The sequence below is a fragment of the Nitrosospira sp. CT genome (genome assembly GCF_059489795.1).
Genome location: NZ_JCAHZJ010000066.1, coordinates 1 through 56,501 on the forward strand (window position 1 = coordinate 1; position 56,501 = coordinate 56,501).

Below are 56,501 nucleotides of genomic sequence, written 5' to 3' on the forward strand. Positions count from 1 at the left end.
TCAAAATCACTTGGCATCATTGGTTTGGCGTATAGATAGCCTTGGCTTTCCGCGCAATTGATGTCTTGAAGAAAGCGAGCTTGCGCTTCTGTCTCTACACCTTCCGCCATTACACGTAAGCCAAGGCTGAGTCCCATCGCCACAATGGCGCAAATAATAGCTTTGGCGTCGGTGTTCTCGGGGAGATCACGAACGAAGCATTGATCTATTTTTAGCCGGTCAATGGCAAACTGCCGTAAATATGACAAACTGGAATAGCCGGTACCGAAATCGTCAATAGCCAGCTTTATACCGTGAGATTCCAGGATACGCATTTTCTGTGCGACCGATTTCACTCCATGCATCACGACGCTTTCGGTTACTTCTAGTTCCAGGCACTCTGGCGAAAGGCCGGTGTCTGCAAGTGCACGCAGTACAACATCTGTGAAATCATTCTGACGGAATTGCACCGCTGAAACGTTTACCGCGATTGTTCCCTCAAATTGCTGCTGCTCATGCCACTGGCGTGCCTGCAGGCAGGCTTCCCTCAGGATGTGCTCACCGAGAGACAGAATTAAACCGCTGTCCTCGGCTACAGGAATAAAGCTCGCAGGCGAAACTAATCCCTGTTCAAGGCGTTCCCAGCGCATGAGTGCCTCCGCACCTACGACGCGTCCGGTAGCAAGCTCTATCTGTGGCTGGTATACCGGAAAAATTTCATCACGCGCAAGAGCACCGCGTAGATCATGTTCAAGGCTGAGCCGCTCTACGGAGGTAGAAGTCAAGTCTTCAGAATAGAACTGATAACGGTTCCTGCCCTGCCCTTTGGCCGAGTACATCGAGGCGTCAGCATTGCGCATCAAGCTGCTGGCGTCCTTACCACTATCCGGATAAATGCTGATCCCGATGCTTGCGGTCAGCAAGAGTTTATGCTGTTCTATTTGATAGGGCTGAGACAAGACTGCAGCAAGCTTCTCAGCGACTTGCGCTGCGTCGGTAGCTGTATGAATCTGACCTAGCAGGACAATAAACTCGTCACCTCCTAGCCGGCTGACTGTATCGGTTTGGCGAACCGTAGACTGCATGCGCCCTGCAACCGCCTTAAGCAGCTTGTCGCCGATCTCATGACCGAGCGAATCGTTGATCAGCTTGAAGCGATCGAGGTCCACGAATAGTAACGCCAACCGGAAGGAATATCGGCTAGCGTTCTCGATCGCGATCCTCATGCGGTCAGCAAGCAGCGCGCGGTTGGGCAATCCGGTCAGCGAGTCGTAATGGGCCAGATACTCGATACGTTCTTGTGATTCCTTGCGCTGAGTGATATCCCGCGCAATCTTCGATGCACCGATGATGTTGCCTGCGCTATCCTTCACCGGCGATATCGTGACGGAGACATCAATCGGTTTCTTGCCCTTTCTCCATCGCACGGTTTCAAAATGGTTTGTGCGTTTCCCGCTCTTGATGAGGCTCATGATTCTGTCCTCTTCCTCGAGGCCGTCGGGCGGAATCAGTGTCAATACGGAAGAGCCTATTATTTCACTGGAACGATACCCAAAAAGCTCTTCTGCCGCCCCATTCCAACTGGTAATAATGCCGTTTAGATCCTTTACAACGATTGCATCGTTCGAGGACTCGACGATTGCCGCTAACTGCGCTTTGTAGCTCTCCCCCTGTCTCCGTTCAGTAATGTCCCTGAAACTCCAAACGAGCACGGCAGTAGATCCTTCCAGAGTTTTGACTTTTGCACATCGCTCAAATACCCGCCCATCGCGAAATTCAAAGACATCAAAGCTTTCTGGCGCCAGCATCGCATAAATTTCCTCGATTGAACGCAGGAATCGCTCGGGATCTCTTAATTGACCTGCACAATATCCGAGGATTGCGTGATGGCTCGCATGAGTCAGGAGCTCACTTGGAATGGGCCACATATCCACGTAAAGCTGGTTGTAGCAAAGCACCTTGCCCTGCTTATCTGTCACCAGAAGACCGTCGACGGTTGCCTCTATCGCTGCTTTCAGCACGGGGAGTGAGTTATTCAATTCAGACTCTTTTTTCATGCCTTTTCGTTTCTCTTATCTATGTCTATCTGTCCTTTCCTCTTTCTGATCGGAACGATTGACCCGAAATCTAGCCCACGTCCAATAATGGTGCGTGCTTTGAACGTCACTTGATACGGCTTCAGCCGATATGACGTTAGTACTGTATGTTCGCTGACTCAAATAGTCGGAGTTTTTGATTGGAAAAACCGGTTGCGAAACTAGCGAAGGAGTATCTACACCCGGCTGGGGTAAGCGTAGAAACAGGCAGTTTCGCTACCCTTGATAAACACGAAAACCTCCGTAAGGAATCTCAGCATTAAAGGGTAACGGAGGTTGATAACAAAGCAGAAATCTGCTCCTTGCATTCCTCTGCAGAAAAATTCCAAGCCTTGAATGTAGTGGTTTAACTCGCTGTAGGTGTTACAGGCAAGAGCTTGCAGCACTGGAACCTGCGCTGTTCCAGTCAAGCAAAAAATAATGGTTGCTTATTCTCCATGTGCCGTAGATGGAACCCCGTTTACAGAACTCAGAAGGAGCGAGACATTTTTTGCTTGGTAAACGCACAATAACCTTAAAGTGTTCAAAGTTCTGTTCGTAACCTCACTTTCTCCAGCTTCCGATGCTGATCGGCATCAAGATGACAACGTCGCTCAGGCGGTCACCAGTTCTCACATGTCAGCGACCGCTCGTCTTCCTTTCCTGATACGTATTGACTAACCTCGGCAGATCTACCAATAGACGATAGCAGGAAAATGACATATATATATTCCGGGCGATCCAGATGCAAGGCGAGATCCAGTTCCTGGATCAACTGGTCAAAAGGGGGATACAATGAAATGTCGTGGGCCTGCCTTTAGCAGGCGACCTGATCTTGCTTATTTGCCTGAGTGTGTGGTCCGTTGATCAATAGCTATTTGGTCTTCTGAGCAACAACTGGCGATGGCGGGTAGAACGCCTGTGATCTGCTCGTCACTCATCGAGCTACTACTGCACCTCTTGAAATAAACAACCTGCGAACCAAGCGGGTATAAGCTCCATCTCTTGCCATCAATTCCCGATGTGAGCCCCTTTCCACAATGCGCTCTTTGTCCACCATGACCACCTGGTCTGCTTTCTCCAGCGTGGATAAACGATCCGCAATAACGAACGTGGTACGGCCTTGCATCGCGGTATCCAACGCTGCCTGCACAAGAGGGGCTGACTCCGGCTCCATCATTCCAAGCTTCTCGTTCAGGATCAATAGAGGCGCATTTTTCAGAAGCGCCCGCGCAACGGCGATGCGCAGCCGCTGGCTGACGGGAAGTTCCACGCCATCCTGCCCGACCACGGTCTGCAACCCATCCGGCAGCCTCCGGATGAACTCGGATGCGTGAGCGGCGCGAGCTGCCCACGTAATTCGTCCTTCGGTGGCACGCCCCATTGCACCATATGCAATATTCGCCGCGACAGTGTCATTGAACAGCGCCGTGTGCGGAGATACCAATGCAATGTTGGCTCGCAGGCTCGCCAGCGTGATGTTCCTGAGATCATGCCCATCCAGCAGAATTCTCCCGGATGTGGGATTGAGGAAACGCGGCACCATACACGTAAGTACATCCATGGTTTCCACGCAACCGACCACCGCCACTGTCTCACCCGGCTGAATGATCAAGGTGACGTCGCGCAAGCCGGGATGAAGTGCGCTCCCCTGTGCTGCCGCCGGATCGGAATCCGCCAGGGAATGAACCTTTAACGAGGTGCCAGGATTCCGCTCCGCACGCTCGCCGTAACCGACCTCCTCGAATTGCAGCTCTCCGCGCGCCCGCTGAATAACGATGGTTCCTGTCTCCGGCTCCACCTCCCCGTCAAGTAATGAAAACAGGCTTCCAGCGGCGAGCAGTCCGCGTTGGAGTATTTCTCCCACTTCAGCCATTCGCTTCGCGGGAGCAATCAGCAGCAGAATGGCCGCGATAAGAGAAGTAAAGCTTCCTGGCGTGATTTCACCGGCAACTGCCTCACTTGCGGCGAAATAGAGGGTGAGCACTACGGCAGCAGCACCAATGGTTTGTATCAAAGGAACATAAAGAGAGGCAACAGCAACTTGTTTCATGAAAAATCGGCGTGTCTCCTCCGCCTGCTCTCTCATGCGCCGGTTCTCATACTGCTCGCCGCCATAGAGCTTGACCACCGTGAAATTCACTGCAGAGCCTTTCAGAATCCGGGTGAGGCCCTCCATCGCTCGCCCGCTTTTTCGTCCCATCTCCCGCAGCTGTTCTCCAAGCAGTTGCGTGACCAGCAGAATCACGGATGACATCAACAAAACCAGCAAGGCAAGCGTCCAGTTAAGATAAAACATCCATGCAAGCAAACCAATGGCAGTGAACGTGTCTTTGATCATTACCGTCACCACGTTGACAAAAGCGCGTGCCACCTCCGGGGCATCGGATGTTATCCTGGAGACATGATCGACCGAAATGTGATTGCTGCCGGAGCAGGATTCGTAATACGAATGCGGCAATACAAGCAGCTTGTCGAATATCTCGCAGAGCAGATCCGCCACCAGTTTGCTGCCTGCCCAATAGAGTACGTAAGCCGCGAGGTGCCCGGCTACCGCGCGCACCGCAAACAAGCTGATGATTCCCAAGAGCACGAGTTGCAGCAACTCGGGATTCCTGTTCGCGATAACCTCGTCCATGGTCGGCTGCATCAATGCCGCCAGCATGGGAACGGTCGCCGCTGTCGCAATCATGCAAGCTGCTGCAAGGATGAGCGCGTCCCAGTACGGCGCGACGTATCTCATCAGGCGCAGGCATAATTGGCGGGTGCCGCTATTTTGTGTGTCTTGCATGAGACGTACAGGCCGAATCACGGAAGCAGATCGGCAGGTTCGGCAAAAGCCGTATTATGGCACTCGCCTTGGCGGCGGATAAAGTATGGAAAGCGACGAGAGTTCAGGAAATCTTTGTAAAATCCTCGCCTGACCCATTGCTGGCGAAATCAGAATGATCATGAAGCACGCGACAAACGTATAGGCCGATAATTTACATGGAGAGTGGCGCCATGAGGCGCAGAAAAGGCAGCCAAGTGGCGGCCAGGGCGCTAGCCGCGGGACCTGACGCTGCCGGGTCGGAGCTACTCAGGAGACTCAAGGGAGCTCAGTCGAATTGATACTTTACCGTGAGCCAGACGTTGCGTTCCCGGGCAGGCAGTGCGCTGAAGCTCGTGCCCGCCGAATTGCGAATGGCATAGGAAAAATACTTTTCATCAAACAGGTTGTTCACGGCCATGCTCAACAGCAGTTTCCTCATCTGATGAGTCACCTTGAGATCTACAGTGACATAATCCGGCATACGACGCGTGGCGGTGTTGGCTTGATCGTTATCGAAAACCTGTTCACCTACATAATTCATGACCACTGCCGCGCGGGTATTGGAGCCCAACCGGTATGTACCTCCAGCCGAAACCTTATGACGCGGCACTAGCGGGACGAGGTTGCCGGATACATCCATACCGCCAAAATCTCCCTTCCGAAAGCGTGCATCGATAAACGTATAGTTGCCGAATATATCGATTGCGTTCGTCACTGTCCACGAGCCTTCCAGCTCAAAACCCTGCCGCCGCGTGGGCGGCAGATTGACGTTGGCAAAGAACAGGAATGGGTCTATGTTTATGAAGCTGATTTCATTGTTGAGGTTGGTTCGGTAGAGCGAAGCGCGCGCCCGTAGAGACTTCTGCTTGTAATCCAGTCCGAGCTCCCCAGTATGGGCAGTTTGCGGTTCGAGAATCTTCACTATGGAATCGAACATTGGACCGCCAAACTGGTTGTAGTTTTCATCCACTGTAGCTATCCGGAAACTGCGGCCAAATCTGCCATAGACCGAAAAAGCTTTCCCCAGGGGCTGGCGAAGACCTGCATCATAGGCATAAACCGTACGGCTCTGCCGGCCGCTGGCGTAAGCAGCGGGATTGAAATGGTCATTCGCCCGGTTGTCTACCCATTGCAGCCGCCCCCCAAGGCTGATAACGGTACCTTTAGGTAAAGTGGAGGCTTGTTGAAAATAAATCGCACGGTTTAGCTGGGTCGCCACTACATCCGTTCGCGGGATATCTGCGGATGCCGAACCTGGCACTGTTTCCGGTCCGGTAAACCGTCTCGATCGATAATCCCACCATTCGAAATTCGCACCCAGTACTAGTTCATGCTCCATGCCGAAAGCCGTAAAGGGCAGCTTCATCCTCGGGTTGAACAGCCACTGGTCTGAGCGGGAATTGACGAATGTCTTGGCGTTGAAGCCATCCAGATTGTAATCGTCGAATAATGCGGTACGGTGGTTGTCCCGAAATGAAAGGTCCGCGGCAAGGTCACCGAATCCCGTCTCTTTCTCTCCTCTCAGCGTGACGTATGCACCTTGGCGAGTGCTGAAATCGCGCGGAGTCGAGGTGCCTTTCCGGTCGGTTTGCAACTGTGCTTCAGTGCGATTGGCAGGCAGTTCCAGTTTCTGATCATCCAATCCGAACTTCAGCAACGCCCTGCCGCTGTTGAACCGGTAACGCAGATCGCCCTGCAAATTCGATTGACGCAGCGCGTTATTCACGCGGTAGTTGTCTGTTCGCAACGCATTGGCCGTGAGCGCCAGCCCGATGTTGCTCCCTGCCGCGTTGAGTGTTCCGTTGAATTCCGTGCCGCTGTAGCTGCCGAAGGAAACTCCTCCCGTACCCGATATGCGACCGGGCTTGGCAGCGCGTGTTACGATATTGATGACACCCCCGGTAGCGCCTGCTCCATAAACTACGCTGCCGCTGCCGCGCAATACTTCGATGCGCTCGATGGTATCGAGAGGAATCGTCGACCAGCGGATACCGGTCAGTTCATTTTCGTTCATGCGTTGACCATCCAGCAAAACCAGAGTGTTCTCGTTGCCGGTGATGCCGAATCCGCGCATATCGATCTGCGGATCGGGACTGCCATCGACATTTCTGGTGTGTATGCCTGACAATTGTTGCAGCAACTCCGGTAAAGTCGAGGCGGCGCTATTTCTGATCTGTTCCGCATTGACGATGGAAACCCCGGTGGGCAGCTTGGCGATGGGCTCGCTGAAGCGGGTTGCTGTCACGACCACGTCCGGGAGCAATCGCTCCGCCGGATCGCCGGACACGGCAAGCGCCCCTGAAGGAATGGAAATGAAGACCAATGGCACGACATGCCTGCGAAACAAACCCATGATAATTTGCCTGGGAGATATGTATCCCGCCGTGAGAACAAGGAAACAGGAAAATATCGCGGGAGCTTCGAACGAAAGAAATATCGATCAGGATACCGCCCCACGCGATATGTCCATACGCATTCGAGGCCGGTATCCGGGCTCGCAGGATTTGACGCATCGCCTTCCCATGAACTGGAGAATTCACAGTGGCATTAGGAAACCCTGGAGGATTTCCCTGATACGTCCACGCCTGCTTACCGTTGCGGGGGCAGCCCAGGCATCCGGGAATCTTCATCGATCCCTGACCTGGTTCCCGTTTAACCTGACCGCGGGAAGCGGTCAGGCACCTCAAACGAGGCGGCATTCTACCAGAATCGTGGAATAGATCATGCGAAATGATTTAAAACCCTTGCTGTAAGCTGAGCTGTCTCATATATCCCACACCTTTCCTGAAGCCACATTCGAAAGACCGTGCTAGCAGTTGACTGACTGAGGATTTCCAAACTATAGTGCTTTGATGGAACCGGAACTGGATACTCTAGAAGAAAAAATCACCCAATTCGTACGCTTGTGCCAGCAACTGCGCACCGAGAATATTCAGTTGCGCCAGCAACTGGCAGTGACCACAAGCCATAACCGGATATTGGTGGAAAAAATAGGTGCAGCTACCTCACGGCTCGAGGTTCTTTTGGCGCGCATTCCTGAGAGCAAAGAATGAATACAGGCACGGGCAAGACCCTGGATGTCACTATCATGGGGCGGGAGTTCAGAGTGAGCTGCTCAGATGAAGAGCGCGAGGGGTTGCTGCAAGCGGTAGCCTATCTCAACAAGAAGATGCGTGAAATCAGGGACAGCGGCAAAGTACTCGGCTCTGAGCGCATCACCGTCATGGCAGCCCTGAATATCACCCATGAGTTGCTCAATGCGAGAAACAAGGAAGGCTTTGACACGGAAGAATTTAGGCGTAGAATCGATCACATGCAGGCAATGCTCGATGCTGCCATGCCGGAGCAGGACAAACTGTTTTAAACCGGAAATCAGCCTCTGAAGCAGCCGAACAGAGGGTCACATCTGCGGGTTGCGCTGAATACCGAGAGTGGCAAGGGTCGTTCCCTGCGGTGTTTGTCAAGGTCTATATTCTTTGAACCAACTTTTTGAGAAACGGTTGCGAACCAGAGCGATGCTGTTGTGCGCATCCCATGCGGAAGCGCCTGATGCATCCGGCAAGTGACCACCTTGAACCCTAAGGTTCAAGATAAAAGACCTGACGGCATTTGCGGGGACTTTATTCAGGAAAAGCAAAAAAAGCGGCAATGCCGCTTTTTTTGTTGGCCTCTCAACAATAGGGACCAAGTCTCTGATCCATCGGATCGTGCACTAATCGGACTTATTTCTTCTACCTCTGGCTAATCTTTTCATTATCTCGATCAGTAATTGAGCCCCTTTGTTCCCGGCACTGGGCGATCTTTGCTGGTCACGCGCATATCCAGACGCTGTTTTATTTCTGCGGGTTCGTGACTGGGTTTCTCGCCCCCCGTCAGTTGTACCCACCTGGCAACCGAGGGCACGCCCTGTTTGTTAACCAGAAACAGCATGTACCACCCAGGAGGCGCGATGTTCTGCTCGTTAAGAACGTTGACATGCAGGTGACAAAAATCGTGCGTTTTGAATTCAAGGTCTACTACACGCTGGCCTGTCTCCAACGAATGGGTGGTCGCCATTGGCCAGATCAGTTCGACCCATTGAATCTCCTCAGCCTGCGGTGTATGAATTTCAAAATTTCCGCCATAAGTGATCTGCTGCGGTACCGTCTCGATGAAAGGCCGAGGCCCGCGGAACAGATACGGCGGGTGGTAGATTTCCAGACGCAACTCATCGTCTCGCCTGTTCGGATTGGAACCCGCTGCGAGCACGCGGCCGTCGGGCAATAGAAGGGCAATGGAATGATACATCCGTGCGGCTTGCGCTGTAGCAGCCGCAGTCCAGGTATTAGTAGCGGGATTGTAGATCTCCGCCTCCAGAACCGCGGTGGCGGCAGCCTCAGACTGGCCGTTTCCACCCGAAATAAATACAGTCCGGTCCGGCAGCAAGACCGCGTTTATGTGAAAGCGCGCGTGTATCATGGGCGCGACCTCCTCAAAGGCAGGCGCCGGCGCCTTCAGGTCGATGATATGCGCGCTGTTTATTGCCGGGTCTCCTCCACCGACGATCAAGAATCGCTGGTCTTGCGCAGGCGCGAGGAGCGCGCTGCCGCAGTGATCTCTATGCTGACTGAACCCTTCCGGCAACGTGACGTTGGTCATGGTACTGGTAGATATATCCAGCAATCCTGGCAGCGGGGCGGCCGGATTGGGAAACATATTCCCACCGTCGTAAAATAATCGTCCGTCTGCCGTGAGGAACAGGTGAGGAAAAAGAGGCCACTCCTCCTGAGGAGGCATCTGAATCCATCCCCCCGTGCCCGAATAGATTTCGGCGCGCTTCGGTCCGCCGGAAACGTTAAATATCCTCCCGTCTCCGAGTGTTACCAATGTGGGGTACCAGCGCCCTTCCGCCATTGATGCGAGTCGAATCCATGACTCGGAGAGAGGATCGAACAGATAGCTGGTATCCAGTCCGATGAAAGGCTGGTCTTCGGTATCATATTCCTTGGTGCCACCGGCCACGAGCAGGCGGCCGTCGGCCAGAAACGCCTGGCCCGCGCAGAAAAAGTCGACCGGCGTGAAGGGGCAAACAAACTCTCCTTTTTCATAATCCCATACGGCACTGCGCAGGCCGGTTGTAAAAAGCTCATCATTGCCCGATCCTGCGAACAACAAGATTTTGCCTGTATGCAAGACGGCACCATGAACAGCAAGGAGCGGCGCGGGGCATGGAAGCAGTTCCCATAATCCTTTCGTAGCTGCTTCAAGCATCTCCGGCGATAGCACAGTCTTCATACCAACTCCGCCAGCCATACCATGCATACCCCCCATTCCAGCCATGCCGGCCATTCCAGCGCCGCCCATGCCCCTAACGGCACTGCCGATAACAGGCACCTCCTCGGCCGCCTCCCTCTCCCCGGCAGCCCCCGGCTGATCGGTCGCAGGCTCGGCATGAACATGCTCCGATGACGACGGCTTATTGTGGTCGCGCAGGCAGCGCAGCATGTCGACGTACGAGCAGTCATTCATGCCATCGTCAAACGGTAATTCCACGTCGCATACTTTGCTCACTTCGTCGGATATCCAGATGTGTTGACGGGCACGAACCAGGCCTGCCAAACCAGCCATCATGTGCTCCTCAATGTGGCAATGAAAAAGAAAATCGCCACGAATTCGCACGCGACATGCGTTTTCCGGCGGATCCCACTGGAACTGCTCGAGCGCGTGCGGAAGCCGGATGGCGGGAGGAACCTCGGTATCCGTAACAAAGGTTTCGAGAGAACTTAATCCGTGCACGTCGGATGCCCCGCCCTGTCCACCCGGAGTCGTCGGAAGCGCCCAGCGAGCGGAGTGAGGATGAAAGTTGTGCCAGACCCCCGAGACATCCAGATTGAATATATACCAGCGCACCCGTTCACCTGTTTCCCCCACAATTGTCGGCGTATTTCCGACAAACGCGCGGCCGTTGAGGCAGAAACTGGGAGTGGCGCCACCGGCAGAAAATACGGTGTGCTCATGATTGCCTTCATTGCGCCAGTCGACGGTCCCGCCCGGCCGGACCAGAACCAGCGGTGGAACGAACTTGTTATCCTGAATGCTTACGCTCGCGCTGGCAGGCCCATCGGGCACCACTTGAACCGTCCCGTTCATCGTAGGTCCATGAATTTCACAGTAATAATTAACAACTGCTTCGTTTGTAAAATCGAAGCTGAACGTTTCGTTACGAGTGAGCCGTCTGCTCTGGAAAGCAAAGCCCGAGCTACCGGCAAATTGGTGAACAAAGATCGGAACTTCATGATCCGGGCAGGCAACGGTTGGATTTCTGACGATCAAACCGCCGAATAACCCCAGGTTGACATTTCGCGCAACGTCATGCGCGTGGTCGTGAAATCCCCATGCACCGACCATATCTGGGGTTATGTCATACACATACGTCCATTTTTGACCTGGAAAAATTTCGTCGCTGCGCCGTCCATCCCGCATGGTCACGCCAAGCGGCCATGCTCCGTCGGACTCGATCCCAAAGCGCAGTCCATGAATGTGAAGGCTGTGACACTCTTTCGCATCTCCGTTTAAAACGTGTATGTATAGCCGTTCACCCGGTTTCGCATAGAGCACGCAGCCTGGAATTCTGCGGTCCCACGGAGGCTCATTGACGTCCGCCTCGATCAGCTTCGCCTTGTTGGGAACTGTGTAATGCGAATCAAGGTACTCGCGATAAACCATGCCATCGGCCGTGGTCGCCAGAATTTCCCGTGCGGGTATGCGACCAGAGTCGTGGTCCGGATTGAACATGCAATCGCGCCCATAATGGCGGGCGCACGCCACCGGCGCGAGTGGACTATAGCTCGGCAAGGGCTCGATTTTGAGAAAGATATCGCGGCGGCGAAAGTTCATATTACCCTCCAGCAATGCAGAATTGTTTACTTGAATGGATAGGCAAGTCCTCGTTGAATAGTGTCCACCACCCGGAATTCACAGAAAGATAGATTGGCGGCTAACAGCTTGGGTAGACCCGATCAGATCCGGCTCTCAGGTAAATGGGAAATCACCTTGCAGAAGACGGGGGGCAACATCGCCCGATTAAGGCAAGTGTAGATCACAGTCTCCGAAAAGCAAGGTGAGATACTTTTGCCAAATCCGATCTGACGTACTACCCTGAAGTTGAATCAGGCTGAATCATCTTGCGAAATTCCGGGTACTCCTTGCGTACTTCCCTTTTGAAGGAATTGTCCATATGAACCTGCCTAAACCCGCCATCGATCCCGATGGCAATCGTCTGCCAATCAAGCTCGACACGACATCCAACGGGGAATTTATGCCGGTCCCGTTATCGCCTGCAAATCTTGCTGCGAATCGTCTTGCCCACGAAACGGCTGACACAAACGCGAAACGCCTGGGAGTTTCACGGCGGCATTTTCTCATTTCCGCTTGTGGCGCCGCTTCCACCCTTCTTGCATTCAATGCCGTGAATGCTGCCGCAGGCAGGACAGGCGGATTTTTCGATCTGGCAAAGGAAGCTGCGCTCGAACCTGCGCTCGCCCAGGCAGGGATCGGTGATAAAGGCGAATTCATTTTTGACGTGCAAGGCCACTTCGTGAACCCGAAAGGCGCGTGGCTGCAAAAGCTTGTCCCCGGTGCAAAACCTTTGAGCCAAATGCCCAAGACCGGGTGCGCACTTGGATTGGAGCCAGGTTCACATAGCTATTTACAGTGCCTCGGACCGGATGAATTCATCAAGGACGTGTTCCTTGATTCGGATACGGACATGATGGTGCTCTCTTTCGTCCCATCGCGGCCCGATGCGGAGCCGCTTACCATCCAGGAGGCGGACGCAGTGCGCAGGATCGTCGACAGGATGGAAGGAACACACCGCCTGCTGCTGCATGGACGCGTCAATCCCAATCAGCAAGGTGACCTGGAGCGGATGGATGAGTTGAAGGATCGCTGGGGCGTATCCGCCTGGAAGACTTACACGCAGTTCGGGCCCGAAGGAAAAGGCTACTTTCTGTCGGATGAAACCGGAACGCACTTTATCGAAAAGGCGCGCAATCTCGGCGTGAAAGTAATCTGCGTGCACAAGGGCCTGCCCTTCGGCAAGCAATCCTACGAGCACAGTAAATGTACCGACATCGGTGTGGCGGCCAAAAGATTCCCTGACGTTGCATTTCTGGTCTATCACTCGGGTTTTGTAACGAGCTTCCCCGAAGGTCCCTTCCAGGGCCGAGGCGCAGATGACGGCGTCGATACCTTGATCCGCTCACTCATCGACAATGAGGTTCCTCCCAACAGCAATGTTTACGCGGAACTTGGCAGTACCTGGCGATACCTGATGCGCGACCCTGAAGCCGCAGCGCATGTGCTGGGGAAGCTACTGAAGTACTGCGGAGAGGACAACGTCCTGTGGGGAACGGATTCTATCTGGTATGGCTCGCCGCAAGACCAGATCCAGGCGTTTCGCGCCTTTCAGATCGCCCCTGAATTACGCGCAAAATACGATTATCCAGAAATTACTCCCCAGCTGCGGGCGAAGATTTTTGGTCTCAATGCTGCCAGGGTTTATTCGATCAGCCCGGAGGAAGTAAAAAAATATACCAGGCGCGACCGCATTGCGCACGAACGGCTTGCTTACCTCGAACACCCCCAACCGCATTTCCTCACCTACGGACCAAAGACGCGGCGCGAGTTCCTCAATCTATCTGGAACCGGCCAGCCTTGATCGCCAGAGATCCTTTGAATAAATCCCACTGGATTATTCCTTAATGCATTAATCATGAAGAGGGCGGAGAGACTTACCCGGCAAACTCAAGTCGGTCACTTCATCGCAAATTCATAATCCATAGTAGAAATGCATCTGAATGAGAAGTGAATTAAATAAGGGAGCCGCCATGAACCATCTTTTTTCCTCTGGAAGTAAAAAGCTTCAAACAATTGTTTTTATCCACACCCTGCTTCTGGGCTCCATAAGTATGGCATATGCTCAGTCGCAAAATATTAACGGTGAAAATACGCGAAAACCGGTAGTAACCGAAGAAAAGCTTTCGAATAAGAGTGATGCAACCAACGAAACAAAAAAAAAGGAAAAGAAGAAATCAAAGCAAGAGCTGATGAAGACCGAGAATTATAAAGGTGGCCAGCCGCCTGAAGGCGGTCGGGTAGGTCAAGGCGGTTTTGTTGATCCCGATTGAATCTAGTCTGATATAGTGCAGGTCCCTCTTCTCTGGAAGCCTGCACTTCAGGGAGTTACTGTATTCCTGCTTAGCTGCTACTTGAAATTATCCAGGAACAGCGCAGCCTCGGTATCGTACCGAGCCTCCATGTAATCATGGCTTGACGGTCCCCGTCTGGGGAAATCAAAGGCCAAGACAGATTAGACTCTAACCCATCGATAAGGTGGGGGAATTGCTATCAACAGAGGGAGAAGAAGGATTAATGAGGGCTAGGCCTACGCTGGGCCCGGTACTGTTTTCCCAGTACACTACCGATTCAGGGAAACCTACGAGCTCTTCTTCGGACACATAGGGGGCTAAAGAACCATAAGTTTCTTTCGGATCGCAGGCTAGATTAGAAATAATGTTATTCATGCGCTCGATATAGCCCTCTTTGGTCCTTATATACACAGCGTATTTAAACACTATTCACTCCTGTGCGGATTTGGTTCGCACATCGTACTGCAGGTTTATTACGATATTTTTAAGGGCTTGGGAACTAGCTCATGGGAGATAGCCGCTGTCGCCGCGAATGACGGGTGAGAACATGCTGGGGGCTTCAACAGGCAGCAATAAAAGGCCTTGGTATCGTATCGCTTCCCGGCTATATCTGCCGTGATGCGGTGCAAGCCGTTTAACGACTCCCGGAAAACAGTTCAATTTATCAAAACTGTCTACCGAAGTCGTTAAATTCATACTTAATCTCTAATGTAATCAAATCAAGTATGACAATTGAGCCGGACATAACGGAACGGGTCACGGCTAATTTTATGCGGATTTACTTTTGCGGCGAAAAACAAGAAGATTGGCTGTCAAGGTTTGTACGACGTCACCATTCTGGTTTTTGGTTTCAGTGCGAACCGTGACAATACCGCGATCATCATGCGACCGTGAAGGTTTGACGGCGCTGACTTCACCTTCGATGTGAATGACATCATTGGCGCGCACCGGATTGGGCCATGCCGCTTCGCCGCCAAGTCCGATCGTGCCATCCCCTATAGGGAAGGCTTCAAGCAGCAACCGCATCGTCATGGCTGCCGTGTGCCAGCCGCTGGCGATCAGGCCGCCAAACAAAGTTTGACTTGCCAGGCCGGGGTCAATATGGAAGGGTTGGGGATCGAATTGCCTGGCAAAAGCAATAATTTCTTGTTCCTGCACGACCCGTGGATCTCCAGCGAAGCGCAGCCCTACTTTCATATCGTCCAGATAGCGGGCAGGTGGTGCATCCCGAGGAAGGGGCATTACTGTCACCTCATTTTCTAGCTTATTCAATACTATTCTCCACTTAGCAACAATTTAGGGACGACCTCGACGATGCTGGCAGCCGTGAATATTTCCTCGCGGCTCATGCTTGCCACAGTGTGACGCCAGCTTTCCATCCAACGGGATCGCGTAAAGTCGACGGACAAATGGCCGTTATCGATCAGCCAGACCAGTCTTCGGATGACATCCTGAACCCGGAGCGTCCCACCGGGAATATCAAAATAATACAGGACGAGCTTCCCGCGAATAGCGCAGAAGTCGATTTCCTTGAATGTGCGAAGCGCAAGGATCGTATAGTCGATTAGCGATTGCCAATAGATGTCGTCGTATTTTTTCCAGGATGGAATCCGAAAGCGGTTATAGGCTGAATTGCATTTTCCTCTCTGCGGCAGATCGCGCTCGAGCAAGACCTGGACGGGCAGGAGTTGATCTTCCGAGACTTGCGACAGAATGACATATAAGCGTTCCCGCTGCTGAATCCTCACAATTTTTTCGATTTGCTCAAGCAGGTGGCCTTGCCCCGGTTCATGACTCACCGTTTCCAGAATATCCTGGAAGGTCAAATAAGACCGGGAAGAGTCTGTCTGCGCCGTTGAATCAGAATGTGTGTTCATGTGCACCTCCACAATGGTTGGTGAGCGGCCAGATGGATTGATATCTCTTATTGGAAATTTTAGTATCGTGTATTGCATTAAGCAGGGAATTTTGCCACCCTGCTTGCTGCGATTACACCAAAATTGCACTTGAAGCCGCCTAATCCGCAGTGCTCTACGTCAGCCAATTTTGACCAGTTTCTTCTCCCTGCCTGCATGCGCGCTCAGCTTGAATACAGCGTTTCGATTCCCAGCCCAATACCTGCACCCCCTCTCCAAAGCTTCCCGCTCACTTTTTCCACTCAATAGACCGACACGCGCCAGCATCGCCAGTCATTGGGCGTCGCCGACGTCGGTCTTGCGCGTTTTTGACGTGCCGCGCATTACACTGGTGGATGCGGTTAAGCTTATAATTTCAGTGCATTCAATTAGACATTTTCTCAACATTTACTATGCTTTAGTTCTATAGTCACTCGAATATTTAGTGCTGGAGCCGCCTGAGGCGAGAAATGATCATCTCCAGAAGCGTTATTTCTCCCGTTCTTATCCTGGTGGGGATACTCATTACGCTATCAAGCGCCGAAGTCAAAGCGGTGCCCAGCTTTGCGCGCCAGACCGGCATGCCGTGCAGCACGTGCCATGTGCAGGCTTTTGGACCGCTCCTTACATCTATCGGACGCAATTTCAAGCTATCCGGTTACACGATGTGAACCCCGATAGAACCAAATTCGTCCCGATCGCGGGCATGATACGGGGCTCGTTTACACATACCAACAACGGCCAGCCTGGCGGCGCGGCTGATCGCTTCGGCCCCAACAATAACGCAACTATCGACGAAGCCTCGATTTTTTATGCTGGCCGTATTACGTCCAAGATCGGCGCTTTCGCGCAGGGGACCTATGATGGCGTAAGCAATACGGGAGCGCTCGATAACACCGATATCCGTTTTGCGAATTCCGCCGACCTGGCCGGTAATCGCCTCGTTTATGGCGTTTCTGTGAATAATAACCCTACTGTTCAGGATCTCTGGAACACCGTCCCTGCCTGGGGTTTCCCTTGGGCATCATCCCCACTTGCCCCCACGCCTGCTGCGGGACTATTCATTGAATCTCTTGGCAGCCAAGTCGTCGGTGCAACGGTCTATACGATGTGGAATGATATGTTATACGTTGAGGGAGGAGGCTACACCAGCCTTCCGCGGAACGTTCAGCAAGGGATTGGAACGTTTGACGCGGGACAAAACCGGATCGATGGCGGTGCGCCTTACTGGCGGGTGGCGCTACAAAACAACTGGCAAGGCCATTACGGTGCCATCGGCTCCTTCGGCATGAGAGCGAATGCTAATCCACAGCGGATTCAAGGTGCGGGTACCGATCAGTACACCGATTTCGGGTTTGACGCCACCTACCAATATCTCGCGAATCCCAGGCATATCCTTGAACTCAACGCCACTTACATCCGGGAGCACCGCGACCTGAATGCCAGCGTGGGATTGGGATTTGCAGAAAAAAGACATGGCAGCCTGGACGGGGTTCGCGTCAGAAGCGGATATACCTTCCTCCAGACTTATTCGCTCAATTTGGCTTATGCCCAGACCTCGGGGACACGGGATAATGTCATATACTCTCCCGATCCTGTTAACGGCAGTTTATCAGGCAAGCCAAATAGTCAGGCATTTACGGTTGAGGTGAGCTATATCCCATTCGGCAAGAGTACTTCCGTCCTGTCCACATTTGCGAACCTCAAACTTACGGCGCAGTGCATTCATTACTTCCAGTTCAATGGAGGTTTTCGCAATTATGATGGCTTCTCCCGCAATGCGCCCGGTAACGATACGGTATATCTGAACGGCTGGATGGCGTTCTAAGAGAATTCCTGGATAAATCCTCCCGTGAACGGCAAGGGCTCGCATTTAACATCATCCCTACCGCAATAGGATGACTGAACCGCCTGCCTGATGGGAGGATGGTGTCAATCTGATCAGATGGAAAATCAAACTGAGTGGCGTCACCGGTGAAAATTGCGCGACCTCTTCCCGCTGCCTTCCACCCCATAGTTTCTTTCATTATCAGGGGTGGCGCGAATCGCAATGACGGTTAATCCCACAGCAGCGAGCTGCTTTCATAGATCATCTTTGACTTGCACTATCCTTGGAGCGTCCATCGGAGCATCAAGGTATTATCCGCCGCTAGTTCCGCCGACGTCCCCAGCTTCTTCCCCTCCCTGTTCAGGACATTCTTCAGCCAGGAAGCATCGACATCAGATGTCCGGTTCAATCTGAAATGCTTGACCTGCATGGGCACCATGGACAGACTGACCAGCTTGCCGGTTTGCGGTTCCGCGCTCACGAAATACATCAATGTCAGCTCACCCCGATAAGCCTCGTGCCCCGAGATGCCCTCATAATCGTTCAGGAAGTCGCCGCATCCATAAAGAATGAGTTTTCCCTTGTAAACCTCGATTCCCTTCACATGATGCGATGAATGGCCGTGGATGACATCAACACCCGCTTCATCGATCAGGCCATGTGCAAAATCCTGTTGCTCGGCCGGAATTGCATAACCCCAGTTATTGCCCCAATGAATCGAAGCAACCACAATGTCGCCGGGCAGGGGGACCTGTTTTATTCTGTCGCGAATTTCCCGAACCGTTTTTGCTGAAAAATTAGGCAACAAATTCACACCTGGTCGATCTGCCCGAGCTGCCCAATCCCAGGGTATGCCGCTTGTTTCCGATCCAAATGAAAAAACCAGGACCCTCCCCTTTCCAGAAACGGCGAACTCGGCAGGTTTCTGTGCCTCTTGAACACTCAGGCCGGTCCCAGCTATTTTTATATCGGCTCGTTTGAGCGTTTTCAACGTCTCGGCAAGACCTTCATACCCCCAGTCCAGGACATGGTTATTCGCCAGAACACAGCAATCGATTTGCGCAGCAGTGATACAGGGAATATTGTCGGGGTTCATGCGGTAGTTGACTACCTTGTCCTGTACGTCGTCACTGCGGGTAACCGCAGTTTCGAGGTTAATGATGCGAACATCGGGTTTTCTGCGTGCCAGTTCGGCAAGCGCATCCCCCCAGATATAGGAAAAGGAGACGGGTTGCGGAATCGGCCCGTTTGCCTCTTCGGCAAGCTCAACATAGCCTGTTGCACTTTTCATGTACCCCTCAAAAAGGATGGGATTGCCCGGATGAGGCAAGACCTGATCTATACCTCTGCCCGTCATGACATCGCCACAGAGAAATAACCTGATTGGAGTATTGCCGCCCGGCGATCGAGGTCCAGGAGCGGTCTGATCAGCATTCTTTACAGAAATCTGGAGGCCATTCGTCACGGCTTGGGCGTAAAGCGGACCTACCGCCATGGCGAGCCCCGCCGAAAGTGTAGAGACGATGAATTCACGTCGTTCCAGTTGATGTCTGGCGTTTTCAGTAGGCTTCATGACAGCAATCCACTTGGACTGTAAGCTCTATCACGGGGTAGTCGGAATACGTTTGTTAATGCCATTTTCCGCTCTCATTGCCATTAGAAGTTCAACAAACTGCAATGTCATGAGCTTGATCACTTACTCCAGTTTACTCAGTGTCCCTGATGGGTGCTGAGAAGCGAGCTTGTTCACACGGACACCTGATCTGCAGGAACAAATCCGAAAATACACTTTGCCAAATCAACATAGACATATACTACTAACACTACTAACCTTCATTATGAATGCGCCTCCCGTCTTTACGGTGGAATATTGGGATTTCCACCCGATACGAAACGCGTTTCAGGAACATATGACCGTTCCCCTGATATAGTGTTGACCAGAACATCTCTTCGGAGTAATAAATACCATGAAATTCCACACCGTCGGATTGCATGTCACTGTTCTCATTCTCCTGATGGTACTTGGCGGGTGTGCGCCGTTTGTACAGTATCGGACGGAGTATGATTTATGCGTTAACCCGACCCCGGAATTGTCTCAGGACTGCGAAAATCACGCGATCCTGGAATTTCCCACAGCAGATGGAGCCCGATATCTCTTAAATTTTATTGAGTTCGATGACCAGGGCCAGCTTTGGGATCGAAAGCAAATGTGGTCCGTTATCGATAAGCTTTCGGCTGAAGCCGCCAGCAAGGATTTGTTGATAACAGTATTCGTTCATGGCTGGAAGCATAATGCGGAGCATGCCGACAAGAATATCCAGACTTTTCGTAACGTTCTTGCCGGGTTGAGTGAGAACGAACTTCTTATCAGCCAGAAAACGGGGCGACCCGCACGACAGGTAGCCGGTATTTATTTAGCCTGGCGCGGTGAGTCCATTACCACGCCCGTGGTTGAGGATCTGACCTTCTGGGATCGGAAAAATACTGCACAGAAAGTGAGCCGGGGGGGCGTTACCGAGGTATTGAGCCGCCTCGAACTACTCAAGCGCGTTAAGGAAAATATCTCGGAGGGTAACAGCAACACTCGCCTGGTGATTGTCGGGCACAGCTTCGGCGGCGCTATCGTACATGCCTCATTGGTTCAAATACTCGAAAACCGGTTCGTTCGCACAATGGGGCCGGTGGGCGTGCAGAGCGACGTGGAAGGGTTTGGGAATCTGGTTGTGCTCATAAACCCCGCCTTCGAAGCCTTACAATTTGCATCGCTCAGTGATATGTCCACAGAGCGTGGCACTTACTTCAAGTCCCAATTGCCTGTCATGGCAATACTGACATCCGAGGCCGATAAGGCCCTTGGTAATTCGTTTCCCATTGGCCGCCATCTGTCTACCTTTTTTGAGAAGGATCGCGATATCAGGCGAACGAATGCCGTAACCCGGCAGGAAGAAATCATCGACGAGGGCGAGGCAAATGTAACCGCGGTTGGCCTCTTCCAACCGTATGAGACTCACAGGCTCTATCCGTCCCACGATCTGCCAAAGGGGGCTGCGGGCCAATCGAGCAGTAGTGAGAGTGTCAGTTCCGGTCTGGCAGCAAAGTCTGCATGGGAAGACGACAAACCTGGCAGCAAGATCCCTATTGCGAACCTTACACTGGAAAGGAGCAACATATCGGCTCCACGCAATCCCTACCTCGTTATTGGAGTCGATAAAAACCTGATTACGGATCATACCCACATCGATGACGGCCGCATTATCGAATTTATCAAGCAGCTTATTCTCATCTCGACCACCAGTCCCTGAATAAAGCGGCATGGTGCATAAGCTTCGCGTTTGAGAGGGAACCTGTTTTCAGGAAGAAGGCGTCCAGCCAGGCAAGGTCAAGCCGACGTATAAATCCCCGCGCTGATCGGAAGGCCTGTTCCTGTCCAGAACATCCCGAAATGTTCCCGTGCTCTGGATTGCGGCCCAACCCGGAGCGGAAAAGGTTTCTTCGTTATAAACGTACTGTGACAGCAAGGGATTGGTCAAAGCCTGGGAGAAAGCGTCCACCGCCACCATTCGGAGCATGAGTGATGGCAGGGGTGAATCTTCCACCAGATCCTCGGCAAACAAGCCGACGTAAAAATCGATATCCTCTACGCACCGGTACGTCTTTCTCAGAAAATCGACAACTCTTGGATCCGTGGAGATATCCGCGAAATCCTGGGGACGCTCCAGGGAAACATAATGACGATAATCGGTGTAGGGGGCCAGTTCTGCCAGACGACCCTGCTTTATTGCCCGGGTTTCGATTTCCCATAAGAACTCAGCTGTGTTGAAAGGGCCGAGACGACCGGCACGCTGGCTGCTCATGTCGGCAAAGGCGCATCGCAACCCTCCATCCACCAGCAGCTTGTTATTCATGGAAGTTTCTCCCAGGAGATACGAGTGTCCGTTCCAGGTGATGGCATCTGGAATGAGTGAATGCCAGCGATACAGCAAACTGAATTCGGTCGTGATCCAGTTCGGTTTGTTCCAGGGGGCATCCCAGGCCACTGAAGGGTCAGCCCGGTATGGCACCAAGGGAGAGATATGGCTGATGTACTCCTCCACGATAATCTTGATGAAGATCACGATGACGTTATTCCTGGCAGTCTGAAAAACACGTTCATCATCCCACTGGGGATGTGCGCGTTCTATTTCGCCTGCAAGCCGGTTATGTTCCCGCAGAAACAAGGTATTCAACATCGCCACCTGAGGAACGGCATTTGTTCGATCCCCTCCAAAGGCAAAAATATGCGCGCGCAACTCTTCCCGGCGTTCGGGTACCCTATCCAATGCTTCCTCCAATCCGAGGGGCTCATCGAGAATGGCAAATTCCTGCTTCAGTATTCCGTTATCGAAAAGGAAAGGCGAAAACTCCTCTCCGCCGATAAACTGGGACTTCAATCGGCCCCGTTCGCCTTTCGCTTCGCTTTTGACACGTAGGGCGGCCGTCTGCTCTGCCAGCCTTCCGTATAGCGGACACATGTCGATCTGGTGATTGGATGTATTTTGCAGTCGAACTGTCTCGGATTCTCCTGCCTTAGGCATGCGCGTACGGATAAAACCGTCAGTCAGATATTGGGCAATCGCGGGAAAGAGCAGGGTCGATTTGTCGGACAATCGCTGCTCTCCGCCTTGTTGCCTGAAAAGCCCAAGCAGTTCGCTGGGAGACGGAAGCTGTGCCGGCTGCTTCTTCGCCGGCAAATGGCGTGCGCTCCAGTGCTGATCTGTAAGCGCGGGCCAGGAGGTATAGGGGTGAACGGTGCTCCAGGGATGTGGGCGGTGGCGGCAAACATTTACCACCCGATTGATTGCGAATTCGTTTAATTTCCTGGCCAGCCACGGCCAGCTTTCACCTATTCGCCACAGGAGTTTCAGAAGACAATTCATTAACTTATTGTTTATCATTGCTCCTCCGTCTTGCTGTAATATTAATTGTTTATGTAAGAGTCTCCCACCCAGGAAATTTTGCCCAGGGGAATGCTGCTGAAAAGCCCGTTCAACTTCACAAGTACTGAATTCCGACCTATTGATCCGACCAGAAAACACTATGAATTTCGTCATTTCGGGCCTGACTCGAATTCAGCAAACCGGAATCCAGCTCAAACCAATAATGGCGTGCTTCGAACGTCACTGGATACCGGCTTCCGGCGGTATGACCTTTGTACTGTTTGCTCGCTGACTTCAATAAGTATAGTTAATGATGGAAATGCGTTACTGGCTGATGAAATCGGAACCTTCCGACGTAAGTATTGACGACCTCGCCTCGATGCCCGATCAGACGGTGGCGTGGTATGGGGTACGCAATTATCAGGCACGAAATTTCATGCGTGACCAGATGCGCGTTGGCGACGGGGTTTTTTTCTACCACTCGACCTGTGAGGAGCCGGGAATCGCCGGGATTGCGGAGGTGAGCAAGCTGGCCTACCCGGACGCCACCCAGTTCGACCGGGAGAACAAATATTTCGATCCGAAAGCCACGCCGGAAAATCCGCGCTGGTTCAATGTGGATGTGCGCCTGGTCAGGAAAACCCGCCTGGTCGGCATCAAGGAGTTACGCAGTTACTCCGAGCTTGGGAACATGCGTATCCTGCAAAAAGGCAACCGGCTGTCTATTACGCCGATCGATCCGGCAGAGTGGGACTTCATCATGGGAATTCTGTAATGACAGACTCCCGGAAGATTTCCAGGTTGAGCAGCCGTTGTATAATTTCGAATCCCGGTATCTGCGGCAGTATGGCTTGACGTGGAGTGGTGGCTAGCATACCTGGTATTGGGCACCGTGGTCGGCTTCTTTGCCGGCCTGCTGGGCATAGGGGGCGGACTGGTCATCGTCCCCGTGCTTACCTTTATTTTTACTGCCCAGGACTTCCCTCCGGACCGTATCCTTCACCTCGCCCTTGGCACCACCATGGCGGCTATCATTTTCTCCTCCGCCGCCAGCCTGCGCACTCATCATGTTCACGGTGCAGTGAACTGGCAAGTCGTGAAATTCATTACGCCGGGAATCATCCTGGGGACGCTTGGAGGCGCAACGGTGGTGAGCATGCTATCCAGCGGCTTTCTCAGCATCGTTTTTGTCGTCTTCATTTATTACGCGGCGACGCAGATGCTCCTCAACATCCGGCCCAGACCCAGCCGCACGCTTCCGGGAAGGCTCGGCATGCTTGCCGCGGGGAGCGTCATCGGCGCGATTTCAAGCTTTGTTGCAATCGGAGGAGGTCTGTTGACGATCCCGTTTCTCTCTCTATGCAACGTGAGGCTGCAACATGCCATCGGTACCGCTGCCGCGGTAGGTTTTCCCATCGCTGTGGCGGGGGCTATCGGCTACATGATCAATGGCATGGCGCAGCCCGAACCGCTGCCGGAATACAGCCTGGGATACGTTTACCTGCCGGCACTGGGGTGGATCGTCGTGGGCAGCACGCTGACCGCACCTATTGGTGCAAAAACGACGCATGGCATGCAAACGGCTACGCTCAGGAAAATTTTTGTGGTGCTGCTTTATCTGCTGGGAACAAGGATGTTGATCCGGCTTTTCTAGGTATTTAGCCCACCAGGCGATGCAGGGCTTCCCGGTATTTTTCAGTTGTTTTGGCGAGCACCTCGGGGGGCAAGGCTGGAGCGGGCGCTTTCTTGTTCCAGTTCTGCGTCTCAAGCCAGTCACGCACGAATTGTTTGTCATAGCTCGACGGGTTTTTCCCCGGCGCATACTGGTCAGCAGGCCAGAAGCGCGATGAATCGGGCGTAAGCGCTTCATCGATGAGATAGAGCCTGCCGGCCTGATCCTGACCGAATTCGAACTTTGTGTCGGCGATAATAATGCCTTTTGTGATCGCATAATCCGCCGCCTGAGTATACAAAGCCAGCGCTATATCACGCACCTGGCCAGCCAGCCCCTCGCCCCCTTCATTCAGCAGCTTTTCCGCCTCCGCAAACGGGATATTTTCATCATGCGCACCCTGCGCAGCTTTGGTCGAGGGGGTAAAGAGGGCTCCGCCCGGTATCCTGCCGGCTTCCTCCAGCCCGGCAGGGAGCGGAATACCGCAGATCATGCCGGTTTTTTTGTAATCCTTCCAGCCAGAGCCAACGACATAACCACGCACGATCGCCTCGATCGGAAGGGGCTTGAGCCGCTTTACTACAAACGCCCGCTCGGTCACCTGCTCGCGTTCGTCTTCCGTTACCACGGATTCGGGCGCGATGTGGGTGAGATGGTTGGGAACGATATGCCTCAGTTTTTCAAACCAGAAACTGGACAAGGCAGTCAGCAGCCTACCCTTGCCCGGTACGGGAGTAGGCAGGATCACATCGAATGCGGAAAGCCGGTCTGTCTGGACGATCAGAAGCTTGTCTTCATCCACGCCATAGATATCCCGTACCTTTCCGCGATGCAGAAGCGGCAGGCTCCGTATGCTCGTTTCAAACAGCGCGGACTGATCAGTTCCGGCTTTCGTTGGAGGGATGCTCATGTGTTTCAAGAGTGCTATGAGATAGTTGCAGCGATTGCTTGATTTCCAGCGCAAGCCGCAGTGCGGCGTCGGTCGTTTCTGCCAACACCGTGTAGTGTCCCATTTTCCGTCCGGGTCTGGCGTCGCGCTTGCCGTATAAATGCAATTTGACGTCGGGATGCCGCAGCACCTGTTCCCACTCCGGCTCTCCCTTCTGCCAGAGATCGCCCAAGAGGTTCACCATGACCGCCGCTCCATGCATGGAAGTACTGCCAAGGGGCATTCCGCAAAGTATGCGTACCTGCTGCTCGAATTGAGAGGTAACGCAGGCATTGATCGAGTAATGCCCGCTATTATGAGGACGAGGAGCGATCTCATTCACCAGCAACCGCCCATCCGCGAGCACAAAAAACTCGACGCACAGTACGCCGCGATAATCCAGCTTCCCGGCAATGCGAACTGCAATATCACAGGCGTTTCGGGCGATTTCGGGCGATACTCTGGCAGGAACGATGCTGATATCGAGGATGCCGTTGCAGTGCTGGTTCTCGGATACGGGAAAAGTAACCACTTCATCATCAAATCCCCGGGATACGATGACGGACACCTCGCGCTCCAGGGGCAGCAGTTTTTCCAGGACGCAGGATTCCCGGTTCAAACCTGCAAATGCGCTGTCAAGCTCTGATGCATTACTTACCCGCACCTGGCCTTTGCCGTCATATCCGAACCGGCTTACCTTGAGAATTCCGGGGAAGAGGCCAGGAAAAAATTCCGGTTGCTTTTGGAGTAATATTTCATCCGGATTGGCCGAACACTGCAAAGTGTCCGAATCCTGAATCACCGCATAGGGCGCGACCTCAAAGCCGTTGGCAGCGAGAAAATTCTTCTCCAGGATGCGATTCTGCGCGATGGCGACACTCCTGGCAGCCGGGCTGACGATGCAGCGTTCAGCCAGTATTCTGAGTGCCTCGGCAGGTACGTTTTCGAATTCGGTGGTGACGCCGGCGCAGGTGGAGGCGAGCTCATTCAATGCCTCGCTATCGAGGTAATCGGCGCGCAGGTGCCGCTCAGCGATGCTGCCCGCCGGGCTCCGCTCCTCGGGATCAAGAACGGTCACGCTGTAACCCAGGCTTTGGGCCGCCATCGTGAACATCCTGCCGAGCTGGCCACCGCCCAGCAATCCCAGCATCGCTCCCGGCCGGGTACTCATGACGATGGCAGGGTCATGGAAGCCACCGCTGCCGCCTGGGTTTCCCGGAACTCGGCAAGCTGCCTGGCCAGGCTTGCATCTTCCACTGCCAGCAGCGCAACGGCAAACAAGCCGGCGTTAGCCGCGCCCGCCTCGCCTATGGCGAAGGTGGCAACCGGTACTCCCCTCGGCATTTGTACTATGGACAAAAGCGAATCCAGCCCTTGAAGCTGGCGGGAAGTAACCGGCACCCCCAGCACGGGCAGGAGCGTTTTGGCGGCGATCATTCCCGGAAGATGCGCCGCGCCGCCTGCACCGGCAATAATGCATTTCAGTCCCCGCTTGTCGGCAGCTTCCGCATATTCGAACATGCGATCAGGGGTGCGATGGGCGGAAACCACTTCCGCTTCATAAGGCACATGGAATTTCTTCAACATCTCCGCAGCATGCTTCATGACCTCCCAGTCACTATTGCTGCCCATGATGACGCCTACCAAGGGCCTGTTGACCTGGTCTTCCATATCAATCGCGAATTTTTTGTTCTTTTTCCCTGGAAGCGGCCTCCGCCAGTTCCTCCAGGTCTTCCACGTAAGGATAACGTACATGTCCGTAACGGATGACGAGCACCCCGAGCGCAATCAGCACGATTGCGGCAGAAACACCCAACAGGCGGATGCTGTCCATCTCCTTAACGTCCACGGTTATGTAGCGCGCCAATGCTACCAAGGCGATATAGAGGGGAAATCTTACTGGCAGCTTGCCTGATTCAAAATAAAGCCCGACCATCGTCAGGATTTCGAGGTAGAGAAACATGAGCAGCAGATCCGCCAGGGTCACTCTGCCGTTGTGAATCATCAGCATGGTTTCCTGATACCCCGCAAATATGGTGGCAAGCGCAATCACGACGAGACCGATGCCTTCAAAAAATTGAAGTACGCGGCGTGAATGGTTGATTGTGCGGGTTTGCAGCATTTGTTCTTCTTGTCAGGATCGCCTGGGTAAGTCACTACTGACTTACTATACTACCTGTTCCAGGTGACAATTCCAATTTGGGATGATGCAAACCGATGATGAGAGTCCTCAGAATTGGACATAATTCTCTTCGAAATTCTCTTCGACCGCTTCCTCAAGGCGTTCACCCCTTAAGCTTCAACATCAGGTCCACATCCACCCAGCCGCTGCCGTTTATGCCCTTTGCCTCTCCTGCCTCTCCTTCCAGCACGCTGAACGGCTGTCCCGGTTCACCCAGGTCGGACAAAACAAGCTTGGCGCCCGTGAAATCCTGAAAGCGGGTATATCCATTTACTGTAACCACTGTATCAAGCCCCGCGGCGAGCGATGCTCTCAACCCATTTTCCGAATCTTCGACGGCAATGCACTGCTCTGCCGGCAGCCCCAGTTGGTCCAGCACCCAGTGATAGATGTCGGGCGCCGGTTTTTTTCCCGGAACGATGTCTCCTGCGCCAATGACATCGAACCATCCGGGAGAATCTTCCCCGAGGGTGGACTTTAAAAGCGCCGTCACATTTTCCGGGGTGGTGGTAGTTGCAATCGCGATTTTTATGTTTCTGTCACGCAGATGCTGGATCAGGCGGGCCACGCCCGGCCGCAACGGGATGCCGCCGCTTTCCAGCATCCTGACATAATGCCTGGTTTTAATCTTATGCAGGCGCGCGATCCAGTCACCCAGCCCGCTTCTGTTCAACTCCCGGGGAACATGATATTCCATGAAATGAAGGATGCGCTCCTTGCCACCTGTGATTGCCAGCAACTTGCCGTAAAGATCGACATCCCACTCCCAGTCGAGACCGAGTTCTTCAAATGCGGCATTAAAAGCGGGGCGATGACCATCACGCTCCGTGTCAGCCAAGGTGCCATCCACATCAAACAGTACTGCGCGAACTTTGCTATCCATAAAATCGTTATTTATCCAGTTTGCCCGTAAATGGTTTCATTTTCATCCTCCCGCGCCACGGATGAACTGCTTTGCTCACCCGTTAGGACTGCGTTCGCGCCGGAGCATGTCCTGCTGCTCGCGCGCCGCAGCCGGTCCGCGATTGCCACCCACGCCGCTGTCTCAGGAGGCGTCTCCACCAATAGCTGGTCGAAGTGCTGACGATCAAACCGGCGCAAGGTGGCGTACAACTGACGTGCATATTCCTCCGGTTCTTCAGGCATCGCAGAGAATACGATGGATTCATTTTCCGGGCGATACCCGGGCGGAGAATGCTGCTGGCGCCGCCAACCCATGACTGCTACCCGCATGCCTTTTGCTTCCAGCTCCAAAGCGTGCCGCCATAAGTGATCCGCCGGCAGGAGCTCGAGCGGCGTTGCGGGGGCGTAATGGGAAGGGAGGGCGCCCGGCACGCGTACAGAACGTTCTGTCCCTCGGGAAAGCACCACATTTCCATCCAATACTTCCGCCAGCGCCGCCAACTGGATGCCACCTGGCCGCAATATAATCGCAGTCTGGCCGTCAAAACCCACGATGGTACTTTCCAGGCCTACCTGGCACGCTCCGCCATCCAGAATCATGTCCAGCTCGTCGCCAAACTCCTCGCGCACATGCGCTGCCGTTGTCGGACTGACATGACCGAAACGATTCGCCGATGGAGCGGCCAGCGCTCCCGACCCTAACTCCCTCAGCAAGGCAAGTGCTACGGGGTGATCAGGAACACGCAATCCCACTGTATCCTGACCTCCGGTCACATTTTCCGGTACATGGCGACTACGTGGCAGTATCAGGGTCAAGGGACCCGGCCAGAAGCGCTCAGCCAGCCGCCACGCCTGCGGGGGCACCTCCCGCGCCCAATGCGACAACCGGGAAGCATCGGCGAAATGGACAATGAGAGGGTGATCTACAGGACGCTTCTTGATTTCAAATATGCGCGCGACTGCAGAGGGATTGGAAACCTCACCCCCCAGGCCATACACGGTTTCTGTCGGGAAAGCGACAACGCCTCCTTTTTTCAGGAGCGCTGCGGCGGCGGCGATCTCGCGGTGCGATGCAGGAGGCATTATCTGAGAATCATCTGCGCCGAAAGCACAGCGTGATCGGAGATTTTGGACCAGGGGTGCCCCTGGTGCACTTGCGCCCTCTCGATATGAAAGCCGCGAACGTAAATGCGGTCGAGCCGGAACAACGGCAACGTGGCGGGAAAGGTCCGCGCCGATCTCCCTTCGGTCAACTCGAAGACTTCCGCCAGGGCAAGCCGCTGGGCTAGGACACGACTGGCCATTTCGCGCCAATCGTTGAAATCTCCCGCGATAACCAGTGGCGCGTCTTTGGGTACCAGTTCCTCGATGTGCCTTTCCAGTAACTGTAACTGACGGGAACGGCCTCTTTTGAACAGGCCCAGGTGCACGCAGATGCAATGAAGATTTTCCCGCCATTGCGGAATGCCTATTTCACAGTGAAGCAAGCCTCGGCTTTCGAAACGATGCGCCGAAACATCCACATTGTCCCAGCGCACGATGGGATAGCGGCTCAGGATTGCGTTGCCGTGGTGACCCTCATCGTAGACCGCGTTTTTTCCGTAGGCAAAATCCGTCCAGATCGAATCAGCGAGGAATTCATACTGGGGACTCTCCGGCCAATTCTCGAAACGGGCTCCGTGACCTTTGTGCTCGCCGACCACTTCCTGCAGAAAAATGATATCGGCGTTGAGCGCGCGCAAGCTGTCGCGCAGCTGATGCACCATGACACGCCGATTGAAATGAGAAAACCCTTTGTGAATGTTGTAGGTAGCAATATGCAGCTTATTGAGCATATGACGAACGGGACGGAGCGCAATTGTATTTTTTCATTATCGCGAAACCTCCAGCATGCGCTCCAGGGCAAGTTTCGCCAGAACTGCATCGGCTGCCGCCACTTTGATCTGATTCACCACCTTTCCCGCAACCAGGTTTTCCAGCGCCCAGGCCAGGTGTTGCGGATCGATGCGCGCCATGGTGGAACACATGCAGATCGTCGATGCCATGAACTGGATGATTTTTCCCTGGGCCTTGAACTCCTCGGCAATACGATTGACCAGGTTCAACTCCGTACCCACCAGCCAGCGTGTTCCCGGCTCCGCTGCCCGGATGGTCCTGATGATATAGTCAGTGGAGCCTACGTAATCCGAGTTTTTACATACCTCGAAACTGCACTCGGGGTGCGAAATCACTTTCCCTTCAGGGTGCTGGTTGCGAAAACGAAGTATGTGCTGTGGCTGGAACATCTGGTGCACGGAGCAATGCCCCTTCCACAAGAGGATTTTCGCGTTCCTGATCTGCTCCGGTGAAAGCCCGCCCATAGGCTCATCGAAATCCCACACCGCCATCTGTTCGAGTGGGATGCCCAGTTTGTGACCGCTCCAGCGCCCCAGGTGCTGGTCCGGAAAAAACAGTACCTTTTCCCTGCGGGAAAAGGACCACTGCAAGATTTTCACTGCATTGCTGGACGTACAGACAATGCCGCCGTGCTCACCGCAGAAAGCTTTGAGATCAGCGGCAGAGTTGATGTAAGTTACCGGCGTGACCACTTCGTCAGGATCGAGCACTTCCGAGAGCTCATGCCACGCGCGCTGCACCTTGAGAAGACTTGCCATGTCCGCCATGGAGCAGCCGGCGGAAAGATCGGGCAGGATGGTGATCTGCTCGGGCTTGGAGAGAATATCGGCCACTTCAGCCATGAAATGCACCCCGCAGAACACTAGATAATCCGCATCTGTTCCTGACGCAAGGCGCGAGAGCTGCAGGGAATCCCCGGTAAGATCGGCGTGTTTGTAAACGTCCGGGCGCTGATAATGATGGGCGAGTATTACCGCGCCCTTTCCCAGGGCCGCTTTCGCCTGAACGATGCGTTGCTCGCAGTCATCGTCATTCAGATTGTCGAAACGTTCAAAGGCAATGGCTTCCGCTTTCATGGCCTACTCCGTTTTTCCTTTAAAAACCGCAGGTAATATAAGAAACTGCAGAGGTTCCAAAAGTATCATTGGACCAGCACGCCAGCCATCGGTTCGATCGGCTTGTCCCGTTCCTAATTTTCGTGGAGGTGCTTCCGCTGTTTGCTCCTGCTACCTTTTTGTGCCCTTTACTGCCCTTTATTACCTTTGTTAACTTTACCGCCAGCTGTTGCCAATCTCCTGATCGCTTCGGCATTGCTTGGGGAAAATACTTTTTCCGCCGCCTCCTGCCAGGGCAGCCAGGCATGACGCAAATGTTCTCTTTCCGCTACCGAAACTGGGACAGGTTGCGGCACAAGCAGGCCAAAGACATGCTCGGTGTTATGGGTTACTTCGGGCGCGTAACGCCAGCGCCATTCCTCGTAGAGCTCATATTCGTTCACAATATTCCAGTCGGTCAACTCGTAGCGACTGGCATCCAGCCCGGTCTCCTCGGCTACTTCCCGCACCGCCGTTTGCACGAGTGTTTCACCTTCGTCCTGACTGCCGGTAACAGACTGCCAATAGCCGGGATGATCCGCCCGTTCGAGCAACAGGATCTGCATACCAGGCGTATGGATGATTACCAGAACCGAAATCGGAATCTTGTAGATTCTCACCATGCACCAAGAGTAGGAACGGGATCAGAAAATCTTCGCTTTCGGAAAAATGGTTTTCCCAATCTCCACGCTTCTTTGTTTCTTTGTTACCCTTGTTTTATATCCTCCAGGGTTACGCGTGGCGGAGCTTGATGTGAAGTTCCCGCAACTGTTTTTCACCGACAGTACTGGGCGCATGCGTCAGCAGACATTGTGCGCGCTGTGTTTTCGGAAAAGCAATGACTTCCCGGATGGATTCGGCACCTGCCATCATGGCAACGATCCGATCGAGGCCGAACGCTATCCCGCCATGCGGCGGCGCTCCATATTGCAATGCTTCGAGCAAAAAGCCGAATTTTTCGTTTGCCTCATCTTCTCCAATATTCAAGGCGCGAAATACCTTCGACTGCACTTCCTGGCGATGAATACGCACCGAACCGCCGCCAATCTCGGAACCATTCAGCACCATATCGTAAGCCTTGGATAAGGCTTTTTCGGGATCGGTCTCCAGCAGGTCCTCGTGGCCCTCAGCAGGTGAAGTAAAGGGATGATGCAAGGCCTTCCAGCGGTTTTCCTCCTCGTCGCGCTCGAACATGGGGAAATCCACCACCCATAAAGGCTTCCATTCCGATTCTGCCAGGCCGCGATCATGCCCCACCCTCGCGCGCAATGCACCCAACGCCTCATTCACCACCTGTGCCTTGTCCGCGCCAAAGAAGATGAGATCGCCATCCTTCGCGCCCGTGCGCTCGAGAATGACCTGAATCACATTCTCAGGGAGGAATTTCAGTATGGGCGACTGGAGGCCCTCCACCCCTTTTTCCAGCGCATTGACCTTGATGTACGCGAGCCCCTTGGCGCCGTATATCGCGACAAAACTGGTGTAATCGTCGATCTCCTTGCGAGACAGTGCGCCGCCCTCAGGCACGCGCAATGCGGCTACACGTCCACCCGTTCTGAGCGCGGCTTCCCGGAACACCTTGAACTCCACCTCCTGCATCACATCGGTGAGTTCCGTCAGAACCAGCGGCACGCGCATATCAGGCTTGTCCGAGCCATATTTCGACATCGCGTCGGCATGCGTCAGGCGTGGAAACGGGCTGGGCAGATCAATATTCCTCACACTTTTGAACACCGTGCAGATCATCTCTTCCATCATCTGCATGATTTGCGCTTCATTCAGAAACGATGTCTCGATATCGATCTGGGTGAATTCGGGCTGGCGGTCAGCCCGCAGATCCTCGTCGCGGAAGCATTTGGTAATCTGATAATAGCGGTCGAATCCGGAAACCATCAGCAACTGCTTGAACAGTTGCGGCGATTGCGGCAGCGCAAAAAAATGCCCCATGTTGACCCGTGATGGCACAAGGTAATCGCGCGCACCCTCGGGGGTCGATTTGGTGAGCATCGGCGTTTCCACGTCGATGAATCCATGCTGGTCGAGAAACACTCGTACTGCCATCGCCACCTTGTAGCGCAGCCTCAGGTTTTCCTGCATCTGCGGACGCCGCAGATCGAGATAGCGGTGCTCCAGCCGCGTGGCTTCGCTGAGGTTTTCGTCGTCCATCAGAAATGGAGGTGTCAGGGAAGCGTTGAGGATATCGATTGAGCCTACCAACACCTCTATTTCCCCGCTAATGAGATTGGGGTTGACGGTTCCCTCCGGCCGATGCCGAACCCGCCCGGTGACTTTAACCACAAACTCGTTGCGGATTTTTTCCGCCACCTGGAAAGCAGTGGGGTTATCGGGATCGCACACCACCTGCACCAGGCCCTCGCGATCCCGCAGATCCACGAAAATCACACCCCCGTGGTCACGGCGTCGGTGCACCCAGCCGTACAGAATCACAGTCTGGTCCAGATATTGGACGTCGATAAGGCCGCAGTAATTGGTGCGCATGAAAGATCGGTAATCAGAAAAAAGAAGGAATCAGGGCTTGTCGCTGGATGCAGAACCGGCGGAACTTGCGGAACTGACGGAATCCTGGGGATGCAGCAGCACTGCCTGCGGCTCCGCCGGTTTCTTGCCGTTGGTGGGAGCAACAACGCCCATCGAGATTATATATTTCAATGCTGCGTCCACGCTCATGTCGAGCTCGATTACATCGCTGCGCGGCATCATCAGAAAGAAGCCCGAGGTCGGATTGGGCGTGGTTGGCACGTAGACGCTCACATACTCTCCTGTGAGGTGATTGGCTACATCTCCGCCTGGATATCCCGTCATGAAGGCGATGGTCCAGGCACCTTCGCGTGGGTACTGCACCAGCAGCGCCTTGCGAAAGGCTTCCCCCTGGCTTGAAAACAGCGTGTCGCTGACCTGCTTCACCCCGTAATAAATCGATTTCACCACCGGGATGCGCCATAACACGCCTTCCCAGAAAATAACCAGCCGTTGCCCGATGATATTGGTGGTGAAGATGCCGGTGAGGAAAACAACCAGCAGCGTCAGCACCGTGCCCACGCCGGGAATGTATATGCCTACGAAGTTTTCCGGACGCATGCTCGATGGCAGCAGCAACAGCGACTGGTCCATGGTGCTGATCAGGAATTTCAACGCCCAGGCAGTAATACCCAGAGGTACCCATATGAGCAGCCCGGTGATGAAATAACGTTTCATGTCAGTAGTGAGCCCGATTCGTCACCTGTCAATCGGTTGTGCAAGCGGGACATGCGCCATCCCCGGACGGCGCGCTCTCGCCCTTCGTCCCACATGTATCAGCATCAGCCTTGGGCTTGGTCTGCCCGCCATTCTTGTTCTTGAAATCGGTGACGTACCAGCCGCTGCCCTTCAATTGAAAGCCCGCAGCCGAAATAAGCTTGTTAAACGCATCGCTGCCACAGGCGGGACAAGCTGCCACCGGCGCATCACTCACCTTTTGCAGGTATTCCTTTTCGAAACCACAAGACCCACACCGGTATTCATAGATCGGCATGACCATCCTCCAACAAAGAAAGCTGAACGAAAAAAACGGGATTATACCTTAAGGAGCCTCCGAACAAGTTACTGCCCTGTCGCCCCCGCACGGCAACCTCCTTGCTCACCCCAACTCGATTAGATTCAAACGGAGGGGACAGAACGGACCTGCCCGGTGAATCGCTTGTGGCCAGGAAGAGCCGCTGTCATCCGTTCATCCGGTTATCCGGACCGGCGCCCTCTCGTTGACGGCACTTCTTACCCATCCCGCCTGCGAGGCAACCAACAAGCAACCAACTCTCGTTTGACTACGGCCAATACCCTGGCAACCTGAGGGATCCCCTTTCCGGGATTCCATGCCTCCTGTCAGGAAGATATGGGTGCCTGCGATAATTACAAGAGGATAATTACAAGAGCGCGTGATGCGCGCAGTATGAGTGGACAGTAGTCATTATCGTCGGGCGCAGCCCCCCCCTACTGCATCCGGGGCAATTTCGAAAGATCAAAAGAATCAAGCGCGGCACCATCCTTCTTGACAGGTCATCATCCCAAGATGGCGACGACGCAGCGTACTTATGAATTCGGTGCCTTCGAGGATTGTCTCAGTTCACACTGATCGTGTAGTCATCGCGATTGTGGGAGCGAAAAGGGCTCTGCTGGCAAAACCGGGTAAAGGCCACTTCTTCAGCTTCGGTCTCTGAACTGGCTTCAATTTCATAATCGGCAAGAAGGCCGCTGAAATTGGGGCGATCATCGATCGATGGCTCAACAGGCGTGATGAGAACTTTATATAACATTTCATCCCCCTTTTCGGCTTTGACATTGTTCGGGCATTTTTAATTCTAGGGTATATAGCCTGTTATTGCTGTTCAGGGACAAGGAAATGAATCAAGCCGATAACTCTATTTGGTTTGTAACCAAATAGATATTTCGAGAAGCGATAGCGGCACAAATGATTTCATTTGAGAAGCCCACAAACATCTTCGTCAAGCCACTTCAATTCGCCTTACTGTACCGGAAATTTGCAGCAGCCATCAAATCTGGGAAGTAGAGATCGAAATTGCTGAGAAAAATTGCTCGATTAGATGTCGGTGAAGTAAATTTTATCTTTGGAGAATAAGCTCAGTTCAATATCCAAAATTCGTGAATCGCCATACTTCCTCGTCCTACTGTTGTGCTAAAAATCTTGGGGCACAACGGGAGTCAGATCACCCATATCCGAAAAATCCTAAAGACTAGCAAGATATTTTGATAACTCTATGGACATACCACCTTCTCAAATTAATAAAAGGTTTGCCATTAAACTAGCCCGACTTACATGGGAGCGTAATGAGAAAGTCCCTATTGAATTAATACGCTTTGCGTCCGAGAACCATGACAATTGCACAAAATGCGGCCACATGTTCGAGGAGTCGGATACCTCGTATTGGGGGTTTGGTAGTGCCGGCGACCCAATGTACGTGTGCAAGAAATGCTCTCCTGATTTAGCGGAAACCGTGAGACGTGAATACTTCATGGCTCGCTGGTATAAAGTGCCAGAGGCAGAAAGCATCTTATGGAGATATATGGACTTCACAAAGTTTGTTAGTCTCCTCTCCACGAAAACCCTATATTTTCCAAGCGCAGTTTGTTTTGATGATATTTGGGAGGGGGCAAAAGGGCTACGAAAGAACAAATGGTTATGGGATGAATTCTTTCTGGATTCGTTCCGGAATTCACTTCGCACTATCCCTACTAATATCCGTCCACCCCTGTCTGATGAGGAGATCGAGTCGGAGGCAATAAGAATGCTGCGTGAGCTTGAAGAAGGTGGAGAACTTGATCGAAAGAGAACGTTTATAAGTTGTTGGCACGAGAACGAGTTTGAATCTGAAGCGATGTGGAAGCTCTATTCATCGTCCGTGAATAATGCAATTGCTATAAAAACTACATACGAACGCCTGTACCAAGCTCTCGGGAGGGATCCAGAAATTAAAATTGGCAGAGTTGAGTATGTCGATTTGCACAGTGATTTTGTGGATCTGAACGCTGCCTTTTGGCGAAAGCAGAAATCATTCGAACATGAACGAGAGGTACGTGCGCTGCTGATGAAGCCGGAGCATATCGAGTTAGGTTTGGCAATCCCATGTAACGTTGAGAAACTTATAGAGCGAGTAATTGTTTCACCCCTTGCTCCAAAATGGTTTTTTGAGTTGGTTGATGACGTAAGTACAACCTATGGGTTCAAACTGACAATAGAAAAATCATCATTGATTCAAGATGTATTCTTCTAGAAGAATGGTTGTTGCCCGCCTAAGTCCAGCAAAATCCAAAGCTAGACGTTAAACCTAAAATGCATCACGTCCCCATCCTTGACGACATACTCCTTGCCTTCCAGCCGCATCTTGCCTGCTTCCTTGGCGCCCTGCTCGCCTTTGCAGGCGACGAAGTCGTCATAACTGATGACCTCGGCGCGGATAAAGCCCTTCTCGAAATCGGTATGGATGACGGCAGCGGCCTGGGGCGCGGTATCGCCTTTTGATATCGTCCAGGCGCGCACCTCTTTCACTCCGGCGGTAAAGTAGGTCTGCAGCCCCAGCAGTTGATAGGCTGCGCGCACCAGCCGGTTAAGCCCTGGTTCTTCCAGGTTCATGTCGGCGAGAAAAACCTGCTTGTCCTCATCCGGCATCTCGGCAATTTCGGATTCGAGAGCGGCACAGATGGCAACGACAGGCGCGCCCTCGCCTGCCGCGTACTCTTCCACACGCGTGAGCAGCGGATTGTCGGTGAATCCTTTTTCATCCACGTTAGCCACATAAATGGCGGGTTTGGCTGTGAGCAGGCATAGCGGCTTGAGCAGTTCCTGTTGTTCTTTATCCAATCCAAGGCTTCTGACCGGCTTGCCCTGGTCGAGATGCTCCCTTACCTTTTCGAGCAGCGCCACGAACTTGACCGCTTCCTTGTCACCGGACCTGGCGAGTTTGGTTTCCCGTTGCAGCGCCTTTTCGACGGTTGCCAGATCGGCGAGTGCCAGTTCAGTCTGAATGGTTTCGATATCCGAGATGGGATCGACCTTGCCGGAGACGTGCACTACGTTGTCATTCTTGAAGCAGCGCACCATGTTGATGATGCCGTCGGTTTCACGAATGGTGGCAAGAAACTTGTTGCCGAGCCCCTCTCCCTTCGAGGCACCTGCGACAAGACCGGCAATATCGACAAATTCAACCACTGCCGACTGCACCTTTTGCGGCTTGACGATCGCAGCAAGTTCAGTCAGACGAGAGTCGGGAACTTCGACGATGCCGACATTCGGTTCGATGGTGCAGAAGGGGTAGTTCTCGGCAGCGATGCCAGCCTTGGTGAGGGCATTGAAGAGGGTGGATTTTCCGACGTTGGGCAAGCCAACGATACCGCATTTCAGGCTCATGGTTTGATTTGGTTACTCGTTCGAGGAGGCTGTAATGGTAATGGTTAGAAGAGTATCAGGGCGAGATTTCAATCATTCTCAAGGTACAGGTTAAATACGTTCCAGATAATCAACTTTCGGTGGGTTTATCCCGAATGCATTCGACCCTTCGACAGGCTCAGGGCGAACGGTGGAGAAGATAGAATCAAGAGGAACGAAACTGCCCAACTCAATGTCAGCCTTGAAATATCAGCCTTGCTTCTGGGTATGCAGCTTCATCATTGCGGCCTGATAATTGCCTTCCGCGATGAGCGGCCAGACTTCCAGGCTGTCGTTTATGGCCGTGTCGATCAGCGTCGCTTCTTCCTTGCGCGGGGGCTGCAATACGTAATTCACGACGGCATGCTTTTCTCCCGGATGGCCGATGCCGATCCGCAGGCGCCAGAATTCCCTGGTACCGAGATGCGCGACAATGTCTTTCAAGCCATTGTGACCGCCCAGTCCGCCGTCGAGCTTCAGCCTGGAAACGCCCGGTGGCAAATCCAGTTCGTCGTGCACTACGAGCATCTGTTCAGGCTGAATCCGGTAGAAACGGCACAATGCAGCCACTGCCCTTCCGCTGGCATTCATGTAGGTCTGGGGATTGAGCAGCCAGGACTCAGAATCACCCCGGCCGATACGCGCGCACAAGCCGTGAAACTTCGCATCGGCCTTCAGCGTGACGCCCAATTGATCCGCCAGACGGGCTACCCACCAGGCACCGGCATTATGGCGTGTTGCCGCATATTCCCTACCCGGATTGCCAAGGCCGACGATGAGCTTCACTGGATAAGACCCGAATCATTAAAACGAAAAGCCCGCGAAGCCAGAATGACCCCGACGGGCTGAAAAACTGATGTGATACCGGTAAATGCTGCACTGAGCGGATGCCGTGATTCCACTCGCACCTTCCTGCGGAAGGCACTGCTCCGCCCTCCGCGGTCTTACTTTTTCTTTCCGGCGTCTTTTTTCTCGCCTTCCTTGGCGACGCCTTCTTTCTTCTGTACGGAGGTGGGTACGTCTCCCGCTGCTATGCCTCCGGCCGCTTCCTCAGCCGCTACCGCACGCGGAATGGCGATGGTCGCCACAGGGAGGTCTTCACCTTTTATCAGCGACGGAATTTCAACTCCTTCCGGCAACTGCAGGTTGCTCAGGTGTATGGTATTTCCGGCTGCAAGTTCACCCACATCTACAGAAATGAATTCAGGCAGATCCTTGGGCAGGCAGGAAACATCCAGTTCGGTAAGCACGCGGCTCACCAGTCCTCCGGCCAGTTTCACCCCTGGGGCAATATCTTCGTTGATGAAGTGCAAGGGCACTTTCATATGGATTTTCTTGTTCGAAGCGACACGCTGAAAGTCGATATGCAGCACCTGGAGCTTGAAGGGGTGCATCTGTATATCCCGCAGCAGCACCTTTTCTTTCTGTCCCTCCACGCTCATCGTCAGGATGGAAGCATGAAAGGCTTCCAGTTTGAGCTGGTGATAAAGATCGTTGTGATCGAGTTCGATCGGTTGCGCCGGGTTTTCTCCACCATAGATGATTCCCGGTACCTTGCCGGAACCCCGCAGGCGGCGGCTCGCACCTTTGCCCTGCAATTCGCGCTTTTCGGCGCTGACTTCAATTTGCATCTACTTTCTCCAGAATGTGGATCATCCGCGACCAGATGAATCCGATTAATAAACCTGTATATTGGGCTATCCTGCTCAAATCTCGGGCTATTCGCTGTCAGCTTGCTTCCCGTTTTGCTTCTTCATGCCGATATGTAATGTGTAATGCCTGGAACTCGCGTTACTCCATGAAAAGCGAACTCACGGAATCTTCGTTACTGATCCTGAGCATCGTTTCCGCGAGCAGGCTTGCCACGCTCAGCTGCTCTATGCGGACACATGCCCTGGCATCCTCCCGCAGCGGAATGGTATCGGTGACAACGAGCTTGTCTAGGGCGGAATTCTCGATCCGCTCCACGGCACTGCCCGACAGCACCGGATGCGTGCAATAAGCCAGCACGCGTTCCGCTCCCTGCTCCTTGAGCGCGTGCGCTGCTTCGCACAGGGTGTTGGCGGTATCCACCATGTCGTCCATGATCACACAGGTGCGCCCGTCCACCTCGCCGATGATGTTCATGACCTTTGCTACATTCGCTTTGGGACGCCGCTTGTCTATGATGGCAAGGTCGCATTCGAGCCGTTTGGCCATCTGGCGCGCGCGTACTACTCCACCGACATCAGGGGAAACCACCACCAGATTCTTGAAACCATTTTTCCAGAGATCGCCCAGCAAGATAGGCATGCTGTAGATGTTATCCACGGGTATGTCAAAAAAACCCTGGATCTGGTCCGAATGCAGATCCATCGTCAGCAACCGGTCTATGCCGACACTGGTGAGCATATTTGCCACTACCTTGGCCGTAATGGGTACCCGCACCGAGCGCGGGCGCCTGTCCTGGCGGGCATACCCGAAATAAGGCATCGCGGCGGTGATGCGCGACGCGGAGGCCCGTTTTAGCGCATCCACCAGCACCAGCAATTCCATCAGCGTATCGTTGGTGGGCATGCAGGTGGATTGCAGGACGAATACATCCTTGCCGCGGACATTCTCAAGGATTTCCACCATTACTTCGCCATCGCTGAAACGGCCCACCGTGGCACGGCCGATGCGAAGATTGAGATGCCGCACGACATCCTGCGCCAGCTTGGGATTGGCGTTGCCCGTAAAAACCATCAAGCTATCGTAGGCCATGAGGAAACCTAAAAGTCCGAAAATGCGGAACCGGTGCAACCGATGGAACCGGCAGATGGGGAATTCATGGGAGCGAACAGGGACTGGCGGCAGGCCCACCCGGACGAATCATGGAGCTTAAAACTGGCTGGGGAGGTAGGGATCGAACCTACGAATGCCGGAATCAAAATCCGGTGCCTTACCACTTGGCGACTCCCCAATTATTGTTCTGCAAAATCATGCAAGGGGTGGCGATCAAGTCCCTGCGCCACAAAACCCTTCATACCGTATGGAACCTTCCCCAGCGCCGCTCTGGCCCCGGATTCGGTCGCAAACTCGGCAAAAACGCACGCGCCTGAACCCGTCATGGCGGCCATCCTTGCACCCTCGAGCTGCCGCAACCACTCAAGATGGCGTGCTACCTCTGGGTATGAGGCACATACCACCGGCTCGAGATCATTATGCCCCTGCTCGGTGGAAAAGGGCGGTATTTTGATCGGAATCGTGTTTCGTGTCAATTCCTTACTCGAAAAAACCTGTGCCGTTGATACGTGCACAGGGGGCGTGAGTACCAGGTACCATGCCGGGGGCAGCGCGATCGGCAGGAGTTTTTCGCCGATGCCTTCGGCAAAGGCATTTCCACCGAAAACGAATACGGGAACGTCCGCCCCCAGCGCCGGAGCCAGTTTCAAAAGCTGGTTCCGGCGCCAGCCCAGCTTCCACAAGCGGTTGAGCGCCAGCAAGGTGGTAGCTGCATCCGAACTGCCGCCCCCCAGGCCGCCTCCCATCGGGATGCGTTTTTCCAGAAAAATGTCCACCCCCCAGAGAGCACCGCTTTCCCGTTGCAGCAGCTTTGCCGCGCGCACGCACAAATCCTGCTCTTCCGGCACCCCCGGAGTGGGCGTATGCAACCTGATCACACCGTCCGCGCGTAGCCCGAAATGGAGCTGGTCGGCGAAATCCACCAGGCGGAAAACGGTTTGCAGAAGATGGTACCCATCCTCCCTGCGTCCCACCACGTGCAGGAACAGATTGAGCTTGGCAGGCGCAGGACAGCTCAGTTCCGCCTGCGAATCCGCTTCAGTCGTCGACAGTATTCCATTCATCTATTACCAGCCTTATCCGCAGACCGTCACGGTTAAGTGTCAGCAGTCTGGCACGCGCAGCTTCTGACTGTGGAGTTTCAGCAGCTACCACCGGCGAGTAGCCTGCATAAGTGATTTCCCATCCGTTCTGGCGAACGGCTGCCACGCGGCCCGCAATATCAAGGTCGATTTCGGAGGGCGTGTCCGGCGAATTCGTGCCTTGCACCCAGTACTGCAAACCCGAGAGTGGCAAGCGCCAGCCCAATACCCGTTCTGTGAGTTCTTCCACATTATCGGCGTAATAATGTTCCTGCTCGGCAGTTATCAAAGACACCCCATCGGCTGTGCGCTCAATCTGCCCGACAGCCTGACCTATGGGGGAGAGAAGGAGAATCTGATCGCTGTCCTGCAAGTGGCGCCACTGAACTCCACCGGAAAAACCGTCTCTGCCTTCTTTCACCGATACCCTGCCAATCAGCCGGAAGCCCGCGCTTTTCGCTTCCATCGCGCCGGGTTCCATGATAACAGTGCTGGCTACATTCTTTTCTTCTGGAGCAAGGGTCGCACAAGCGGAAAAAAAAGCAGGCGCCAGAAAAACAAGATGCCATGAACGCAAGGAACCAAGGGAGGGCAGGGAAAATCTTCCGAAATTTTTCAACTTCGGACAAGCCGGGTTCACAAAGCGAACAGGCTGCGAATCAACGCAGGGCATTCTCTATTCCACCCTCACCGCTACTTCATGAACTTCTTCATCACGCCAATCAACGCTTCGTTGCCGGGATGATTCTTGAGCGCCGTCTGCCAGATCTCTTTCGCTTCGTCCTTCATTCCCTGCATCCACAACACTTCCCCCAGGTGAGCAGCGATTTCCGGATCGGGATTCATTGCAAACGCCTGTCGCAGGTAGCTTAAACCCTGGTTGATGTCCCCCATGCGATAGTGCACCCATCCCAGACTGTCGATGATGTAGGGATCGACAGGAGAAAGCTTGATCGCTTTCTCGATCAGTTCCAGCGCCTCCGGCAGGCGCCGGCTGGAGTGCTCGGCAATACCGTAACCCAGGGCGTTGTAGGCGTGGGCATGGTCGGGCCTCAGTTGGATCAGTTTGCGCAGATCCTGCTCCATGATATCCGCCTTGCCTATTTTCTCCGCAGCCAGGGCACGGTCATAAAGCAGCTCGGGAGAATCGGGAAGGTTTTCAAGACCGCTGCTCAGGAGCTGAAAAGCTTTCCTGTAAGCCCCCGACTCGCGCAACAATTGCGCCTCGGCGATGATCACCTGTGCGCGCTGCTGGTCATTGGCCACCGGCAGTTGCTGCAAGTGCTGGAGACCCTCCTTCATTCTGCCCGTTCTGCTCAACAGGATGGCATATTTGATCTGTGCCGGGATAAACTGGGTTCCATCCGTAACCGAACGATACCAGTTCAGCGCCTGGGGGATCTGCTGTTTTTTTTCACTGATGCCGCCGAGATAAAAGCGCACCATTCCCGGGTCCCGATACCCCAGTTCCAGCGCTCTTTTGAAATTCGACTCGGCTACATCGTAGTTCTGTAACTCCAGGGATAACAGGCCGACGGCAACGGCAACATCCGGGTTATCCGGATTTTCTGTCAGCAATTTCTGGAACTGCTCCCGGGCTTTGCTATAATCCCTTTCAGCCAGCAGCAGGCGTGCATAGGTGATGCGTGTATCGTTGGCCTTGGGATAGCGCTTGAGATAATCGTCGAAAAACTCGATTGCCCGGGCGTTGGATTCGCGTGCCAGGATACGTCCTTCGTAAATTGCCGCCATCTCCCACTCCGGCCGCAACGCCAGCGCTTTTTTCATTTCTTCCAGAGCGGTATCGAAACGCTCGGCAAACCACGCTGCCTGGGACTCGGCAAAATGCGCTTCCGGCAGATCGGGATAAGGTTGCGCGAGCTGCTGTACCAGTTCGAAGATTGCACTTTTGTTGGGACTGCGCACCAGCAGGCTGTTCAGTTGCATGAAAGCATCATCGATCTTGTCTCCCGCAACTGCCAGCAATTTTTCCAGATGGGGACGGGCTTCATCCAATCTGTCAAAATGCACCAGCAATGCTGCCATCATCTGACGGGCTGGAATCGATTCCGGATCGAATTCTGTCCAGATTTTTGCCGCTTCGAGGGCGAATGCCGGCTGGCGCGCCTGGAGCGCGGCTTCCGTGGCGCGCTGGGCCACGCGCGGATCCTGAGTGCTTTTTGCAAGCTTGAGATAAGTACGAAGACCGATTTCCGTGTCGCCCCGCTGCAGCGCTGTCTCCGCCAGCAGAAAATCGAACAGCATGGAGGGAGTCAAATCCTGATTGGGTAATCTTGACTGCTCTGATTCCTTCTTCTCTGCCGGTTTTTCCGCCTTGAGAGGAGTCTTGGCAGGAAGATGTGAGCAGGCGGCAAGAAAGAGCAGCGATAATGCGCCGGGAACTTTAAGACTCATGCGGAAATCCGGAAGATTCGAAAAAGAGGCTGCAAATGGATGGGTTCCTTCAGCACAGCCCACATATTAGGTATATTTTACGCTTATCACAAGTAGACACCTGAGCCGTAATATCTGCCCGCAAGGATTTACCGGAGGCGCCAGCTCCACCGTTGCGCGCTGCCTTCCACTGAAATGGAAAAATGAACTTCGATCCATCCGCCAACCTGAATCATTGATCTTGTCATGTCTGCAAAAACAGAACAGAAAACCGTTTCAGCACATGGCCTGAGTCGTTATTTTGGCGCTCGCATTGCCGTTGACCAGGTCAGCCTGGAACTGGGACAAGGGGAAGTGCTTGGTCTCCTCGGACCCAATGGCGCGGGCAAGACGACGATCATGCGCCTTCTTACCGGAAATCTTGCTCCCAACAATGGCAAGGTCGAAATCTGCGGCATGGATTTGCAGAAACAAACACTCAAGGCGAAAGCCTGTATCGGCTATCTGCCGGAGATACCCCCCCTCTACCGGGAGTTAACGATAGATGAGTATTTACGGCTTGCGGTGAAATTGCGTCGTCTCGCCCGTTCGAAAACAGACGATGCAATCAGGAAGGCAGTGGAACGTTGCGGGCTGGAGAATGTGCGCCGGCGACTGATCGGCTCCCTGTCAAAAGGCTACCAGCAGCGCGCGGGTATAGCTCAGGCCATCATTCACGATCCGGCAGTCATCATTCTCGACGAACCGACCTCGGGGCTGGATCCCAACCAGATGCGCGAGGTCCGGTCACTCATCCGTGAACTTGGCGCAATGAGAAGCGTGATTTTTTCAACACACGCCTTATCGGAGGTTGAGAGCGTGTGCGACCGTGTGCAGATCATCAACCACGGACGACAGGTGTTCGAGGGCTCGGTGGATATGATGAAGCTGGAAGGAACCCGGCTCGAAGAGATATTCACGCAATCCACCATGGAGAAAATTGAAACTTGATTACGATCATTGCCCGGAAGGAGCTGGGAGTATTGTTCGGGTCCCCTTTGGCATGGGTAATACTTGCGCTGGCGCAACTGGTATTCGCCTGGTTTTACCTGGCGAATCTTGAAAGTTTCCTGCAGGTTCAACCGCAGCTGATAAGAATTGCCCACCCGCCAGGAGCAACCGAAGCAATCGCGGCTCCGTTATTCTCCATAGGTGCAGTCGTGCTGCTGATGATAACGCCGCTTTTGACCTCCCGTCTCATTGCCGAGGAGCGCCGCAATCACACCTTGCCTTTCCTGATTTCCGCACCTGTTTCAATGACGGAAATTGTCCTGGGAAAGTTTCTCGGCCTGATGACTTTTCTCTCGGCCATCATCGCCCTGATTGTCGCATTGGCGGTTTCCCTGCTTGCGGGAGGCAAACTGGATTTCGGCCTGTTGCTGAGCAACGCTGCTGGCCTGTGGCTTCTCTCAGCCTGTTTCGTTGCGCTCGGGCTATATATCTCCTGCCTCAGTACCCAACCTGCCATCGCTGGAGCAGCGGCGCTCTGCATACTTTTCGCGTTATGGATCATGGATAACGCTGAAAGCGGAGAAAACGGCATAACGCGCAGCTTGTCCCCGTTCGCTCATTTTGAAAATTTCAACCGGGGAATGATCGATACATTCGATCTTGCTTATTTTGCTCTTTTCATTTTCTTTTTTCTGGCCTTATCCGTTAGCTGGCTAAAACTGTACAGGTAGGTATGCTACTCAAGAGGAAAAAACTGCGCTTGCGCTGGACACAAAGCGCAACATTTTTGATATCGCTCATACTGCTGGTAGCGTTGCCCGGTTACCTGGCCTGGGAGAATCGCATCCAGTGGGATGTCACCCAGAACGAACGCAACAGCCTGAGCCCGACCAGCCTGGAGGTGCTGAAGCAAATGGAGGGCCCCCTGCTGGGGAGTGTCTACATATCTCCCCAGGATCCTCAACTTGGCAATATATCCAAGATCATCCGTGACTTTCTGACACCTTATCAGCATGCCAAGCCTGATTTCGCTGTCACCTTTATCGACCCCTCCGAGCATCCCGAGCTTGCACGGGAGGCAGGTGTCGAGGGCAGCGGCGAAATGATCATCGAATATAACGGCAGGGTGGAACGGCTTACTACATTCAATGAGCATACGCTGATCAACTTGCTGATGCGGTTGATGCGCCCCGGCAGCAGACCGGTAGTAACGCTCAGCGGCCATGGTGAACGCAGGCTGGACGGTATTGGCAATCGTGACCTCGGGGAATTTGGGCAGCAACTGACGGCAAAAGGCTTCAGGATTCAACCGCTCAACCTGGTGACCACCCCTGAAGTGCCCGCAGATACGAGCCTGCTCGTCATTGCTTCGCCTCAGGCCGATCTGTCCGAGGGCGAGGTCGATCGAATACTCGCGTATATCGAGCGCGGCGGCAATCTTTTATGGCTGCTGGACCAGCAACCTTTGCACGGGTTGCAGCCACTGGCGGAAAAACTCGAACTGACGCTGACGCCCGGCGTGGTGATCGACCCCCAGGCGGGACAGTTGAAAGCACCCGTTACTTTTTCTGTAGGCGCAACCTACGGCGAACATCCCATCACTCGCAACTTTGATTACCTCACGGTATTTCCTTTTGCGCGCCAGATCACAATCAACGAAAACGATACATGGCACAGCCTCTCGCTGGTGGAGGCCGGAGAAAACGGATGGGTGGAAACAGGCGATCTGAAGGCCGGCATCGCATTCGATGCGATGTATGACGTATCCGGTCCGGTCAGTATCGCAGCTGTGCTGAGCCGCACGGTCAATGACCAGGAGCAGCGGGTCGCCGTTATCGGAAGCGGTTATTTTCTCGCCAACGCTTACCTCGGCTACGGCAGGAATCTTGATTTTGGCGTCAATCTCGTCAACTGGCTTGCCGGCGATGAAGACCTCATCGCTATCCAGCCACGAGCGACCATCGACAACAGCTTGACCTTGAAGGAACCAACGTTGACGATAATGGCCTGGGGATTCCTCATTGTGATGCCGCTGATTTTCCTTGGAAGCGGGATGATGATATGGTGGCGGCGCAAAAGAAGATAAAGAATGCTTCTCGCTGCTTCTCGCTCAGGATACGGAGTAACCGATCAGTCGGTGAATCCAGAATCCTGGACAACGTTCCCCATATCCTGAGCATACCCTGACCATACCGGCGATCTCTTTATCCCAACATTCCATCCCGACATTCGAATTGCCTGAACTGCCTGAAGTCGAAGTTGTCCGCCGCGGCATCGCCTCTGAACTCGAGAGGCGCAAGATCGCCAGCTTGACGGTCCGAAACCCGAATCTGCGCTGGCCGGTGCCAGACCTTGAGCGAACGCTTCGCGGCCTGGAAATCAGAACGGTAACGCGTCGCGGAAAATACCTTTTGCTCGACTGCGGTGCTGGCACGCTGATCCTGCATCTCGGCATGTCTGGCAGCTTGAGATTGCTTCCCCTTGCAGCTAATATCGCCCCACAAAAGCACGACCATGTCGATCTGCTCCTGGATAACGGCATGGTTCTCCGTTTTCGGGATCCTCGCCGCTTTGGGGCTGTGCTGTGGACTGCGGGAAATGCCGCCGACCACCCGTTACTGTCTCAGCTGGGACCCGAGCCTCTTACCGAAACATTCGACGGAAAGCTGCTGTACAGAAAAACCCGGAACCGTAGCGCCAGCATTAAAGAGGTATTGATGAACAGCCGCATTGTCGTCGGTGTCGGAAACATTTACGCAAACGAAGCGCTCTTTCTTGCCGGTATTCATCCCGCCATCGCTGCCGGCCGGATTGGAGCGAGGAGATGCGCGGGATTGGCGCAGGCGGTCAAGGAAACCCTCGGGCGCGCGATAGAAGCAGGTGGCAGCAGCTTGCGCGATTTCGTTGGCAGCGATGGCAATCCCGGATATTTCCAGCAGCAGTATTGGGTTTATGGCCGGACCGGGCAGCCTTGCCGAAAATGTGGTACAAATATCGAACAGATCAGGCAGGGGCAGCGTTCGAGTTTTTATTGCCCGCGTTGCCAGAAATAAATTTACTGGAATACATGAATATTACATTCATTGGTGGCGGCAACATGGCTTGCGCTTTGATTGGCGGGCTGCTGCAACAGGATTATTCACCGGCACAGATACGGGTAGCAGAGATCAACGCTGAAACACGCGAGAGAGTCCGGCGTGAGTTTGGCGTGGAGACAGTCGCGGAACTTGCGCGGGGGATGACCGACAACAGGGAGATAATCGTGCTCGCCGTAAAGCCGCAGCAGCTCTCCATCGTGGCGCGCGGGCTCGCGCCGCTGCTCAAGCAGAACCTTGTCATCTCGATTGCCGCCGGTATTCGGGCAGAGGCCCTTTCGCAGTGGTTCGGCGGGCGTGCCCGCGTCGTGCGAGCCATGCCCAATACGCCTGCGCTGGTTGGCTCCGGCGTTACCGGACTTTATGCAATGGCAGGCGTGAACGATGAGGAAAAACGTGAGGCGGAGGCCATACTCCGTGCGGTCGGCACTGTGCTGTGGGTTGAAAGCGAAGAACTGCTGGATGCAGTGACTGCCACCTCGGGCAGCGGTCCTGCTTATGTATTCTACTTCATCGAGGCCATGCAAAAAGCAGGACAGGAATTGGGGCTGGATGCGGACCAGATGCGCAAACTGAGCATTGAAACCTTTCTTGGCGCCGCCAGGCTCGCAAGTGAGAGCACGGATGAGGCGAGTGTTCTGCGTGCGCGGGTCACATCGCCCGGCGGCACGACGGAACGCGCGATAAGGTCGCTGGAAAATGACGATGTCAAAAACGGAATCATCCGGGCAATCCGTGTCGCATATCAGCGGTCACGCGAAATGGGCGACGAACTCGGCCGGACATGACAGAGTAGAATAAAGAATAACCCATGCGCGCAAGCCGCGCAGTAAAAAACGGATAATATTTTCATGATCAGTCAGATGCTCATATTTCTGCTCGATACCCTGCTGGGATTGTTTTCCCTGGCGCTGCTGCTGCGCTTTTATATGCAACTGGTGCGCGCGCCGTATGGAAACCCGCTCTCGCCGTTTCTGATTGCAATAACCGATTTTCTGGTCAAGCCCGCAAGGCGCGTCATTCCCGGTTATCGCGGCATGGATCTTTCAACGCTTTTGCTGGCATGGATTGCTCAAGTCATGTTGCTGGGGAGCGTGTTAATGCTGAAGGGTTACGACTTCAGCTCCACGATGGGCACTGCCGCGGGGGGACTGGCGCTCCTGGGGTTGGTGGAAATCATCAAGACGACGCTTTACATCATCATGGTGGCGATCATCATCCAGGCTGTGCTTTCGTGGATTAATCCCTACAACTCGCTGGCCCCGCTGCTCGACAGCTTTACCCGGCCGTTTCTAGGCGTTATCCGCGAGCACATTCCTCCCATCGGGAATATCGATCTCTCGCCGCTGTTCGTACTGATCGTCATTCAGTTGCTTCTTTTTGTAACGGCGGGAATGGAGCGGGAAGTCAGTCGCTTGTTCTGATCGTGGAAATCGCTTCAAGCGACGAATGGTATCGCCGCGATGATACCGGGAAGCGCCTGATTCTCACTCTGCACATACAGCCCGGTGCGAGGCGTACTGAAGTCGTCGGCCCGCACGGCGATGCCCTGAAAATCAAACTTGCCGCCCCACCGGTAGAAGGTGCCGCGAATGCTGCTTTGCTTGCATTCCTCGCTGGGGTTTTTGGAGTGCCTCAGCGTCAGGTAATACTCAGGCAAGGAGCCAGATCGCGACGCAAAATCATTGAAATCGAGGGGATGACCTGCGGAGCCGATATGCTATTGAAGCAGGCTGCCAGTTAATACTTCGGCTATCCGCTACTGTTGCAAGTTTCCCAATCAGCATTCCATGAGCAAGCGCTTTCAAAAAACTGCCGTTATTTTGCGATCGTGATGCTCGGCACTCCCGAGCGCGGCAGATCCGTAACCGTCATCTGGAACAGGAGATACAGCAGCTGGAAGGCGCTTCGGTTCCAGCGAGCCAGGGGTCCCCGGGTGCGTACCGAGTAATACTGATCATAGGCGTGCACCCACAGATCGGCTTCCGGGGGAGCCGAGTCTGTCACCAGCAGTTCCATGGTAGCAACAGGATTTTCATCATCCTCGAGGGGCGGTGTACGGAAGTCTTTCTCCACATGATATTCCGGCTCGTCGCCCAGGGTGCGTCCGAGGAAATTGAGAATGGCATGGAAGCTGCGGAGACGAAAAGTCCCTTTCATGGGCCACTCCCCGCCATAATGATTGGGGCGAATATCGAAAGCGACATCATTGGGGCTCCATTCACGCGCCTCATTGCTCAAGCGCTTGCGCTCCTCCGGTGAGAGGATGTTGGGGTCATAATTGGTGATGAGAATAGGTCCCGCTGCCTGCTTGACCAGGATGTAGGTGTTTTCTCGCGCGTCATAGCGTACGGAAAACTCTTTCTGCAGAGCCTGAAAACCTTCTGCCGTCACCGAGCCGGCGGGAATGGTCCAGGTCTGCTCCAGAATCAAAGGCTCCGCGTGGAGGTGGTTATTATCCTGTATGGCGGACAAATGCAGCACCACGCGCCTGAACATGCCGTAGCCGGGCGAATCAAAGGGGCGGTTGCGATAGGAAACCTGCCGGCCTTGGTTATCATTAATGCGCACTTCCTGGGCCATCAGCCGCATCAGGAGATCGATATCGAAACGCTGACGGAGCAAAAGCGTGAGTTTGTTTTCCTGAAATGGGGTAAGCAGACGCCGGGCAAACTCCTCTCCCTCTACGGGAACAATGGTGATCGTAGGATTTTCCGCCACGCTTCCCCCAAACACAGGCATCAGTATGCCGCCAGCATTTCCCGTCAACGCTGGGGTGGCGCCGGCACTGACACGGAAATCGAATGTTGCTGCAACGTTCGATACGCCGGTAAAGTGCACCGGCTGATTATGATAAGCACGCGCTATATTCACCAGCAGTTGCCTGGAGGCGGCGTTGGTCGTAGCCTCGTCATAAGCGCCTACAGCACGATTGAGTGCAATGGGGGATGCGCAACCACCCAGCAGAAACAGGGGCAGGAGCAGGAGCAGGCATGGGGGCTGCGGCAAGGTGTCCGCTTGTCCGGTAGGGAAAAAGGCCATTCGTCTTGTTCTCTTTTTTGCCGGATCATTTCCGGAATCTTTCAAAGCGCCAGATTTTTGCTCGCCTCAAGCAGGACCGCGATACCGATAAGGGCAAACACGGCTGCTGCAATTCCACGCACGAGGCGCGCCGGAATCCGATTCGCCAAGCGTTCGCCCAGATAGACTGCGGGAACATTCGCGATCATCATCCCGAGCGTGGTGCCTGCCACCACCGCAGAAAACATCTGATACTGCGCTGCCAATGCCGCAGTCGCTATTTGTGTCTTGTCGCCCATTTCCGCAAGGAAAAAAACCAGAAGCGTCGCGCTGAAAACATCGGCCCCGTCGCCCCCGGTTCCGGACTGCGCTTCATCAAGCTGATCGGGAATGAGCGTCCAGATCGCCATGCCGACAAACAGCAGGCCAAGTGTCCAGTTCAGGGTTTCGGGACCAAGTTGCGTGATGATCCACGAACCGATTGCGGCAGCGAAGGCATGGTTCAACAGGGTAGCGACGAGTATACCGAGCACGATGGGAACCGGCTGGCGAAATTTTGCCGCGAGGATAAAGGCGAGAAGCTGCGTTTTGTCGCCAATCTCTGCGAGTGCGACAACGCCAGCCGAAACAAGGAAAGCTTCCACGTTCTTACGCTCCAGACCGGACAAGAATCGAGACCACGCTTCTCCCCGGCCTTCCGGAGACAATGTGGTCAAAGGTCTTGCCAGGCACGGAACTGCTTGCACTATGACCGGACGGATCAAGTATGTTGATGCAAGCCCTTCAATTCGACGGAAGGAGGCTACTCCCCGATGACCGGAATATTCTACTTGCCGAATAAAACCCTGTCCATGCCTCAGGATCTGTTAACAAGCCCTGGTCAAGCCGATGCTCATGTGCTGTGGAACGCAAGATGTCCGAGGTCCTGTTCCGCGAGAATTACACGACCGTCAAAGGTGGGGTGGACCTCGCGAGCGTGTTCTTCGATGCCTTCAGCCCCGTGGGGCAGGGGGGTTCCGCACTGCAACTCGCTGCGCCCACGGTGGTCGATCCGTTCATCCAGTGGGCGGAAAACCGGAATTTCGCGGGAAATCCGCTGCGGCGCGAGCAGCATCCATTCGGGGTACCGAAGCCCGAGTACCAGATGGGCTTCCGCTCCACGAGCGCCCCTGCGAAGGGGCTGGCCGAGACCCTGAACGAGCTGTCAGGCGGCAACGCTGGTGAGTACGAATTGAAATGATGGTGTTACTTATCATTGACACTGCTACCGCTTTCTTCGCAACCAGCAAGGAAAAGCAACGTGAATACGACAATGATGTATTTCATACATGATCCTGAGTTTATAGCGCATCCATCGTCCAGCTAACCTTCCTCCTCATATCGAATCAGCAAAACGGATTCTGTATTCGTAATTGCCCGTCTATCAGCAGGCCGTGTTGCATATCCTCGGAGTACAACGTGTCGCACTGCGAGACCAGAGCAGCTGCCACGATCATTCCATCATAAACACTCAAGCCGTAACGCTCGGCTACCAGTCGCCCCCGATCATGTATCTCCAGGGTCAATGGTTCAGAGGGGCACATCGAACGAACCAGGGTGAGCACTTCGTTGACCTCGCGCCATGGCATGGAGAGTTTGCGTCGCATTACGTTAGCCATTTCATTCAGGACTTGTACGCTGATCGTGCCGCCAGTACGCACAACCTCTTCGGCGCAGGCTGCCTTGACTGTGTCTGCGGAGAGCAGATATAGCAGGACATTGGTATCGATGAAGCTAGTCACGCTCATTCGCTTCTTCGCGGTCAAACTTGAAATCTGCCGGTAGCTTGCCGCGATACTTGCGTAACCGCTCAAGGAGCGCTTCTGTGTCGGGCTTCTTCTTGATCTCGAATATCCTGTCGCCAGCGATGATGACCTCGATGTCATCTCCCTCACGCAGGCTCAACGCTTCAACAACGGAAGCAGGCAGACGAATCGCCAGACTGTTGCCCCATTTCGAGACTTGCATGGAACCCCTCATATGGATATACACGGAAAAAGTATATCTCATAACAGGAGCAATTTGTCGCCTCAACTAGCACTGAGATTCCTGCCTGGCAGGATCCTTCTGTTGGTTTTGTTTAATCCGCATAGGTCATCTGTCAAGGTTTGTAGATGTGTGCGTTCTTGCTTTCTCATTTTGCTGGTTCCCGAACAACGCCTGAATATTTTGTGCGTGACGAAGTGCAATGCGTCTTAGATGTTCACATTCGGATTCTTCCTCTTCTCCGAATGCTTGAATGAATCCGTTATCGTCCAGCTTCATACGGCCTTGGATAGTCATATCGCCTCTTCCTCGAATGTCATCCTTCCCTCCCCGCTGTTGATATACTCGAGCCTTGTGTCTCGGAAGCCGTGCCTCTAGCCTTCAATTTGCGGGATGACCCGCTGTACGATTACGTTGTCACCCTTGAAGCTGTATCCCTGTAGGAATCCGATAGCGACGAGATTATCCAACGCATTGCGACAATTCCGTTTGAAGCCGGCAGGCTAGGTACCGACTCTACCGGAAACCCACCGTGATTCTGCTAATCTGGATTTATATCGTCCATGAACCATGGTTTGCAGGAGAAAGCCATTTTGCATTAAATATTTACCAATGAGATGGACGAGGAGTACCCATGTTCAGAAAGAATCTCCCACAGCGTGACAGCAGGAGCCTCGAGAACGAGGTCATCCTGGCTGTGATCGCGCTGTACCTGTTGCTCGCACTCGTCATGACCGTCGTGCACTACATACAGCCGTCGGAACAGACCGCGACCACATCTTCCATGTCGCCTTCCCATCGGGGAAAAGCCGAAGCAAAAAAATAAACTGAAACCTGCGGTCGTACCACACCATAAAAGGAGAGTTCACCATGATTCGCAGTGTTGTGAGGGATAATCACTCACTCTGCGTCATTCACGGCCTGCCGCGGCGGGAGGGCGACGAGCATGTCGTCTGGCTGGAGATCAACGCGCCAACACCCGAGGACATTGTGTGTCTGAAGCAGCGCTTCGGCATCGATACGACGCCGCAGGCAGGCAGCGTCTCCGATGATGGGGCCTTCATGTACATGCGCGCCAAACTCCTCCGTCTGGGCAGCAACGGGACGCCGAGCTTTGGCGATGTAACTTTCATGCTGGGCGAGCAACTGGTCGCGATTCTCTGCCAGGACCCCGACTTCCACCCGTTCGACACTGCATTGCAGCGCATGAATCGCAGGCCGAATCATGCCCGGAATCCGAAATGGATACTTCGACTATTGTTGCAAGTGGCCAATGACAGTGCAGATACGGTAATAGATCGTCTCGCGGATGAACTGGAGCGAAGCGCAGAAGAGATTTCCGAAATATCGGATGGATATAACGCGCAGGGCAGGGAACTGGGTGTGCCTGACCTGATAGAGACCATGCAAGATCTGAATGAAAAGGAAGATATTATTTCGCGCTGCCTGGAAGCACAGTTGTCGCTGGCGCGTACCGTGCGTTACTTGAGTGGCGAGATCGATAATGTGGCGGAGGCAGAGCTGCAGGTATTGACCACGGAACTGGCCGAAGACGTGGCCGGCGTAAAGGAGCATGCCTACTTCGAGCACGAGAAGGTGCGATATCTGCAGAATGCGGTTACGAATATTCTCAACATCAAGCAGAACCAGATCGTCAAGGTCTTCACCATCATCACCGCGGTTTTCCTGCCGCCCACGCTGGTGGGCACCTTCTACGGGATGAACTTCGCCGTAATGCCGGAACTCGCATGGGAATACGGATTCATTTACTCGATGGGGTTGACGGTATCGGCTGCGCTGCTGCCACTTATATACATAAAACGCAAGGGATGGTTGCGATAAGATTGCGACCGTATGCAAAGCGGAGAACAGGTGCGGCGTGGAACTCCAAAACCGCATTTTCAGTCTATCGCGGCAAGTGGACATTTCTTTGCTATATTGGACTTGCAAAAAGAATAAAAAGACGACTGCTTGAAGAGGGCTAAGCGGGACCTCACATAGAAAGGAGAAAATCTCATGAAGAAGCTTCTGATCGCATCTGCTTTAAGCTTCGGCCTGGTTTCAATCGGCGCCCTTGCTCAGGAGGAAACGGAAGCCATAGGGAAGCCGGGCGACCCCAATCAGGTTTCCCGGATCGTTGAAATAATTGCGGTGGACAACCGCTTCAAACCTGACGAGATCAAGGTGAAACAAGGTGAAACCATAAAATTTCTGATCACGAACCTAGGCAAGAAAAAGCACGAGATGATGATCGGCACTGCGGAAGAAATTGATAAGCATGGTAAAATGCTGAAAAAACACCCTGACCATGCGCATCCGGACCAGCCGGATATGGTCTCGATCAAGCCGGGTAAGACCGGAGAGCTGGTGTGGCATTTCACGGAAGCAGGCGTAGTGGATTTTGCCTGCCCGCTGCCCGGCCACTTCAAAGGTATGAATTTCCCAGGTATGAAAGGCACAATCACAGTAGGAGCGAAATGAAAATATCGAGACATGCAGTATTAGCTGGAATCATGTTTGCTGCCTTTGGGGGCGGCGCTTATGCTTCCGCAACAGTTGACGTTTACAAAAGTTCCACCTGCAAGTGCTGCGCGAAGTGGGTCGATCATATGCGTGCCAATGGATTTACCGTGAATACACATGATGTGGGCAACAAGGAAGCCCGTGAGCAGGCGGGCATCGCCCCTGTACTCGGTTCATGTCACACCGCGCTGGTCGACGGCTATGCAATTGAAGGACACGTGCCTGCACAAGATGTCAAACGGCTTCTCAAGGAGCGTCCCAGCGCCATCGGTCTGACCGCTCCCGGCATGCCGCATGGTTCCC

Annotated in this window: 54 protein-coding genes, 1 tRNA gene, 1 other RNA gene, 1 pseudogene and 2 riboswitches (1 of these 59 running past the window's edge); of the genes and pseudogenes, 23 read left to right on the forward strand and 34 right to left on the reverse strand. The window is 53.8% G+C overall.

Annotation, left to right across the window (positions count from 1 at the left end; genetic code table 11):
• The 3 genes from AC52W5_RS11495 to AC52W5_RS11505 all read right to left on the reverse strand — a co-directional run.
• The coding region (locus tag AC52W5_RS11495; protein WP_495671099.1) for a putative bifunctional diguanylate cyclase/phosphodiesterase at positions 1-2,036 on the reverse strand (2,036 nt) is incomplete at its 3' end.
• 955 nt (positions 2,037-2,991) lie between these two features.
• Positions 2,992-4,845: an ABC transporter transmembrane domain-containing protein gene (locus AC52W5_RS11500; RefSeq protein ID WP_256210239.1), complete on the reverse strand. Its 1,854-nt coding sequence runs from the start codon at positions 4,843-4,845 to the stop codon at positions 2,992-2,994.
• Between the two features lie 307 nt (positions 4,846-5,152).
• A complete protein-coding gene (locus AC52W5_RS11505) occupies positions 5,153-7,219 on the reverse strand; it encodes a TonB-dependent receptor (RefSeq protein ID WP_495671100.1) in 2,067 nt (688 codons plus the stop codon).
• 110 nt (positions 7,220-7,329) lie between these two features.
• Positions 7,330-7,567, reverse strand: a riboswitch (cobalamin riboswitch).
• Positions 7,568-7,718: 151 nt separating this feature from the next.
• Here AC52W5_RS11505 and AC52W5_RS11510 point away from each other — a divergent pair.
• From AC52W5_RS11510 to ssrS, 3 genes are all read left to right on the forward strand, one after another.
• On the forward strand, positions 7,719-7,919 hold the full coding sequence (locus AC52W5_RS11510; protein ID WP_074972208.1) for a hypothetical protein: 201 nt from the start codon (positions 7,719-7,721) through the stop codon (positions 7,917-7,919).
• A complete protein-coding gene (locus tag AC52W5_RS11515; protein WP_074972210.1) occupies positions 7,916-8,230 on the forward strand; it encodes a cell division protein ZapA in 315 nt (104 codons plus the stop codon). The genes AC52W5_RS11510 and AC52W5_RS11515 overlap by 4 nt, the downstream gene beginning before the upstream one ends.
• Before the next feature lie 78 nt (positions 8,231-8,308).
• A non-coding RNA gene (gene ssrS, locus AC52W5_RS11520) (6S RNA) lies at positions 8,309-8,488 on the forward strand.
• 140 nt (positions 8,489-8,628) lie between these two features.
• Here ssrS and AC52W5_RS11525 read toward each other — a convergent pair.
• Entirely contained in the window at positions 8,629-11,742 is a 3,114-nt protein-coding gene (locus tag AC52W5_RS11525) for a galactose oxidase-like domain-containing protein (RefSeq protein ID WP_495671101.1), read from the reverse strand.
• Positions 11,743-12,082: 340 nt separating this feature from the next.
• On the opposite strand from AC52W5_RS11525, the gene AC52W5_RS11530 reads away from it, so the two are divergent.
• Both AC52W5_RS11530 and AC52W5_RS11535 read left to right on the forward strand, forming a co-directional pair.
• On the forward strand, positions 12,083-13,564 hold the full coding sequence (locus tag AC52W5_RS11530) for an amidohydrolase family protein (RefSeq protein WP_495671102.1): 1,482 nt from the start codon (positions 12,083-12,085) through the stop codon (positions 13,562-13,564).
• Positions 13,565-13,733: 169 nt separating this feature from the next.
• A complete protein-coding gene (locus tag AC52W5_RS11535) occupies positions 13,734-14,033 on the forward strand; it encodes a hypothetical protein (RefSeq protein WP_495671103.1) in 300 nt (99 codons plus the stop codon).
• 789 nt (positions 14,034-14,822) lie between these two features.
• On the opposite strand, the gene AC52W5_RS11540 is transcribed toward AC52W5_RS11535, so the two are convergent.
• Both AC52W5_RS11540 and AC52W5_RS11545 read right to left on the reverse strand, forming a co-directional pair.
• Positions 14,823-15,326, reverse strand: a complete 504-nt coding sequence (locus AC52W5_RS11540) for a MaoC family dehydratase (protein ID WP_495671104.1) — start codon at positions 15,324-15,326, stop codon at positions 14,823-14,825.
• Positions 15,327-15,328: 2 nt separating this feature from the next.
• The gene (locus AC52W5_RS11545) at positions 15,329-15,931 is read right to left on the reverse strand and encodes a hypothetical protein (RefSeq protein WP_074972221.1); all 603 of its coding nucleotides are present in this window, start codon (positions 15,929-15,931) and stop codon (positions 15,329-15,331) included.
• Between the two features lie 488 nt (positions 15,932-16,419).
• Here AC52W5_RS11545 and AC52W5_RS11550 point away from each other — a divergent pair, with 488 nt between their 5' ends.
• Positions 16,420-16,620, forward strand: a complete 201-nt coding sequence (locus AC52W5_RS11550) for a hypothetical protein (protein WP_495671105.1) — start codon at positions 16,420-16,422, stop codon at positions 16,618-16,620.
• Positions 16,617-17,777, forward strand: coding sequence for a cytochrome C (locus tag AC52W5_RS11555; RefSeq protein WP_495671106.1), 1,161 nt, complete (start codon positions 16,617-16,619; stop codon positions 17,775-17,777). Before AC52W5_RS11550 ends, AC52W5_RS11555 begins: the two co-directional genes overlap by 4 nt.
• A gap of 277 nt (positions 17,778-18,054) precedes the next feature.
• On the opposite strand, the gene AC52W5_RS11560 is transcribed toward AC52W5_RS11555, so the two are convergent.
• Positions 18,055-19,350: a CapA family protein gene (locus tag AC52W5_RS11560; RefSeq protein WP_495671107.1), complete on the reverse strand. Its 1,296-nt coding sequence runs from the start codon at positions 19,348-19,350 to the stop codon at positions 18,055-18,057.
• A gap of 394 nt (positions 19,351-19,744) precedes the next feature.
• Between AC52W5_RS11560 and AC52W5_RS11565 the strand changes: the two genes are divergently transcribed.
• The gene (locus AC52W5_RS11565) at positions 19,745-21,079 is read left to right on the forward strand and encodes an alpha/beta hydrolase (protein ID WP_495671108.1); all 1,335 of its coding nucleotides are present in this window, start codon (positions 19,745-19,747) and stop codon (positions 21,077-21,079) included.
• Positions 21,080-21,127: 48 nt separating this feature from the next.
• Here AC52W5_RS11565 and AC52W5_RS11570 read toward each other — a convergent pair whose 3' ends face one another.
• The gene (locus AC52W5_RS11570) at positions 21,128-22,711 is read right to left on the reverse strand and encodes a peroxidase family protein (RefSeq protein ID WP_495671109.1); all 1,584 of its coding nucleotides are present in this window, start codon (positions 22,709-22,711) and stop codon (positions 21,128-21,130) included.
• A 301-nt stretch (positions 22,712-23,012) separates the two neighbouring features.
• On the opposite strand from AC52W5_RS11570, the gene AC52W5_RS11575 reads away from it, so the two are divergent.
• Entirely contained in the window at positions 23,013-23,468 is a 456-nt protein-coding gene (locus tag AC52W5_RS11575; RefSeq protein WP_074972670.1) for an EVE domain-containing protein, read from the forward strand.
• Positions 23,469-23,549: 81 nt separating this feature from the next.
• Entirely contained in the window at positions 23,550-24,347 is a 798-nt protein-coding gene (locus tag AC52W5_RS11580) for a sulfite exporter TauE/SafE family protein (protein ID WP_495671110.1), read from the forward strand.
• A 4-nt stretch (positions 24,348-24,351) separates the two neighbouring features.
• Here the strand turns inward: AC52W5_RS11580 and AC52W5_RS11585 are convergent, their stop codons facing one another.
• From AC52W5_RS11585 to AC52W5_RS11645, 13 genes are all read right to left on the reverse strand, one after another.
• Positions 24,352-25,275 carry a phosphoribosylaminoimidazolesuccinocarboxamide synthase gene (locus AC52W5_RS11585; RefSeq protein WP_495671111.1) on the reverse strand — a complete coding sequence of 308 codons (924 nt, stop codon included), beginning with the start codon at positions 25,273-25,275 and terminating at the stop codon, positions 24,352-24,354.
• A complete protein-coding gene (locus AC52W5_RS11590; RefSeq protein ID WP_495671112.1) occupies positions 25,244-26,464 on the reverse strand; it encodes a 5-(carboxyamino)imidazole ribonucleotide synthase in 1,221 nt (406 codons plus the stop codon). The genes AC52W5_RS11585 and AC52W5_RS11590 overlap by 32 nt, the downstream gene beginning before the upstream one ends.
• Entirely contained in the window at positions 26,461-26,964 is a 504-nt protein-coding gene (purE, locus tag AC52W5_RS11595; protein ID WP_495671113.1) for a 5-(carboxyamino)imidazole ribonucleotide mutase, read from the reverse strand. Before purE ends, AC52W5_RS11590 begins: the two co-directional genes overlap by 4 nt.
• Position 26,965: 1 nt before the next feature.
• Complete coding sequence (locus AC52W5_RS11600; RefSeq protein WP_074972236.1) at positions 26,966-27,415, reverse strand: phosphate-starvation-inducible protein PsiE; 450 nt, start codon at positions 27,413-27,415, stop codon at positions 26,966-26,968.
• A gap of 163 nt (positions 27,416-27,578) precedes the next feature.
• Positions 27,579-28,358 (reverse strand): HAD family hydrolase, encoded by a 780-nt coding sequence (locus AC52W5_RS11605; protein ID WP_107761765.1) that lies wholly within the window; start codon positions 28,356-28,358, stop codon positions 27,579-27,581.
• A gap of 11 nt (positions 28,359-28,369) precedes the next feature.
• Positions 28,370-29,461, reverse strand: coding sequence for an L-threonylcarbamoyladenylate synthase (locus AC52W5_RS11610; RefSeq protein WP_495671114.1), 1,092 nt, complete (start codon positions 29,459-29,461; stop codon positions 28,370-28,372).
• The gene (locus tag AC52W5_RS11615) at positions 29,461-30,213 is read right to left on the reverse strand and encodes an endonuclease/exonuclease/phosphatase family protein (RefSeq protein WP_113066526.1); all 753 of its coding nucleotides are present in this window, start codon (positions 30,211-30,213) and stop codon (positions 29,461-29,463) included. The genes AC52W5_RS11610 and AC52W5_RS11615 overlap by 1 nt, the downstream gene beginning before the upstream one ends.
• 36 nt (positions 30,214-30,249) lie before the next feature.
• Positions 30,250-31,350 (reverse strand): quinolinate synthase NadA, encoded by a 1,101-nt coding sequence (gene nadA, locus AC52W5_RS11620; RefSeq protein ID WP_495671115.1) that lies wholly within the window; start codon positions 31,348-31,350, stop codon positions 30,250-30,252.
• A gap of 167 nt (positions 31,351-31,517) precedes the next feature.
• The gene (gene nudB, locus AC52W5_RS11625; RefSeq protein ID WP_495671116.1) at positions 31,518-31,991 is read right to left on the reverse strand and encodes a dihydroneopterin triphosphate diphosphatase; all 474 of its coding nucleotides are present in this window, start codon (positions 31,989-31,991) and stop codon (positions 31,518-31,520) included.
• Between the two features lie 109 nt (positions 31,992-32,100).
• Positions 32,101-33,867: an aspartate--tRNA ligase gene (aspS, locus tag AC52W5_RS11630; protein WP_495671117.1), complete on the reverse strand. Its 1,767-nt coding sequence runs from the start codon at positions 33,865-33,867 to the stop codon at positions 32,101-32,103.
• Positions 33,868-33,897: 30 nt separating this feature from the next.
• Complete coding sequence (locus tag AC52W5_RS11635) at positions 33,898-34,584, reverse strand: DUF502 domain-containing protein (protein WP_495671118.1); 687 nt, start codon at positions 34,582-34,584, stop codon at positions 33,898-33,900.
• Between the two features lie 28 nt (positions 34,585-34,612).
• Entirely contained in the window at positions 34,613-34,900 is a 288-nt protein-coding gene (locus tag AC52W5_RS11640) for an FmdB family zinc ribbon protein (RefSeq protein WP_133668135.1), read from the reverse strand.
• A gap of 583 nt (positions 34,901-35,483) precedes the next feature.
• Entirely contained in the window at positions 35,484-35,678 is a 195-nt protein-coding gene (locus tag AC52W5_RS11645) for a hypothetical protein (protein WP_113066530.1), read from the reverse strand.
• A 717-nt stretch (positions 35,679-36,395) separates the two neighbouring features.
• Here AC52W5_RS11645 and AC52W5_RS11650 point away from each other — a divergent pair.
• On the forward strand, positions 36,396-37,154 hold the full coding sequence (locus tag AC52W5_RS11650) for a hypothetical protein (RefSeq protein WP_495671119.1): 759 nt from the start codon (positions 36,396-36,398) through the stop codon (positions 37,152-37,154).
• Between the two features lie 41 nt (positions 37,155-37,195).
• Here AC52W5_RS11650 and ychF read toward each other — a convergent pair whose 3' ends face one another.
• From ychF to AC52W5_RS11690, 8 genes are all read right to left on the reverse strand, one after another.
• Positions 37,196-38,287, reverse strand: coding sequence for a redox-regulated ATPase YchF (gene ychF, locus AC52W5_RS11655; protein ID WP_074972261.1), 1,092 nt, complete (start codon positions 38,285-38,287; stop codon positions 37,196-37,198).
• Between the two features lie 228 nt (positions 38,288-38,515).
• The gene (pth, locus tag AC52W5_RS11660) at positions 38,516-39,091 is read right to left on the reverse strand and encodes an aminoacyl-tRNA hydrolase (protein ID WP_495671120.1); all 576 of its coding nucleotides are present in this window, start codon (positions 39,089-39,091) and stop codon (positions 38,516-38,518) included.
• A gap of 158 nt (positions 39,092-39,249) precedes the next feature.
• Positions 39,250-39,936, reverse strand: a complete 687-nt coding sequence (locus AC52W5_RS11665) for a 50S ribosomal protein L25/general stress protein Ctc (RefSeq protein ID WP_107762471.1) — start codon at positions 39,934-39,936, stop codon at positions 39,250-39,252.
• Positions 39,937-40,096: 160 nt separating this feature from the next.
• A complete protein-coding gene (locus tag AC52W5_RS11670) occupies positions 40,097-41,047 on the reverse strand; it encodes a ribose-phosphate pyrophosphokinase (RefSeq protein WP_495671121.1) in 951 nt (316 codons plus the stop codon).
• Between the two features lie 124 nt (positions 41,048-41,171).
• Positions 41,172-41,246 (reverse strand) — tRNA-Gln (locus tag AC52W5_RS11675).
• Between the two features lies 1 nt (position 41,247).
• Positions 41,248-42,132 carry a 4-(cytidine 5'-diphospho)-2-C-methyl-D-erythritol kinase gene (gene ispE, locus AC52W5_RS11680; protein WP_074972266.1) on the reverse strand — a complete coding sequence of 295 codons (885 nt, stop codon included), beginning with the start codon at positions 42,130-42,132 and terminating at the stop codon, positions 41,248-41,250.
• Complete coding sequence (gene lolB / locus AC52W5_RS11685) at positions 42,107-42,823, reverse strand: lipoprotein insertase outer membrane protein LolB (RefSeq protein ID WP_133668126.1); 717 nt, start codon at positions 42,821-42,823, stop codon at positions 42,107-42,109. The genes ispE and lolB overlap by 26 nt, the downstream gene beginning before the upstream one ends.
• A gap of 20 nt (positions 42,824-42,843) precedes the next feature.
• Positions 42,844-44,565, reverse strand: coding sequence for a tetratricopeptide repeat protein (locus AC52W5_RS11690; protein ID WP_495671122.1), 1,722 nt, complete (start codon positions 44,563-44,565; stop codon positions 42,844-42,846).
• 225 nt (positions 44,566-44,790) lie between these two features.
• Between AC52W5_RS11690 and AC52W5_RS11695 the strand changes: the two genes are divergently transcribed.
• From AC52W5_RS11695 to AC52W5_RS11725, 7 genes are all read left to right on the forward strand, one after another.
• Complete coding sequence (locus AC52W5_RS11695; RefSeq protein ID WP_495671123.1) at positions 44,791-45,534, forward strand: ABC transporter ATP-binding protein; 744 nt, start codon at positions 44,791-44,793, stop codon at positions 45,532-45,534.
• Positions 45,531-46,265, forward strand: coding sequence for an ABC transporter permease (locus AC52W5_RS11700; RefSeq protein ID WP_074972275.1), 735 nt, complete (start codon positions 45,531-45,533; stop codon positions 46,263-46,265). The genes AC52W5_RS11695 and AC52W5_RS11700 overlap by 4 nt, the downstream gene beginning before the upstream one ends.
• A 29-nt stretch (positions 46,266-46,294) precedes the next feature.
• On the forward strand, positions 46,295-47,620 hold the full coding sequence (locus tag AC52W5_RS11705; protein ID WP_495671124.1) for a GldG family protein: 1,326 nt from the start codon (positions 46,295-46,297) through the stop codon (positions 47,618-47,620).
• A 148-nt stretch (positions 47,621-47,768) separates the two neighbouring features.
• The gene (mutM, locus tag AC52W5_RS11710; protein WP_495671125.1) at positions 47,769-48,587 is read left to right on the forward strand and encodes a bifunctional DNA-formamidopyrimidine glycosylase/DNA-(apurinic or apyrimidinic site) lyase; all 819 of its coding nucleotides are present in this window, start codon (positions 47,769-47,771) and stop codon (positions 48,585-48,587) included.
• 14 nt (positions 48,588-48,601) lie between these two features.
• On the forward strand, positions 48,602-49,417 hold the full coding sequence (gene proC, locus AC52W5_RS11715) for a pyrroline-5-carboxylate reductase (RefSeq protein WP_495671126.1): 816 nt from the start codon (positions 48,602-48,604) through the stop codon (positions 49,415-49,417).
• A gap of 63 nt (positions 49,418-49,480) precedes the next feature.
• Positions 49,481-50,053, forward strand: coding sequence for a YggT family protein (locus AC52W5_RS11720; RefSeq protein WP_074972283.1), 573 nt, complete (start codon positions 49,481-49,483; stop codon positions 50,051-50,053).
• A gap of 2 nt (positions 50,054-50,055) precedes the next feature.
• On the forward strand, positions 50,056-50,373 hold the full coding sequence (locus AC52W5_RS11725; protein WP_074972285.1) for a DUF167 domain-containing protein: 318 nt from the start codon (positions 50,056-50,058) through the stop codon (positions 50,371-50,373).
• Between the two features lie 74 nt (positions 50,374-50,447).
• On the opposite strand, the gene AC52W5_RS11730 is transcribed toward AC52W5_RS11725, so the two are convergent.
• Both AC52W5_RS11730 and AC52W5_RS11735 read right to left on the reverse strand, forming a co-directional pair.
• On the reverse strand, positions 50,448-51,671 hold the full coding sequence (locus AC52W5_RS11730) for a hypothetical protein (RefSeq protein WP_495671127.1): 1,224 nt from the start codon (positions 51,669-51,671) through the stop codon (positions 50,448-50,450).
• 41 nt (positions 51,672-51,712) lie between these two features.
• Complete coding sequence (locus AC52W5_RS11735) at positions 51,713-52,294, reverse strand: TMEM165/GDT1 family protein (protein WP_495671128.1); 582 nt, start codon at positions 52,292-52,294, stop codon at positions 51,713-51,715.
• Positions 52,295-52,302: 8 nt separating this feature from the next.
• Positions 52,303-52,473, reverse strand: a riboswitch (yybP-ykoY riboswitch).
• Positions 52,474-52,533: 60 nt separating this feature from the next.
• Between AC52W5_RS11735 and AC52W5_RS11740 the strand changes: the two are divergent.
• Positions 52,534-52,890, forward strand: a pseudogene (locus AC52W5_RS11740) (LPD38 domain-containing protein); the annotation flags it as partial.
• 145 nt (positions 52,891-53,035) lie between these two features.
• Here AC52W5_RS11740 and AC52W5_RS11745 read toward each other — a convergent pair.
• The 3 genes from AC52W5_RS11745 to AC52W5_RS11755 form a co-directional block, all read right to left on the reverse strand.
• On the reverse strand, positions 53,036-53,437 hold the full coding sequence (locus tag AC52W5_RS11745; protein ID WP_074972293.1) for a PIN domain-containing protein: 402 nt from the start codon (positions 53,435-53,437) through the stop codon (positions 53,036-53,038).
• A complete protein-coding gene (locus AC52W5_RS11750; RefSeq protein ID WP_074972674.1) occupies positions 53,424-53,657 on the reverse strand; it encodes an AbrB/MazE/SpoVT family DNA-binding domain-containing protein in 234 nt (77 codons plus the stop codon). The genes AC52W5_RS11745 and AC52W5_RS11750 overlap by 14 nt, the downstream gene beginning before the upstream one ends.
• A 126-nt stretch (positions 53,658-53,783) precedes the next feature.
• A complete protein-coding gene (locus AC52W5_RS11755; protein WP_495671129.1) occupies positions 53,784-53,972 on the reverse strand; it encodes a hypothetical protein in 189 nt (62 codons plus the stop codon).
• A gap of 337 nt (positions 53,973-54,309) precedes the next feature.
• Here AC52W5_RS11755 and AC52W5_RS11760 point away from each other — a divergent pair, with 337 nt between their 5' ends.
• From AC52W5_RS11760 to AC52W5_RS11775, 4 genes are all read left to right on the forward strand, one after another.
• A complete protein-coding gene (locus tag AC52W5_RS11760; protein ID WP_074972295.1) occupies positions 54,310-54,501 on the forward strand; it encodes a hypothetical protein in 192 nt (63 codons plus the stop codon).
• Between the two features lie 44 nt (positions 54,502-54,545).
• On the forward strand, positions 54,546-55,517 hold the full coding sequence (locus AC52W5_RS11765) for a CorA family divalent cation transporter (RefSeq protein WP_074972298.1): 972 nt from the start codon (positions 54,546-54,548) through the stop codon (positions 55,515-55,517).
• Between the two features lie 174 nt (positions 55,518-55,691).
• Positions 55,692-56,156 carry a cupredoxin family protein gene (locus tag AC52W5_RS11770; RefSeq protein ID WP_133668107.1) on the forward strand — a complete coding sequence of 155 codons (465 nt, stop codon included), beginning with the start codon at positions 55,692-55,694 and terminating at the stop codon, positions 56,154-56,156.
• Positions 56,153-56,501, forward strand: partial view of a DUF411 domain-containing protein gene (locus AC52W5_RS11775; protein ID WP_074972301.1) — the 5' portion only. 125 nt of this gene lie beyond the right edge of the window; only the first 349 of its 474 coding nucleotides appear in the window; it begins with the start codon at positions 56,153-56,155; its stop codon lies off the right edge, out of view. Before AC52W5_RS11770 ends, AC52W5_RS11775 begins: the two co-directional genes overlap by 4 nt.

What these genes read in the sequence shown, in the direction of transcription:
- AC52W5_RS11720 (WP_074972283.1), top strand. Translation starts at nt 49,481, where the DNA reads ATGATCAGTCAGATGCTCATATTTCTGCTCGATACCCTGCTGGGATTG.
- AC52W5_RS11505 (WP_495671100.1), bottom strand. Translation starts at nt 7,219, where the DNA reads ATGGGTTTGTTTCGCAGGCATGTCGTGCCATTGGTCTTCATTTCCATT.
- ychF (WP_074972261.1), bottom strand. Translation starts at nt 38,287, where the DNA reads ATGAGCCTGAAATGCGGTATCGTTGGCTTGCCCAACGTCGGAAAATCC.
- AC52W5_RS11745 (WP_074972293.1), bottom strand. Translation starts at nt 53,437, where the DNA reads ATGAGCGTGACTAGCTTCATCGATACCAATGTCCTGCTATATCTGCTC.
- AC52W5_RS11530 (WP_495671102.1), top strand. Translation starts at nt 12,083, where the DNA reads ATGAACCTGCCTAAACCCGCCATCGATCCCGATGGCAATCGTCTGCCA.
- AC52W5_RS11650 (WP_495671119.1), top strand. Translation starts at nt 36,396, where the DNA reads ATGGCTCGCTGGTATAAAGTGCCAGAGGCAGAAAGCATCTTATGGAGA.
- AC52W5_RS11535 (WP_495671103.1), top strand. Translation starts at nt 13,734, where the DNA reads ATGAACCATCTTTTTTCCTCTGGAAGTAAAAAGCTTCAAACAATTGTT.
- AC52W5_RS11765 (WP_074972298.1), top strand. Translation starts at nt 54,546, where the DNA reads ATGATTCGCAGTGTTGTGAGGGATAATCACTCACTCTGCGTCATTCAC.
- AC52W5_RS11585 (WP_495671111.1), bottom strand. Translation starts at nt 25,275, where the DNA reads ATGAGCATCCCTCCAACGAAAGCCGGAACTGATCAGTCCGCGCTGTTT.
- AC52W5_RS11690 (WP_495671122.1), bottom strand. Translation starts at nt 44,565, where the DNA reads ATGAGTCTTAAAGTTCCCGGCGCATTATCGCTGCTCTTTCTTGCCGCC.
- ispE (WP_074972266.1), bottom strand. Translation starts at nt 42,132, where the DNA reads ATGAATGGAATACTGTCGACGACTGAAGCGGATTCGCAGGCGGAACTG.
- AC52W5_RS11590 (WP_495671112.1), bottom strand. Translation starts at nt 26,464, where the DNA reads ATGAGTACCCGGCCGGGAGCGATGCTGGGATTGCTGGGCGGTGGCCAG.
- nadA (WP_495671115.1), bottom strand. Translation starts at nt 31,350, where the DNA reads ATGAAAGCGGAAGCCATTGCCTTTGAACGTTTCGACAATCTGAATGAC.
- purE (WP_495671113.1), bottom strand. Translation starts at nt 26,964, where the DNA reads ATGGAAGACCAGGTCAACAGGCCCTTGGTAGGCGTCATCATGGGCAGC.
- AC52W5_RS11545 (WP_074972221.1), bottom strand. Translation starts at nt 15,931, where the DNA reads ATGAACACACATTCTGATTCAACGGCGCAGACAGACTCTTCCCGGTCT.
- AC52W5_RS11640 (WP_133668135.1), bottom strand. Translation starts at nt 34,900, where the DNA reads ATGCCGATCTATGAATACCGGTGTGGGTCTTGTGGTTTCGAAAAGGAA.
- AC52W5_RS11610 (WP_495671114.1), bottom strand. Translation starts at nt 29,461, where the DNA reads ATGCCTCCTGCATCGCACCGCGAGATCGCCGCCGCCGCAGCGCTCCTG.
- AC52W5_RS11645 (WP_113066530.1), bottom strand. Translation starts at nt 35,678, where the DNA reads ATGTTATATAAAGTTCTCATCACGCCTGTTGAGCCATCGATCGATGAT.
- AC52W5_RS11525 (WP_495671101.1), bottom strand. Translation starts at nt 11,742, where the DNA reads ATGAACTTTCGCCGCCGCGATATCTTTCTCAAAATCGAGCCCTTGCCG.
- AC52W5_RS11670 (WP_495671121.1), bottom strand. Translation starts at nt 41,047, where the DNA reads ATGGCCTACGATAGCTTGATGGTTTTTACGGGCAACGCCAATCCCAAG.
- AC52W5_RS11575 (WP_074972670.1), top strand. Translation starts at nt 23,013, where the DNA reads ATGCGTTACTGGCTGATGAAATCGGAACCTTCCGACGTAAGTATTGAC.
- AC52W5_RS11515 (WP_074972210.1), top strand. Translation starts at nt 7,916, where the DNA reads ATGAATACAGGCACGGGCAAGACCCTGGATGTCACTATCATGGGGCGG.
- AC52W5_RS11760 (WP_074972295.1), top strand. Translation starts at nt 54,310, where the DNA reads ATGTTCAGAAAGAATCTCCCACAGCGTGACAGCAGGAGCCTCGAGAAC.
- aspS (WP_495671117.1), bottom strand. Translation starts at nt 33,867, where the DNA reads ATGCGCACCAATTACTGCGGCCTTATCGACGTCCAATATCTGGACCAG.
- AC52W5_RS11615 (WP_113066526.1), bottom strand. Translation starts at nt 30,213, where the DNA reads ATGCTCAATAAGCTGCATATTGCTACCTACAACATTCACAAAGGGTTT.
- AC52W5_RS11560 (WP_495671107.1), bottom strand. Translation starts at nt 19,350, where the DNA reads ATGAAGCCTACTGAAAACGCCAGACATCAACTGGAACGACGTGAATTC.
- AC52W5_RS11665 (WP_107762471.1), bottom strand. Translation starts at nt 39,936, where the DNA reads ATGCAAATTGAAGTCAGCGCCGAAAAGCGCGAATTGCAGGGCAAAGGT.
- lolB (WP_133668126.1), bottom strand. Translation starts at nt 42,823, where the DNA reads ATGCCCTGCGTTGATTCGCAGCCTGTTCGCTTTGTGAACCCGGCTTGT.
- AC52W5_RS11695 (WP_495671123.1), top strand. Translation starts at nt 44,791, where the DNA reads ATGTCTGCAAAAACAGAACAGAAAACCGTTTCAGCACATGGCCTGAGT.
- AC52W5_RS11500 (WP_256210239.1), bottom strand. Translation starts at nt 4,845, where the DNA reads ATGCAAGACACACAAAATAGCGGCACCCGCCAATTATGCCTGCGCCTG.
- AC52W5_RS11635 (WP_495671118.1), bottom strand. Translation starts at nt 34,584, where the DNA reads ATGAAACGTTATTTCATCACCGGGCTGCTCATATGGGTACCTCTGGGT.
- nudB (WP_495671116.1), bottom strand. Translation starts at nt 31,991, where the DNA reads ATGGTGAGAATCTACAAGATTCCGATTTCGGTTCTGGTAATCATCCAT.
- AC52W5_RS11600 (WP_074972236.1), bottom strand. Translation starts at nt 27,415, where the DNA reads ATGCTGCAAACCCGCACAATCAACCATTCACGCCGCGTACTTCAATTT.
- AC52W5_RS11750 (WP_074972674.1), bottom strand. Translation starts at nt 53,657, where the DNA reads ATGCAAGTCTCGAAATGGGGCAACAGTCTGGCGATTCGTCTGCCTGCT.
- AC52W5_RS11550 (WP_495671105.1), top strand. Translation starts at nt 16,420, where the DNA reads ATGATCATCTCCAGAAGCGTTATTTCTCCCGTTCTTATCCTGGTGGGG.
- AC52W5_RS11605 (WP_107761765.1), bottom strand. Translation starts at nt 28,358, where the DNA reads ATGGATAGCAAAGTTCGCGCAGTACTGTTTGATGTGGATGGCACCTTG.
- AC52W5_RS11730 (WP_495671127.1), bottom strand. Translation starts at nt 51,671, where the DNA reads ATGGCCTTTTTCCCTACCGGACAAGCGGACACCTTGCCGCAGCCCCCA.
- AC52W5_RS11770 (WP_133668107.1), top strand. Translation starts at nt 55,692, where the DNA reads ATGAAGAAGCTTCTGATCGCATCTGCTTTAAGCTTCGGCCTGGTTTCA.
- AC52W5_RS11755 (WP_495671129.1), bottom strand. Translation starts at nt 53,972, where the DNA reads ATGACTATCCAAGGCCGTATGAAGCTGGACGATAACGGATTCATTCAA.
- AC52W5_RS11510 (WP_074972208.1), top strand. Translation starts at nt 7,719, where the DNA reads ATGGAACCGGAACTGGATACTCTAGAAGAAAAAATCACCCAATTCGTA.
- proC (WP_495671126.1), top strand. Translation starts at nt 48,602, where the DNA reads ATGAATATTACATTCATTGGTGGCGGCAACATGGCTTGCGCTTTGATT.
- AC52W5_RS11570 (WP_495671109.1), bottom strand. Translation starts at nt 22,711, where the DNA reads ATGATAAACAATAAGTTAATGAATTGTCTTCTGAAACTCCTGTGGCGA.
- AC52W5_RS11565 (WP_495671108.1), top strand. Translation starts at nt 19,745, where the DNA reads ATGAAATTCCACACCGTCGGATTGCATGTCACTGTTCTCATTCTCCTG.